Source organism: Cupriavidus sp. IK-TO18 (genome assembly GCF_015549295.1).
Classification (GTDB): domain Bacteria; phylum Pseudomonadota; class Gammaproteobacteria; order Burkholderiales; family Burkholderiaceae; genus Cupriavidus; species Cupriavidus oxalaticus_A.
The window spans coordinates 172,352-228,738 of the sequence record NZ_JADGMP010000012.1; the positions used below are offsets into that span (position 1 = coordinate 172,352).

Sequence of the window (56,387 nt, forward strand, 5' to 3'; positions counted from 1 at the left end):
CGCATCGAGCGTGCCCGACTGCAGCTTGTACTGCAGCGCCTCGCCCTCCCCCACTTCAGCGCGCACCGCCAGCGCCGGCATCTGCTGGCGCATGCGCGTGGCCCACAGCAGCGCCAGCGGATTGCCCAGGCTGATCTCGGCGCCAAAGCGGAACAGGTTTGCCAGCCCAGCCGGCAGTGGCAACTCGCGGCAAGCCGCCTCCCAGGTCTGCACCAGCTGGCTGGCATAGCCCAGGAAACGCTGGCCGTCGGCGGTGAGGCGCGCGCCGGCCTTGTTGCGCTCGAACAGCCGGCAGTTCAGCTGTGACTCCAGGCTCTTGATCCGGGCCGTTACCGCGGTTTGCGTGACGTGCAGCTTGTCGGCCGCCGCCAGCAGGCTGCCGGTGCGCACGACTTGCAGGAAGGTGCGGGCGAGTTCGATGTCCATGGTCGGGGCTGCGTTGGGCCGGTGTGACGGATTGTAAGCAGATCCCAACCGAGAATCGGAAATCTCACACTGACTCCCTTGCATCCCGCTCAACGAACCCGCGGCTTTGCCGAAACCGGTCGCATCGCCGCGCCGGCATCTCCCGCACTCGGCCCACGCACCTCGCGCGGCTGCCGCAGCGGCGCGATGCCTTCCGGTTCCCGCCACGCCACGCCATTGTCATAGCCGGTGGACACGGCCTCGAGGTAGCCGGGGGCGAATTTCTGTTCAGGGGTGACAGCCGCTGCCGCGGGAGCGGCAGGCTGCGGGGCTTCGGCCTGTGCGCAGGCGACGCTGTTCAGGCACAGCCCCAGCACACGCAGCAGCACGACGGCGCGGCGGGTGCGGTGCAGCAGTTTCTTTTGCGGGCGCGATGCGGCCTGCCCGCGCTGGCAGGGGGATTGGGGGTTCATCGGTGTTCTCCGGGGAAGCCATTGCTGGCGGGTGGGACAACGAGCATCGGCGCCGCGCTCGCTGTCCATTCCGCAATGACCGTGCCACCACCACTACGCCGCCTGCGGCGCGGTGCAGGGCACTTTCCGGGCTGTTCCGCTGATCATTCGTTGGCACCGGGCCGACGACCAGCGAAAAGCTGTCGGTATCCGTCCAACACCGCATGAAGCTCAGGGCAGGTACCCCAGCAGCCGCCACCAGAGGTAATCCAGCGGCAGCAACGCCACCACCGTGATGGCCGCCAATGCCAGGCACAGCCGCGTGCCATGGCGTAGCCCGACGCCGCCCAGCTGCATCGCGATCACGATCGGCGGCGACTGGTAGGGGAAGAACACCGTGGAGAACACCGGCACCTGCAGCATCAGTACCGTCTCCAGCGGCAAGCCGGTGGCGCTGGCAAATTCCCGCGCCAGCGGAGACAACACCGCCGGCAGGCTCGGCAGCGTGGTCATCAGGCCCATGCTGGCGCCCACGGCGCCGAGCGCGCCGACGTTCGCCACCGTGTGCCCCGGCGTCAGCTGCAGCCACTTCAGCAGCGCGTGGCTGACGGCAGTGCCCAGGCCGGTCGACTCCACCACCGCGCCAAGTCCGAGGAAGCCCGCCACATAGAGCAGCGGCACCAGGTGAACCTGCTCGGCCAGCGCCCTGGACGAGACCAGCCCCACGCCCGGCAGCAGGCAGACGATGCTTGCGGCCAGCGCGATCCAGGCCGGCGAGATGCCATGCAGCGCGTCGGTGGCGAATCCCACCACGGCGATCGCCAGGATGACCGCCAGCAGCCGCTCCTGCCGGCCCATCGGCGCGCGCGCTGTCGCCGGCGCCGCGGCCAGCGGCGCGTCGTGCGGGAACAGCCGGCACACGAGCCAGACCAGCACCACGGTCTTGAGCAGGCCCAGGACCGGGAAGTGCAGCAGCAGGTAGCCGCCGTAGCTGAGGTTGATGCCGTACAGCGAGCTGGCCGCGCCCAGCAGCACGCTGTTGGGGATATTGGCGGGCAGGATGGTGGTCGGCGGCATATAGCTGGCCGCAGCCACCGTCAGCACCAGACCGATACGGCCGTTGGAGCCGGGGCCCAGGCCCACGCGGTCCGCCAGCGCCAGCACGATCGGGACCAGCAGCAGCACACGGCCGGTGGTGGACGGCATCAGGAACGCGAGGCCCACGGCGCTGGCCGCGACCAGCGCGACCAGTTGCGGATATCCGTGCACCCGGCGCTGGAAGATGGCGTCGGCCAGCCGCAGCGCCAGCCCGCTGTTGCGCAGCGCCACGCCGGTGACGGCGCCGCCGAACATCAGCCACCACGCGGGCGACGCAAAGCCGCTGAACACCACCTTGGGCGGCGCAATCTGGAATACGACCGCGCACAGGAAGAACAGCAGCGTGGCGGTGGGCTCGGGCAAGGCGCCGAGCGCCCAGCAGCACACCGTGGACAACACCAGCGCCGCGGCCCAGACCAGCGCCGGCGGCGCGTCGATGGCGTGGCCGGCGCTCAACACCAGCGCAATGCACACGCCGATGGCAAAGGCGGCCCTGCCGGATTGCCGCAGGCCGGGGTCGGAAATGGTGTCCCGCACCGGCGCGGTGGCGGCCAGCGTGGCATCCGGGCCGCTCAGGCCGAAACGCGCCGCGGCGCGGCGTACGAATGGAGGCATGGAAGAACATCTCGTCTATGGCGCCGGTCCCATGCCGCGCGCGATTTCGGCGGGCCGGTGCCTGTTCGGCAATCGGCCGGTCACGTTTCCGGTCGCGGCCGCTCGATGCATCGTAGGCCGACCGCGATTGGCGGAGTTACACTAATCAGGCAATTTCTTACGATTTCATGCCACACGACGTCGCCCCCGCCCCTGCCCTGCCTGCCGCCTCGCCGCCCGCCCCGGCCCGCCGCCGCCCGGTCTACTCGCCGGTGCCGCGCGCACGTCCCAGCGCCGCCGACCCGGTGATCGCACACCTGCGCCGGCCGCCTCCCAACGCGGTGATCCACCCGCACCGCCATCCGTGGGGCCAGCTGTCGTTCCCGATCAGCGGCAGCCTGCGCATCACCGCCGGCGGCACCACATGGCTGGTGCCAGCGATGCGCGCAGTCTGGATCCCGCCCGACGTGGAGCACAACGTGGTGGTGCTGGGCACGGTGCGCTTTTACGCCTGCTATATCGCGCCGCAGGCCTGCGCGCTGTCGGCCGATTCATGCGCGGTGCTGGAGGTGTCGCCTCTGTTGCGCGAGCTGATGGAGGCCCTGGCCCACGACGACACGCTCGGCGAGCGCCGCCGCCAGCTCTGCGCCAGCCTGCTGGTGGAGGAACTGGCGGCCGCGCCCACGCTGTCATTGGGGCTGGCGCTGCCGTCGGACCGGCGGCTGCAGGCGCTGTGCCACGCGCTGATGGAAGATCCCGGCTCCAGCCTGACGTTGTCCGAATGGGCGGCCCGCACCGGCGCCAGCGAGCGGACGCTGGCGCGGCTGTTCGAAAGCGAGCTGAAGACCAGCTTCGGCAGCTGGCGCCAGCAGTTGCGGCTGGCCCATGCGATCGACCTGATGAGCCGCGGCCGGCCGCTGGCGCATGTGGCCGCGGAAACCGGCTACGCCCACGCGGGCGCGTTTTCGACCATGTTCCGCCGCGCGCTCGGGCAAACCCCGCGCGACTTCATGGCGCGCCGGCGCCGCGTGCTGGCTTGAGGTGACGCACGGGAGGTGACGCGGGTGGGTAACGTACAGCGGCGCCGGGTCAGGGCTTCACCGCGGCGGCCAGCACCGCCGGCATCGGCACCTCGAAGCCGCTGCCGCGCATATAGCCGGCCACCGTACCGCGCAGCACGGCCCGGATCTCGTCGCGCGCCCGCGGGGTCTGCGCGCGCAGCGTGGCGGCCGCGCGCACGGTGCCTTGCGCAAGCGCATCGAACAGCTGGTCCGGCGTGGAAAAGCGCCATACCTGGTGCACGTGCCGGCACGACGGGGCAACGAAGCCGGCCTGCTGCAAGGCGCTGCGGCACTCGTTGGGATCGCTGAAGAGAAAGAAATTGGGCCCCGCCGGCAGGTCGACCTCCATCGAGCCATAGGCACGGATGGCGGCATAGACCGCGCCGAAGCCCACCGCGCGTTCGGGGGCATCCCACACCGTGAAGGCTATGCGACCGCCTGGGCGCAGCACGCGGAAGGCTTCGCGCAGCGCGGCATCGGGATCGGACAGGTGGCACATGCCGAAGCCGTTGACCACGACATCGAAGCTGGCGTCGCCGAAGGGCAGCGCCTGCGCGTCGGCCTGCTGGTAGTCGATGTGGGGATACAGCTTGCGCGCCAGCTCCACCTGCGCCAGCGAGAAGTCGATGCCGATGGCCTCGGCGCCGCGCCGTGCCGCCGCCGCGGCGATATGGCCCGAGCCGCTGGCGACATCGAGCACACGCTGCCCGCTGGCGGCGCGCGCGTCGTCCAGCAGCGCCTCGATCGATTGCCGGGTCACGTGCGACAGGTGCTCCTGGTAGCGGCTGACGACTTCGGGGTCCTCCCAGCCAGCCAGCTCAAAGGCGCGAAACGAATCTCCGGTGTGATCCATGCCCCCCTCCCAGGCGTCGGTGTCCAGGCTGCGGTTTGCGCGGGGACGAAGCAGGCACGATTGATGCGCCGCGGCCCCCTCCAAGCGAAGTATAGTCAGCGTGGCGCCGGCGCAATGGCCTGGAAATGGCCAGCAGATGGCCAGGCGATGGCCCCGCTCACACGCAGCGCAGCGTGGCAGCGCCGGGGCAGTCCGGCATGGGCCTGGCCGCTATTTCGCCCCGCTCACACGCCAGATGACATTGCCGACGTCGTCCGCCACCAGCAGCCCGCCGCGCTTGTCGATCGCCACGCCCACGGGCCGGCCGCGCGCATTGCCCTCGCCGTCGACAAAACCGGTCAGCACGTCGAAGGGCGCGCCGTTCGGACGGCCTTTGCTGAACGGCACGAAGATGACCTTGTACCCCGCCAGCGGCCGCCGGTTCCAGGACCCATGCTGGCCCACGAACATGCCCTCGCTGAAGCGCGCCGGCAGGCTGTTGCCGGTGGCGGCCGCGAGCCCCAGCGGCGCGGTATGCGCGCCGACCGCGTAGTCGGGCACGATCGCCCTGGCCACCAGGTCGGGCGCCGGGGGCTTGACGCGCTTGTCGACGTGCTGGCCGAAGTAGCTGTATGGCCAGCCATAGAAGCCGCCGTCGCGCACGGTGGTGATGTAGTCGGGCACCAGGTCGCTGCCGAGCTCGTCGCGCTCGTTGACCGCGGTCCACAGCGCGCCGGTGACCGGCTCCCACGCCATGCCGTTGGGATTGCGCAGGCCGCTGGCAAAAATGCGGTGCGAGCCGTTCCTGGGATCGACCTCCCAGATAGCGGCGCGGCCCGCTTCCTTGTCCATGCCGTTCTCGGCCACGTTGCTGTTAGAGCCCACTGTCACGTAGAGCTTGCGGCCGTCGCGGCTGGCGATGATGTTCTTGGTCCAGTGGTGATTGAGCGGCCCGCCGGGCAGGTCGACCACCTTCTGCGGCGCCGCGGCGATCTCGGTCTGGCCGGGCTGGTACGGGAAGCGCAGCACCGCGTCGGTGGCAGCCACGTAGAAATCGTTGCCGACCAGCACCATGCCGAACGGCGAGTTGATGTTTTTCAGGAATATCGACCGCTGGTCGGCGACACCGTCGCCGTTGCTGTCGCGCAGCAGCGTGATGCGGTTGGCGCTGGGCGTGCCGGCGCCGGCGCGCTTCATCACCTTCTTCATGATCCAGCCCTTGATGCCCTTGCCGTCGTCGGGCTTGGGCGGGGCATTGCTCTCGGCCACCAGCACATCGCCGTTGGGCAGCACGTAGACCCAGCGCGGATGATCGAGCTTGTCGGCGAAGGCGGTCACCGCCATGCCCTCGGCCGCCACCGGGCGCTGCCCTTCGCCCCAGCCGACGGCGGGCGCGATCTTGACGGTGGGGATGGCGGTCTCGTTCGGCGGCGGCAGCTGCGGCGTGGGTCCGAAGCCGGCCTCGGAAGGCAGCTTGGCCGATTCGCCGCACGCGCCCAGCGTCGCGGCGGCGCCCGCCAGCAGCACTGCGCCACACAAGCGGGAAGAAGGCGGGAAGGGCTCGGGCAGCGGCATGGTGCGGACTCCTCGGGCGAGGCAGGATGCGCCCGCTACTCGACTATAGGATGCGTGCCGCCGTCCCCTCTGTAGGCCCCTGGGAAGGCCCGGTGTAGGACAACGCCCACGCCGGCCCACCGCATGCCGGCACTCAGCCGCGATGCGGCGTATCCAGCCCCTTCACCACCGCCGGGCGCTGCACGAACGCCTCCAGCACGCGCCGCACGTTGGCAAAATCCTTGAAGCCGACCAGGTCGCCTGCCTCGTAGAAGCCGACCAGGTTGCGCACCCACGGGAAGGTGGCGATGTCTGCAATGGTGTACTCGTCGCCCATGATCCACGCGCGCCCGGCCAGGCGCTGCTCGAGCACGTTGAGCAGGCGCCGGCTTTCCGCCACGTAGCGGTCGCGCGGGCGCTTGTCTTCATAGGCCTTGCCGGCAAACTTGTGGAAGAAGCCGACCTGCCCGAACATCGGGCCGATGCCGCCCATCTGGAACATCAGCCACTGGATGGTCTCGTAGCGCCGTGCCGGATCGGCCGGAATCAGCTTGCCCGACTTGTCGGCCAGGTACAGCAGGATCGCGCCCGATTCGAACAGCGGCAGCGGCTTGCCGCCCGGGCCATTGGGATCGAGAATCGCGGGGATCTTGTTGTTGGGGTTGAGCGACAGGAATTCCGGCGAGAGCTGGTCGTCGGTGTCGAAGCGCACCAGGTGCGGCTCGTACGGCAGGCCCGTCTCTTCCAGCATGATCGATGCCTTGACGCCGTTGGGCGTCGGCAGCGAATAGAGCTGGATGCGCTCGGGATGCTGCGCCGGCCATTTGCGGGTGATGGGGAAGGCGGACAGATCGGACACGTGGGCTCCGGTGGTGGCATGGTGCCAGACGCGCGGCCGGCACCGGATGGCTGAAAGCCCGGATGATAGCCCGGCGCGGCAAACCATGCCGGGAGGCTGGCCAATATGCAAAACCCCGCGTCTCTCGCGAGATGCGGGGTTTTGTTTTGCCGTGTGGGGCGCTGTTGTGCGGCGGCGCCCCGCCGCCCTTACCAGCTCAGTGCGACGCTCAGACCGTCACGCCGTCAGCCACTTCCTTGAAGTCCTCGATCTGGTCGAAGTTCATGTACTTGTAGATCTTGTCGCCATTCTGGTTGATGACGCCAATATCGGCCATGTACTCGTCCTTGGTCGGGATGCGGCCCAGGCGCGAGCAGATCGCTGCCAGTTCGGCGGAACCCAGGTACACGTTGGTGTTCTTGCCCAGGCGGTTCGGGAAGTTGCGGGTCGAGGTCGACATCACCGTCGCGCCTTCGCGCACCTGTGCCTGGTTGCCCATGCACAGCGAGCAGCCCGGCATTTCGGTGCGGGCACCGGCGGTGCCGAACACGCCGTAGTGGCCTTCCTCGGTCAGCTGCTTCTGGTCCATCTTGGTCGGCGGCGCCACCCACAGCTTGACCGGGATGTCGCGCTTGCCTTCGAGCAGCTTGGAAGCCGCGCGGAAGTGGCCGATGTTGGTCATGCACGAACCGATGAAGACTTCGTCGATCTTGGCGCCGGCCACGTCCGACAGGGTCTTGACGTCGTCCGGGTCGTTCGGGCAGGCCACGATCGGCTCGTGCACGTCGGCCAGGTCGATCTCGATCACGGCGGCGTACTCGGCGTCGGCGTCCGGCTCCAGCAGCTTCGGATCGGCCAGCCACGCTTCCATGGCCTTGATACGGCGCTGCAGGCTGCGCGGGTCCTGGTAGCCCTGGGCGATCATCCACTTCAGCAGCGTGATGTTGCTGTTGATGTATTCGATGATCGGGTCCTTGTTCAGGCGCACCGTGCAACCGGCGGCCGAGCGTTCTGCCGAGGCGTCCGACAGTTCAAACGCTTGCTCGACCTTCAGGTCGGGCAGGCCTTCGATTTCCAGGATGCGGCCCGAGAAGATGTTCTTCTTGCCTTGCTTGGCCACGGTCAGCAGGCCTTGCTTGATCGCATACAGCGGGATCGCGTTGACCAGGTCGCGCAGGGTCACGCCCGGCTGCATCTGGCCCTTGAAGCGGACCAGCACCGATTCCGGCATGTCCAGCGGCATCACGCCGGTGGCGGCGGCAAAGGCCACCAGGCCCGAACCGGCCGGGAAGCTGATGCCGATCGGGAAGCGGGTGTGCGAGTCGCCGCCGGTGCCGACGGTATCCGGCAGCAGCATGCGGTTCAGCCACGAGTGGATCACGCCGTCGCCCGGGCGCAGCGAGATGCCGCCGCGGGTGCTGATGAACTCGGGCAGGGTGTGGTGGGTCTTGACGTCGACCGGCTTCGGATAGGCGGCGGTATGGCAGAACGACTGCATCACCAGGTCGGCCGAGAAGCCCAGGCAGGCCAGGTCCTTCAGCTCGTCGCGGGTCATCGGGCCGGTGGTGTCCTGCGAGCCCACCGAGGTCATCTTCGGTTCGCAGTATGTGCCCGGGCGGATGCCCTTGCCTTCGGCCAGGCCGCAGGCACGGCCGACCATCTTCTGCGCCAGCGTGAAGCCCTTGCCGGTATCGGCCGGGTTTTGCGGCAGGCGGAACAGCGTCGACGGGGCCAGGCCCAGCGCTTCACGCGCCTTGGCGGTCAGGCCGCGGCCGACGATCAGGGGGATACGGCCGCCGGCACGGACTTCGTCGAACAGCACGTCCGACTTGACCTTGAACTCGGCGATCACTGCGCCGTCCTTCAGGGCCTTGCCTTCGTACGGGCGCAGTTCGACCACATCGCCCATTTCCATCTTCGACACGTCCAGCTCGATCGGCAGTGCGCCGGCGTCTTCCATGGTGTTGTAGAAGATCGGGGCGATCTTGTTGCCCAGGCACACGCCGCCGAAGCGCTTGTTCGGGATGAACGGGATGTCTTCGCCGGTGAACCACAGCACCGAGTTGGTGGCGGACTTGCGGCTGGAGCCGGTACCGACCACGTCGCCCACGTAGGCAACCAGGTGGCCCTTTTCCTTCAGCGATTCGATGAACTTGACCGGGCCGCGCTTGCCGTCTTCTTCCGGCTGGAACGCCGCGCCTTCGCGCTTGTTCTTCAGCATGGCCAGCGCGTGCATCGGGATGTCCGGGCGGGTGGTGGCGTCCGGGGCCGGCGACAGGTCGTCGGTATTGGTTTCGCCCGGCACCTTGAACACGGTGATGGTCAGGCTTTGCGGGACTTCGGGTCGGCTGGTGAACCATTCGGCGTCGGCCCAGCTTTGCAGCACTGCCTTGGCGTTGGCGTTGCCCTTGTCGGCCTTCTCCTTCACGTCGTGGAAGGCGTCGAACATCAGCAGGGTCTTCTTCAGCGCGTCGGCAGCCACGGTACCGACTTCAGCGTCGTCCAGCAGCTCGATCAGCGGCGAGATGTTGTAGCCGCCCAGCATGGTGCCGAGCAGCTCGGTAGCCTTGGCGCGGGAGATCAGCGCGCACTTTTCCTTGCCCAGGGCGACGGCGGCCAGGTACGAGGCCTTGACCTTGGCGGCGTCGTCCACGCCGGCGGGAACGCGGTTGCTGATCAGGTCGACCAGGTTCTGCTCTTCGCCTGCGGGCGGGTTCTTCAGCAGTTCGATCAGCTCGGCCGTCTGCTTGGCGGTCAGGGGCAGAGGAGGGATACCAAGCGCGGCGCGCTCGGCCACATGTGCGCGATAGTTTTCAAGCATGGGAACCTGCTGAGTAATTAGGTTTTGAAAAACTTCCTTTGACGTTCGCGATTGTAGTCGGTGTGGGGGCTTCGGTCAAATGTCTTATATCTTATATAAGAGTTGGGTTTTGAAAATCCTTATTAATCAATGGGGTTCTGGATAGAAGAGTTGGTGGGTTGCAGGGGGACTACTTGAGTAGCGGAGTCGGGAATGGTGGCTTTGTCTTGGATATGTGGCTTTGGCATGGCATTTGATGGGTTCGTGCGCCTTCGGCTTGGTATCTGGTGGTGATGGATGCGCCCTGTTCCGCCCTCCCGGGCAGGTCACTTTTTGGCCGAGCGCCAAAAAGCCACCAAAAAACGCGTTTACGGCCGTGCGAGCGGCCACTCTTATCGTAGTGTGCCCGGGCTTTCGTACGGGGCTTTGCTTCGTTGCAGGGCCTCGCAGGGGTCGGCTTGAGCGAATTGGTTGGGCTTCACTCCGTGGCGGCTCCGGCCCTCTCCCCCGCCCGCAAGCGGGAGAGGGGAGAAAACGGTGGCCGCCCGCAGGGCCGTTACGCGCTTTTGGTTACTTTTGCCGCTCGGGCAAAAGTGACTCGCCCCTTTAGGGGCGAAACCGGGGCATATCAAATCCCGCCAGATGCCAGCCGCCAGGCAAAACAAAAACACAAAAACAACCACATCCCACCCCCACCACCCCCAAACTCAAGTTCCCGCCCCACCACTCGTTAACCCCCCTGCAGGCGCGCACCACAAAGCGCCCGCTAGCGTAGCCATGCCTGCTCCCTTTCCGCTCAAACGGCCAAGCTGAAAGGGTTTCCCCCTTTTTTTCGGCCCTTTGCTGGCCTGCGATTCCGTAAGAATGGCAGGCATTCCGACACAGGCTTCTCATGGCGAACACGGCTTCCCCTTCCCAGACTGGCAGCAACACAGGCAAGCGCGGCCGGCTGCTGCTGATCGGCGGCGGCGTGCTTGTCGTGGCACTGGGTGCCGGAGGCTTTGTGCTGGGCAGCGTGCTGAGCAACCGCCTGCCGGCGGCGCCCGCCGCGCCCGCCGCCCCGGTCATTCCGCCACCGATCTTCGTGCCGCTGGATGCGTTCACCGTCAACCTGAAGAGCGAGGACGGCGACCGCTTCCTGCATACCGGCCTGTCGCTGAAGGTGGCGGATGCCGAGACGCAGGCGCGCCTGGCGCAGTACCTGCCCGAGGCACGCAGCCGCATCCTGCTGCTGTTGTCGGCACGCCAGCCCGCGGATCTGGCCACGGTCGAAGGCAAGCGCAAGCTGGCCGACGACATCCGCACCACCATCGCCCAGCCCTTCGCCACCGGCCTGCCGGCCCAGCGCGTGCTGGATGTGTTGTTCACCTCTTTCGTGGTGCAGTAAGCGCCCGCTTGCGCCCTGCCCCGCCCGCAAACCGATATGAAACCGTCCGCCGCCACAAAGGCCCGCCCTGCACACGCATGCCGCCGGGCACGGTGATGCGCGCCTGGCCATGCCGCAACGGTTTCATCCATAACGACGCCGCATAAAGCCGCACAAGGGGCAGGACACCAGATGGCCTACGACAAGTTCCTCTCGCAAGACGAGGTCGACGAGCTGCTCAAGGGCGTATCCGGCGAGGCCGATACGCCCAAGGCCAGCGAGCCGGCGCTGGACGACAGCGGGGTGCGCCCGTACAACCTGGCGACGCAGGAACGCATCATCCGCGGCCGCCTGCATACGCTGGAAATCATCAACGAGCGCTTTGCGCGTTCGCTGCGCTCGGCACTGTTCAATTTCATCCGCCGCGGCGCGGATATTTCGGTCGGCAGCATCAGGATCGAGAAGTTCGGCGATTTCGCCCGCAACCTGCCGATGCCGACCAACCTGAACCTGGTCCACCTGAAGCCGCTGCGCGGCACGGCGCTGTTCGTCTACGACCCGAACCTGGTGTTCCTGGTGGTGGACAACCTGTTCGGCGGCGACGGCCGCTTCCACACCCGCGTGGAAGGGCGCGACTTCACCCAGACCGAGCAGCGCATCATCCAGCGCATGCTGGAGCTGACGCTGGCCAGCTACGGCAGCGCCTGGCGCACCGTGCATCCGATCGAGACCGAGTACATCCGCTCGGAGATGCACACCAAGTTTGCCAATGTCGCCACGCAGAACGAAGCCGTGGTGACCACCGCCTTCCATATCGAACTGGGCGCAGTCGGCGGGCAGCTCCACGTGTGCCTGCCGTACGCGATGATCGAGCCGCTCAAGGACCTGCTGATGAATCCGCTGCAGGACGAGAAGGAAGTCGACAAGGGCTGGGTCAACCAGCTGTCAAGGCAGCTGCGCGCGGCCGAAGTGGAACTGGTCGCCGAGTTCGCGCACCTGCAAAGCACGGTGGCCGAAGTGCTGGCGCTGCGCGCCGGCGACGTGCTGCCGATCGAGCTGCCGGAGAAGATCTTCGGCAAGGTGGACGGCGTGCCCGTGATGCAGTGCGGCTTCGGCACCATGAACGGCCAATACGCGCTGCGGGTAGAACGAATGATCAATCACCAGGACGGCCAATCCCACCTGGACACCGAGGACACCGATTATGAGTGACGGCTTCGAGGACAAGCCGGTCGATCCGATGGACGACTGGGCCAGCGCGCTGGCGGAGCAGACCAGCGCCACAGCCGCCGGGGTGCCCGCCGCGGCCCCTTCGGCGGCCTCCGCGCCCGCGGCCACCCCGGCCGCCGCCACTGTCTTCCAGCCGCTGGCGAAGGAAACGACCAGCGGCTTCCACAACGATATCGAGATGATCCTCGATATCCCGGTGCAGCTGACGGTGGAACTGGGCCGCACCAAGGTGCCCATCAAGAACCTGTTGCAGCTGGCACAGGGCTCGGTGGTCGAACTGGACGGGCTGGCCGGCGAGCCGATGGACGTGCTGGTCAACGGCTACCTGATCGCGCAGGGCGAGGTGGTGGTGGTGAACGACAAGTTCGGCATCCGCCTGACGGACATCATCACGCCGTCCGAACGCATCCGCAAGCTGAACAAATGACCATCCGGAAGTACCCCGCGCCCGGTGCTGGCCGCCTCCGGGCCGTCGGCGCCAGTCTCGCCACGCTGATGCTGGCGCTGACCCCGGCGCTGGCACTGGCCGCCGACGACAAGCCGGCACCGGCCATCAGCGGCGCGGGCAGCCTGGCCCAGGCCGGGCTGGGGCTGTTTGCCGTGATCGCGCTGATCCTTGGCATGGCATGGCTGGCCCGGCGTGCCGGACTGGTGCGCCATGCCACCGGCGGGGTGATGAAGGTGGTCGGCAGCACCATGCTGGGCGCGCGCCAGCGGCTGGTGCTGGTGGAAGTCGGCGATACCTGGCTGGTGCTGGGCGTCAGCCCCGGCGAAATCCGCCCGCTGCACAGCATGCCGGCGCACACCGCTGGCGGTTCCTCCTCTGCCTCCGCCAACCCGCTGACCCCGGCACACGCCACCGGCATGCCGCAACCGCCGACCGGCGGCACCTTCGCCGAGAAGCTGCTGCGTTCGCTGCAATCCCAGTTCAAGTCATGAATTCCCTGCGTGCCGCATGGCGGCGCCGCTTCCGGCCCGCGTGCCTCGCCGTGGCCGCGCGCTACCGCCCGTTGTCGATTGCCCTGGTCCTGGCGCTTGCCGCCGCCGTACTGGCATTGGCCCCAGCGCCTGCCTGGGCGCAGCAGCTGCCCGGCGTGGTCAGCAAGCCCGCCCCGGGCGGCGGCCAGATCTGGTCGCTGCCGATCCAGACGCTGGTGCTGCTGACCTCGCTGTCGTTCCTGCCGGCGGCGATGCTGATGATGACCGGCTTCACCCGCATCATCATCGTGCTGGGCCTGCTGCGCAACGCGCTGGGCACGGCCACCTCGCCGCCCAACCAGGTGCTGGTGGGGCTGTCACTGTTCCTGACCTTTTTCGTGATGGCGCCGGTGCTGGACCGCGTCTACAACGACGCCTACAAGCCGCTGTCGGAAAACAAGATCAGCCTGGAAACCGCCGCCGCCAGGGCCGCCGAGCCGCTCAAGGCCTTCATGCTGCGCCAGACCCGCGAAAAGGACCTGGCGATGTTCGCGCAGATGGCCAAGGCGCCGGAGATGCAGGGCCCGGAAGAAGTGCCGCTGAGCATCCTGGTGCCCGCCTTCGTCACCAGCGAGCTGAAGACCGCGTTCCAGATCGGCTTCACCATCTTTATCCCGTTCCTGATCATCGACCTGGTGGTTGCCAGCGTGCTGATGGCGATGGGCATGATGATGGTGCCGCCGGCAACCATCTCGCTGCCGTTCAAGCTGATGCTGTTCGTGCTGGTGGACGGCTGGCAGCTGCTGCTGGGATCGCTGGCGCAGAGCTTCATGAACTGAGGCCAGTTGCCTCGCCCTTCGCATTCCTATCCGCAGGATCCGAGCCATGACCCCGGAAACCGTAATGACCATCGCCACCCAGGCGATGAAGATGACCCTGCTGCTAGCCGCGCCGCTGCTGCTGGTGGCGCTCGCGGCCGGCCTGGTGGTGAGCCTGTTCCAGGCCGCAACGCAGATCAACGAGATGACGCTGACCTTCATCCCCAAGCTGATCGCGCTGTTTGCCACCATGGTGCTGGCCGGCCCGTGGATGATCAACACCATGGTCGACTATATGCGCGAGGTGTTCCAGAGCATTCCCGCGCTGGCGCACTGACGCGCGCTCACTCCCGCCTTCCGCCAGACTGCCGTGGTCGAGTTCACTTCAGCCCAGCTCTATGGCTGGCTCGCGGCATTCCTGTGGCCCTTCTTCCGCATCCTGGCGCTGATCGGCACCGCGCCGCTGTTCGGTGAGTCGACCATCCCGCGGCGCGCCAAGATCGCGCTGTCGGCGATGATCGCGATGGTGGTGTCGCCTACCATCGCCCAGCTGCCGGCGGCGCCGGTGTACTCCTTCGAGGGCCTGCTGATCATCCTCAACGAGGTCGGCATCGGCCTGGCCACCGGCTTTGTCATGCGGCTGGTGTTCGCCACCGTGCAGCAGGCCGGCGAAATCATCGGCCTGCAGATGGGCCTGTCGTTCGCCTCCTTCTTCGACCGCGCCGCCGGCGGCCAGACCATGGTGCTGTCGCGCTTTCTCAACATCATCGCGGTGCTGCTGTTCCTCGCGCTGGACGGCCACCTGATGATGCTGGGCGCGCTGGTCGACAGCTTCAATGGGCTGCCGATCGGGGGGACGCCGCTGTCAGCGGGCGGCGCCATGGCCGTGGCGCGCGCCGGCGGCATGGTGTTCGCTTCGGGGCTGCTGCTGGCGCTGCCGATGATCGCCGCGCTGCTGACGCTGAACCTGGCCATGGGCATCCTGAACCGTGCCTCGCCGCAGCTGTCGATCTTCGCGGTGGGCTTCCCGGTGACGCTGTCGGGCGGGTTCCTGGTGCTGATGCTGGTGATGCCGCAGATGGGCACCTTCATGCAGCACCTGATCGAGGCCGGGTTGGAATCGATCGGAACGGTGCTGGGGCAGTTCGGGCGCTAGCGCCACGGCGGCACCGCGCCTTCTTTGCGGCTGCAATTCCACTCTTTTCGGCAACAAGGTAACGCGGCGCCACGCCGATCTTCAACGCGTGCACGCATTAATCTTAGACCTCGAATATGTCTTGACACGAGGCGGCAAGGCGCTAAGATTGCGCCATGTACTTCGATCTCTAAGATTATTGAAGTACCGCAACCCCTGCCCAGGAGCCCTTACATGTACGACCTCTTTGCCACCGACAAGCTGATCGACCTCTGGCTGACCGAAGACATCGGCATCTGCGACTTGACCGTCCAGACCATGATCCAGCCCGGCGAGACCGGCACCTTCTGCATGAACGCCCGCGAGCCGATGATCATCGCCGGCATCGACGTGGCGGCACGTATCTTCGCCCGCTACGATCCCACGCTGTCTGTCGACGTGCGCGTCGCCGACGGCGACAAGGTCGCCAAAGGGGCGGTGCTGCTGAACGTGAGCGGCAATGCGCGCAGCGTGCTGACGGCCGAGCGCACCGCGCTGAACATCATGCAGCGGCTGTGCGGCATCGCCAACCTCACGGCCACCTATGCCCAGGCCATTGCGCATACCAGGGCGCGCCTGATCGACAGCCGCAAGACCACGCCAGGCCTGCGGGCGCTGGAAAAGCATGCGGTGACCTGCGGCGGCGGCCTGAACCACCGACTGAGCCTGGACAATGGCGTGATGATCAAGGACAACCACATCTCCGTGTGCGGCAGCATCGCCGCCGCCGTGGAACGCGTGCGCCGCAAGCTGCCGGTGCTGACCAAACTGGAAGTGGAATGCGACCGGCTAGAGCAGGTGCACGAGGCCCTGGCCGCCGGTGTCGACGTGATCATGCTGGACAACATGTCGGTGCCCGACATGAAAGAGGCCGTTCAGATCGTCAATGGCCGGACCAAGGTCGAGGCCTCGGGCGGCATTCGCCTGGAAACGATCCGGGCCGTGGCGGAAACCGGCGTGGACTACATCTCGACGAGCAAGATCACGCAGTCGGCACCGGCCGTGGATATTGGACTGGACGACGCCTGACGCATCGCGCCTGTCGGGGCCCAGGCGCTCCGGCATCGGTTTCACGCCTTCTACCCAAGGCATTCCCCCTCGCCGGCATGGCCGACGGGGGCTTTTTCATTGGCGCCAGCCGACTACCGCTACAGGTCCGACAACAGCCGCCCCACCTCCTGCGTGGACGGCACCCGCCGGCCGTTCTCTGCCGACGCGATTTCGTCGGCGACCAAGCGCTTGGCGATGGTAATCAGTACGCGGCGCGTGGTCAGCACATCCTCTTCGCTCACGCCTTCCACGCTGAGTTCGTTGACCTCGGTGGCCAGCGGTTCGAGCTTGCGGCGCAACGCGCGCCCGGTCTTGCTCAGGAACACGTGCACCTTCTTCTTGTTGCCGGGAAGGTGCGTGCGTTCCACATAGCCCAGCGCTTCCAGCGCCTTCACCGCCGCAAAGGTGGTCGGCTCGGTCACGCCGGCCCGTTCGCTCAGCTCCCGCTGCGACAGACCATCATGGCGCCACAGGATACGCAGAATGGTCCAGTGGCCGTACGAAACCGAATGTTCCGCCAGGCGCAGTTGCAGCGCCCGGATATAGGCGCGCGCAGCGTCCTTTACCAGGTGGGCAAGCCGTTCTTCATCGGCTTCATCCGGCGGCGTGATTTTGACCGGAGCATCCGGCTTCCTTGTGGCCATAGTCGTGACGGGAAATGAGATGTATGCATGCGGCACCATGATGCGGTGCAAGCGACAGCGCACATGATAGCGCCTCGCGCGCTCGCGCGTCCGGCACCGCGCCCCTGGCCTCCGGTCCTCTTTATGTAGTATTCACTCCATTAGTGCACCATGCGCGCAACCGATGCATGAGGCACCGGCAGCGCGCATGCGGTGACCCGTGTTTTCCCCTACGACCATGCGAATTCCGCGTACACACTGGATTTGCGGGGGATGGTCCATTGCTTGCATTATCTTAGACATCGAACTTATCTTGACACCCGTCTAGCCGGTGCTAGCATAGCCGTACAACTTCGACATCTAAGATAATCATGAAGGCAACCGGCACATTCTTTCTCGTTGTAGGGCCCAGTGGCGCTGGCAAGGATTCCTTGATCGACGGTGCGCGTGCCTCGCTCGATGACGACTATGTCTTCGCACGGCGCGTCATCACGCGCCCGGGCGGGTCTGCCGGCGAGGATCACGAGGGCGTTTCGGAAGCCGAGTTCGCACGGCGCCAGCGAAAGGGCGAGTTCCTGGTCACCTGGGACGCACACGACCTTCGCTATGGATTGCCCATGTCGCTGGTGCGCGAGCTGGAACGCGGGCGCAACGTCGTAGCCAATGGCTCGCGCGGCGTCGTCGCCGACCTTGCCGCCCGCTTGCCGCGCTTCGTGGTCATCCTGGTGACGGCACCGCAGGAGGTGCTGGCACAGCGCATCAGCGCGCGCGGACGTGAATCGGGCGACGAGGTCGCCAGGCGGGTGGCGCGAGCGGGAGTATCGATGCCTCCCGAGGTCGCCTGCATCACGGTGTCAAACGACGGCACGCTGGAAGCGGGCATGGCACGCTTTGTCGAAGCGCTGCGAAACGGCACCAGTACATCCGCCGCCAGGCAGCCGGCCAGCCGCGCCAACCTCATGGCCAAGCTGCGCAGCGAGCCGCTCGACGAAGCTGCCTATGTTGCCGTGCTGCAAGACGCCATCGCCGGGCGGTACACCGAGGCAGAGCTGACCGACTTCCTCATTGCCGCAACCCTCACGCTGACCGATGACGAAGTGGTGGCGCTGGCACGCGCTCGGACGGCCTTCACACCCCGCATCGACTGGGACGAGCCTCTTGTCGTCGACAAGCACTCAATGGGCGGCGTTCCCGGCAGTCGCATCACGCTGGTCGTGGTGCCGATTGTCGCGGCCTACGGCCTGGCCATGCCCAAGACGTCATCGCGCGCTATCACATCTGCTGCCGGCACCGCCGATGCCATGGAAACCATCGCGCGGGTCGACCTGACGCACGAGGACGTGCGCCGATGCGTGGCGCAGGCGCGTGCATGCATTGCATGGAACGGACGCCTGAACCATTCCGTGATCGACGACGTGATGAACGCGATCACCCGGCCCCTGCGCCTCGATTCGCGACGCTGGTCGGTGGCGTCGATCCTGTCGAAGAAGTTCACCGCCGGCGCGACCCATGTCATCGTCGACCTGCCCTTCGGGCCGCAGACCAAGCTGGCGACGCGCGCCGACGCCGAGGCGCTTGGCGCACTGTTCGAACACGTCGGCAAGGGACTGGGCCTGCACGTGCACGCGCTGGTCACGGACGGCAGCCACCCGATAGGCCGTGGCATCGGCCCCGCGCTGGAAGTGCGCGACGTCCGGCTGGTGCTCGACAACGATCCCGCGGCTCCCGCGGACCTGCGTGAAAAGGCCCTGCGCTTTGCCGGCGAAATCATCGCCTTCGATCCGCGCGTGGGCTGCGCCGAACAAGGCATGCGCATTGCGGCTGCGCTGCTGGACGAAGGCAAGGCAAAGGCCGCATTCGACCGGATCGCCGCAGCGCAGGGTATTCGCTCCCGCCCGGTGGCGCCGGGTGCGCATACACGGATCGTGGCCGCCACGACGCGGGGCCAGGTGACGGCCATCGACGGCTTGCAGATTTCCGGCGTGGCGCGCGCCGCCGGGGCACCGCGCGCTGCGGGTGCAGGCATCGACCTGCTGTGCACGCTCGGTGCGCAGGTGGCGCCAGGGCAACCTCTCTACCGTATCCACGCCGACTCCGCTGCAGCACTTGAGGCGGCATCGGCACTGGTCGGCGTTGGTGGCGAGTGCCATCAGGCAGTGCGTATAGATTTCGATTGACCAGCGTTTCCCCTTCCTTCAACCTAACCGACGAGACATATTGATGAGACCCCTATCCGTCGTCAACAGCCTGGCATCGCTCCTGTTTGTTGCAGGGAGCCTGGGCACCCTGCCCGGGCGCGCCGAGGCCAATATCGCCAGTACCTTCCCGCAGAAGCCCATCCGCATGGTGGTGACGTTCCCGGCCGGAGGCGGGACCGATTCCCTTGCGCGCGTGATCGGAGCGGACATCAGCAAGTCGCTGGGGCAGCAGGTAGTCGTCGACAACCGGCCCGGGGCCAGCGGCAACATCGGCGCCGAGTACGTCGCCAAGAGCCCTGCCGACGGCTACACGCTGCTGATCGTCAACAGCAGTTTTGCCATCAACCCGAGCGTCTTCAAGAAGCTGCAGTTCAACCCGAAGTCCGATTTCAGCGCCGTCATCACCTTTGCTTCGGTGCCGTCGGTGATCGCCGTGCCATCGCACTCGAAGATCCGCACCTTCAACGACTTGCTGGCGACGGGCAAGAGCGCCTCCCCCCCCAGCTATGCCTCGTGCGGTAACGGCACGCCCCAGCATCTGGCCGGTGAATTGCTGAAGGTCTCGGCAAAGATCGCTATGCTTCACGTGCCGTACAAAGGTTGTGCACCCGCCATCGCCGACGTGCTCGGCAATCAGGCCGATGTCAGTATCAATACGCTGACCAACACCATGCCCTACCTGAAAAGCAACAGGTTGCGCGCGCTGGCCGTCACCTCGAAGGCACGTTCGCCGTTCCTGCCCGACGTGCCAAGCGTGAGCGAGCTTGGCATCCCCGGCTATGACGTCGACCAATGGTTCGGCATCCTGGCTCCGGCGAACACGCCGCCCGAAATCGTGCAGAAGCTGAACACGGAAATCGCCAGGGCCATCTCCAAGCCCGAGGTCAGGTCTTCGCTGGAGCAGCTCGGCTTTGCCACGACCACGAGCACCCCTGCCGAATTCCAGAAGCTGGTGACCTCCGATATCGATCGCTGGCAGAAATTCGCGACGAAGATCAATCTGCTGGTCGACTGACCACCCGGGTGACCGGCCGGGCCACAGCAGCCGGAGCCCTGCCTTTCTCCCTTGCATTGTTGCCGCGCGGGCCTTGTCGCGCCTACCCCTTTACACACACCACCTGCCGCAGCGTATGCACCACCTCGACCAGGTCCGACTGCGCCGCCATCACCGCATCGATGTCCTTGTACGCCATCGGGATCTCGTCGATCACCGCGGCGTCCTTGCGGCATTCCACCCCTTCGGTGGCTTGCTTCTGGTCAGCCACGGTGAAGCGGCGCTTGGCTTCGCTGCGGCTCATGGTGCGGCCCGCGCCGTGGCTGCATGAGCAGAACGATTCCGGATTGCCCTTGCCGCGCACGATGAAAGAGCGCGCGCCCATCGAGCCGGGGATGATGCCCAGCTCGCCCGCGCGCGCACTGACCGCGCCCTTGCGTGTCACCAGCACTTCCTTGCCGAAGTGATGTTCCTTCTGCACATAGTTGTGGTGGCAGTTGACGGCTTCGAGCCGTGCCTGGAACGGCTTGCGCAGCACGCGCTGCGCCGCGGCCAGCACCGCTTCCATCATCAGCTCGCGGTTGCGGCGCGCGAACGCCTGCGCCCACGACACCGCGAAGACATAGTCCTCGTAGTGCTGCGAGCCTTCGACAAGGTAGGCCAGGTCGCGATCCGGCAGGTTGGCCAGGTGGCGCCGCATGTCCTGCTGCGCCAGCGTGATGAAGGTGGTGCCGATGGCGTTGCCCACCCCGCGCGAGCCGGAGTGGAGCATGAACCAGACCGCTTGCGACTCGTCCAGGCAGACCTCGATAAAGTGGTTGCCGGTGCCGAGCGTGCCCAGGTGGTTGCGGTGGTTGGTGCGCGCCAGCTGCGGGTATTTGTCGGTAATGCGGCGGAAATCCGCGGCCATGCCCGCCCACGCCGCGTCGACGTGCGTGGGCACCGAGCCCCAGGCGCCCTGGTCGCGCCGCCCGCCCTGCGCCGTGCGGCCGTGCGGCACGGCGTGCTCGATCGCGCTGCGCAGCGGGCCGAGGTTGTCGGGCAGGTCCGAGGCGGTCAGCGAGGTCTTTACCGCCATCATGCCGCAACCGATATCCACGCCCACCGCGGCCGGGATCACCGCGCCCACGGTCGGGATCACCGAGCCGATGGTCGAGCCCTTGCCGAGGTGCACGTCCGGCATCACCGCCAGGTGGCGGAAGATAAACGGCATCTGCGCGGTATTGACGAGCTGCTGGCGCGCGGAGTCCTCCACGGGGACACCGCGGGTCCACATCTTTGCCGGCTTGCCGGCGCCGGTATCGAGAACGTCATAGTGCTGCCTGGCCGTCATGGTCTGTCCTGCTCTGGCGTTGCGTTGCAGGTTAGACGGCCGGGCGCCGCACGGATTCCGGATAACGCAAGGCAGTCGCGGCTCAGCTCGGCTGCCCCTGCAGGAAGCCGGCAAAGCTGCCCAGGTCGACATTGCCGCCGGAAACGATGATGCCCACACGCTTGCCCCGCACATCGAGCTTGCCATGCAGCACGGCGGCCGCGGCCAGGCAGCCGGTGGGCTCGACCACGATCTTCATGCGGCCAGCGAAGAACTTCATGGTCTCGACCAGCTCGGCGTCCGAAACGGTCACGATATCGGTCACCCGTTCGCGGATCACGGCAAAGGTGTACTGGCCGAGGAAGGGAGTCTGGGCACCGTCGGCGATGGTGCGCGGGGTGTCGATGCGGACGATCTCGCCGCTGCGCAGGCTGCGCTGGCCGTCGTTGCCGGCTTCGGGCTCGACGCCGTAGACCTCGCAGCCGGGCGACATGGCGTGCGCCGCCACGGCACAGCCCGACAGCAGCCCGCCGCCACCCAGGCACACCGCCAGCATGTCCAGCGGGCCGGTTTCCTCCAGCAGTTCCTTGGCCGCGGTACCCTGCCCGGCCATCACGTGCGGATGGTCGTACGGCGGGATCAGCGTCATGCCGCGCTCGGCGGCGATGCGCCGGCCCAGGGCCTCGCGATCCTCGGTGTAGCGGTCGTACAGCACCACCTCGGCGCCATAGCCGCGCGTGGCCTCGATCTTGATCGCCGGTGCGTCCTGCGGCATCACGATCACCGCCTGTACGCCGAGCAGCCGAGCCGACAGCGCGATCGCCTGCGCGTGGTTGCCGGAGGAGAACGCCAGCACCCCGCCGGCCTTCTGCTGCGGCGTGAACTGGGCGATGGCGTTATAGGCGCCGCGGAACTTGAAGGCGCCGATGCGCTGGAAATTCTCGCACTTGAAGAACAGCTGCGCGCCGGTGGCCGCATCGGCGGTCGCGGAAGTCAGCACCGGCGTGCGGTGGGCCGCGGCGCGGATGCGGTCGTGGGCGGCGGCAACGTCTTCGAAGGAGATCGGCAGGTTGGGCATGACGGTGGCGATGGAAGGGAATGGGACAGGCAAGTCTACCCGTCCCGCGCCGCCAATGCATCCGCCGGTTTGCTCTCCTCTCCCGCTTGCGGGAGAGGAGCCGGGGGAGAGGGCATGGCCGTGGCATACCGCTGCGCTGACATCGTTGCTACGCCGGCCCTCTGCCCAACCCTCTCCCAGAGGGAGAGGAAACAAGGCAGCGCTATGCCGTCGCCAGCGAGCCTGCCTGACGGCGCGCCGCGACTGCCGCACCCGGCACCGCACACCCGCCACCCTCACCCGGCAGCCGGAAGAACGACACCACCTCGTTCAGCTCGCGGCCCTGCTCTTCCAGCACGCGCGATGCCATGGCGGCCTCGTTCACCAATGACGCGTTCTGCTGGGTCACCTGGTCGATCTGCACGATGGCCTGGTTGACCTGCTCGATGCCGCGGCTCTGCTCGGCCGCACCTGGCGGCCCGAAGCCTCGATCAGCTCCTTGATTTCCCTGGCCGCGCTCGACGACCGCTGTGCCAGCCCGCGCACCTCGCTGGCCACCACCGCGAAGCCGCGCCCCTGCTCGCCCGCGCGCGCCGCCTCGACCGCGGCGTTGAGCGCCAGGATATTGGTCTGGAAAGCAATGCCTTCGATGATGCCGGTGATCTCGGCAATCTTGGCCGAGCTGGCGCTGATGTCCTGCATGGTGCCGACCACGCGCTGCACGGTGGTGCTGCCGCGCAATGCCACCTCGGCGGCATTGCCGGCGGCGATCTCGCTGGTCGACAGCGCGATATTGGCGCTGCTCGCGCGCACCTGCGTGACGGTGGCGGTCGCGCCGTCCCTCAGGCAGACACCTCCCCCGGCTGCCGCTGCCCCTGTCGCCGCGCCAGCAGGTCCAGCGCCACGTCGACGATCATGTCTTCCTGCCCGCCCACCATGCGGCGGCGGCCCAGCTCGACCAGGATGTCGACCGTACCCAGCCCATAGCGTGCCGCCGCCGCTTCGGCATGGCGCAGGAAGCTGGAATACACGCCCGCATAGCCCAGCGCCAGCGTCTCGCGGTCGACCCGCACCGGGCGGTCCTGCAGCGGCCGCACGATATCGTCGGCGGCATCCATCAGCGTGTACAGGTCGCAGCCGTGGTCCCAGCCCAGCCGCTCGGCGGCAGCGATGAACACTTCCAGCGGCGCGTTGCCCGCGCCGGCACCCATGCCTGCCAGGCTGGCGTCGATGCGGTCGCATCCCTCTTCCACGGCGACGATGGAGTTGGCCACGCCCAGGCTCAGGTTGTGGTGCGCATGCATGCCGGTCAGCGTTTCGGGCTTCAGCACGTCCTTGAACGCGCGGAAGCGCTCGCGCACGTCCTGCATGCCGAGCGCGCCGCCCGAATCGACCACATACACGCATTGCGCGCCGTAGCTTTCCATCAGCTTTGCCTGCTGCGCCAGCGCCGCCGGCGTGGTCATGTGGCTCATCATCAGGAAGCCCACGGTGTCCATGCCGAGTTCGCGCGCCGACTCGATATGCTGGCGCGAGACATCGGCCTCGGTGCAGTGCGTGGCCACGCGTACCACGCGCGCGCCGGCGTCATAGGCGGCGCGCAGGTCGTGCACGGTGCCGACGCCAGGCAGCAGGAGCGTCGCCACGCGCGCATGGCGCACGGTCTCCGCCACAGCGGCGATCCATTCCAGGTCGGTATGCGCGCCGAAGCCGTAGTTGAAGCTGGAGCCCGACAGGCCATCGCCGTGGGCCACTTCGATCGAATCGACCCGGGCCGCGTCGAGCGCCGCGGCGATGCGGCGCACCTGGTCCAGGCTGTACTGGTGGCGGATGGCGTGGCTGCCGTCGCGCAGCGTCACGTCGGAGATGTAGAGCTTCTTGTTGGGCGTGTTGGACGGTAAGGTCATGTTCGTCTCCCTGCGGTGATGGGGCCGCGCTCAGGCGGACAGCCGGGTCGCGGCCAGGCGCTCGGCGCAGGCCAGCGCGGCGCTGGTCATGATGTCGAGATTGCCGGCATAGGCCGGCAGGTAGTGCGCGGCGCCCTCCACCTCGAGGAAGATCGAGGTCTTGAGGCCGCTCATCGGTCCCAGCCCCGGGATGTTCAGCGGCGCCGAGGGGTCGATGCGCTCGAACTGCACGCGCTGCTTGAGCCGGTAGCCCGGCACGTAGGCCTGCACCGCCTGCGCCATCGCTTCGATGCTCGCCTCGATCGCCGCCGTGTCGGCATCCTCCGACAAGGTGAAGACGGTGTCGCGCATCATCAGCGGCGGCTCGGCCGGGTTCAGCACGATGATGGCCTTGCCGCGCGCCGCGCCGCCCACCGAGCACAGCGCCTGGCTGGTGGTCTCGGTGAATTCGTCGATATTGGCGCGCGTGCCCGGCCCCGCCGACTTGCTGGAGATCGACGCGACGATCTCGGCGTAATACACCTTCGCCACGCGCGACACCGCCGCCACCATCGGGATGGTGGCCTGGCCACCGCACGTGACCATGTTGATATTGGGCGCCGCCAGGTGCTGGTCGAGGTTGACCACCGGCACCACGTGCGGCCCGATCGACGCCGGCGTCAGGTCGATCACGCGCACGCCGTGCTGCTGCAGCACGCGGTTGTGGTGCGCGTGCGCGCCGGCCGAGGTGGCATCGAAGGCGATGCGGATCTCGCCAAAGCCGGGCATGGCGACCAGCCCGTCGATCCCTTCCGCGGTGGTCGGCACGCCCAGCCGCGCGGCGCGGGCGAGCCCGTCCGACGCCGCGTCGATGCCCACCATGGCGCCCATCTCCAGGTGCTGCGATTGCCGCATCACCTTGATCATCAGGTCGGTGCCGATATTGCCCGAACCGATGATGGCCACCTTGTGCCGGGCGTTTGCTTTCATGTCCATGTCGCTGTCTCTCCGTTGTCTTCCCTGTCTCTGCGCAGTGCTCAGCGCCCCAGCGCCTTGGCGGTCGTGCCGCCTATGCCGAACTGCGTCTTCGGCACCTCGGTGATCATCACGCGCACGGTTTCCACCGGCGCGCCCACCGCTTCCACCGCGGCATCGGTCAGCGCGCGGATCAGGCGCGCCTTCTGTTCGTCGGTACGGCCTTCGATCAGGAAGACCTGCATGATCGGCATGGTGTGTCTCCTTTTTCCAAACGTTCGCGGCGCGGGTTCAGGTGAAGCGCATCGAGACCGTGCCGAGATGCTGGTAGCGCACGGTGATGCTGTCGCCCGCGGCGACCGCGATGGCCTCGGTCACGCCGCCGGTCATGATGAAGGTCCCTGCAGGCAGCTCGCGGCCGCGCGCGCCCAGCATGTTGGCCAGCATGGCAACGCTGTTGGCGGGATGGCCCAGCACCGCGGCGCCGGCGGCGGTGGCGACCACCTCGCCGTTCTTCTCCAGCACCACGCCGAGGGTCTTCAGGTCGAGCCCGTCGGCGCCGCGGTGGCTGCCGCCGACCACGAAGCGCGCGGACGAGGTGTTGTCGGCAATCACGCTCTTGAGGTCGAAGCGGAAGTTCTCGTAGCGCGAATCGATCACCTCCACCGCCGGCACCACGAAGTCGGTCGCCGCCAGCACGTCGCCGATATGGCAGCCGGGGCCTTTCAGCGGCGCCTTGAGCACGAAGGCGATCTCGGCCTCGACCTTGGGGTGGATCAGCGACGACGTATCGATGGCGGCGCCGTCCATGCAGGCGCCGTAGTCGGTGAGGAAGCCGTAGACCGGATCGCTCACGCCCATCTGGCGCATCTTGGCGAACGAGGTCAGGCCCATCTTGAGGCCGGCGATGCGGGTGCCCCGCGCCAACTTGCGCGCGCGAATCGCGTCCTGGATGGCGTAGGCGTCGTCCCAGTCCATCTCCGGATGCGCGTCGGTGATCTTCGGCACCGCTTCCCGGTGCAGCTCGGCGTTTTCCAGATGCTCGGCCAGCCGGGCGATGGTGTCTTGCGTGAGGTTCATGGCTTTGTCCTGCTGAAGGGATGGAAGGGGTCAGACGAAGCGCACGCCGGCCGAGCCGATGCCACCCAGGCTGATGCGCAGCTGGTCGCCGGCGGCGACCGGCACCATCGCCGCCAGCGAGCCCGACAGGATCACCTCGCCGCGCTTCAGGCCAAGCCCCAGCCGGCCGAGCGTGTTGGCCAGCCACGCCACCGCATTGGCGCGGTGCCCGAGCGCGGCCGCGCCGGCGCCGGTGGCGACGATCTCGCCGTTCTTCTCCAGCGTCATGCCGACCGTGCCGAGGTCGAGCCGGCGCGGATCGACCGCCGCATCGCCCAGCACGAACACGCCGGAGGAGGCGTTGTCGGCGACGGTGTCCTGGATGCGGATCTTCCAGTCGCGGATGCGCGAGTCGACGATCTCGAAGCACGGCAGCACGTAGGCAGTGGCGCGCAGCACATCGGCATTGGTCATGCCGGGTCCTTCAAGGTCGTCCTTCAACACGAAGGCGATCTCGCCTTCGGCCTTGGGCGCGATCAGGGAATCGGCGGCAATGGCGGCGCCGTCGGCATACACCATGCCCGACAGCAGGTGGCCGAAGTCGGGCTGGCGCACGTCCAGCATGTCCATCACCACGCGGCTGGTCACGCCGATCTTCTTGCCGACCACGCGCTCGCCGGCATCTAGCCGGTGCTGCACCATGGCGAGCTGGATGCGGTAGGCGTCGTCGAGGGTGAGCTCGGGCCAGGTTTCGGTCAGCGGCGCCAGCGGGCGGCGGCTCGCCAGCGCCTGGTGCAGGCTGGCGCCAAGTTCGCGGATTTTTTCGCTTTGCATGTGGTGGCTCACAGTTTGACGCAGACGTTGCGCAGCTCGGTGTAGAACTCGAGCGAATGGACGCCGCCTTCGCGGCCGATGCCGGATTGCTTCGCGCCGCCGAACGCGGTGCGCAGGTCGCGCAGGAACCACGCGTTGATCCAGCAAATGCCGACTTCCAGCGCGCTGCCCATGCGGTGCGCGGTGCCGAGGTCGCCGGTCCACACGGTGGCCGCGAGACCATACGGCGTGGCGTTGGCCAGCGCGATGACTTCCTCTTCGGTGTCGAACGGGGCGATATGGCAGCACGGTCCGAAGATCTCCTCGCGGATCACCGCGGCGCTTTCCGGCAGGCCGGTCCAGATGGTCGGCTGCACCCAGGCGCCTTCGGCGAGCTTGCCCTGCATCTGCGGCACGCCTCCGCCGGTTATCACCGTGGCGCCTTCCTCGGCGGCCTTGCGGTAGTAGGACAGCACCTTGTCGCGGTGCTCATGCGAGACCAGCGGCCCCATGTTGACGCCGGTTTCCGTCGGTGCGCCGAGCTTCAGCCCTTCAGCCCTGGCCTTGAGCGCGGCGACGAAGCGCTCGAAGATCGGGCGCTGCACGTAGACGCGCTCGGTGCCCAGGCAGACCTGGCCGCTGTTCTCGAATGCCGAGCGGGTGATGCCGGCGACCGCCTTGTCGAAATCGGCATCGGCGAAGACGATGCCCGCGTTCTTGCCGCCCAGTTCAAACGACACCGGACGCACGCCGCTGGCGGCGGCCTTCATGATCGCTTCGCCGGTGCGCGTTTCGCCGGTGAAGGTGATGCCGTTGACTTGCGGATGCGCCGTCAGGAAGGCGCCAGCGGAATCCGGGCCAAAGCCGTGGACCACGTTGTAGACGCCCGGCGGCACGCCGGCCTCGTTCATAACCTCGCCCAGCAGCGTGGCGGTGGCGGGGGTTTCCTCGGACGGCTTGACCACCACGGTATTGCCGCAGGCCAGCGCGGGGCCGACCTTCCACGTCATCAGCAGCAACGGCAGGTTCCATGGGCAGACCACGCCGATCACGCCGCGCGGGCTGCGCACCGCATAGTTGATGGCCTTGCCGCCATCCGGCGTATCCATGGCGAAGCTTTCGGTGGGCACGTTGCGGATCAGGTCGGCAAAGACCTTGAAGTTGGCTGCGCCGCGCGGGATGTCGATATGGCTGGCGAGCGCATAGGGCTTGCCGGTATCGGCAATCTCGGCCTGCACGAATTCGTCGAAGCGGCGGTTGATGCCGTCGGCGACGGCGTGCAGCAGTTCGACGCGCTGCGCTACGGTCATGCGGCCCCAGGGACCATGCAGCGCATTGCGCGCGGCCTGCACGGCGGCGTCGACTTCGGCCTGGCCGGCTTCGTGGACATGGCCGATCACGGTGTTGTCGGCGGGGTTGCGGTTGGGGAACGTGCGGGTGGTGCCGACCCACTCGCCGTTGATGAAGTTCTTGAAGTCTTTCATGTTGGTTCTCTGTGTTGGGCGACGTATCCACTACGGCTTTCCCGCTCACCGATTGGTTGCTCCCTCTCCCGCAAGCGGGAGAGGGAGCAAACCAGCTGCGGGCTGGCGCAATGCGTTCTCAAGTCAGCACATTCAAAAACGCCTCGTTCAGCTTGCGGTCGTGATAGAAAATCGCCTTGCCCAGCTCGTTGTCCGTCCACGTGATCGTCGGCTTGTCCGGATAGTGGATATAGCCACCGGAAAACACCTCGTTCCGGTTTCCCGAAGGATCGAAGAAGTAGATCGTCGCCCCGCGCGTGATCCCATGCCGCGTCGGCCCGATATCCAGCGACACGTCCTTCTTGGAAATAATGTCCGCCGCCTTCAGCACCTCGCTCCAGTTGTCGAGCAGGAACGACGCATGGTGGAAGCGGTTCTTCTCCGGGTGCCGGATGAAGGCCACGTCATGCGCCTTGTTCGAGCATGTCAGGAAGGCACCGATCAGCACCTCGCCGTCCGGCCCGGCCACCACCTGCTCCGCCAGCGAGAACCCCAGCACATCGCGGAACAGCTTCACCGTGCCGTCGACATCGTCGCCATACAGCAGGCAGTGGTCGAAGCGGCTGGGCGCCATGCCGCGCAGGTCGTCCGGCCAGGGATCCGGGTTGAGGTCTCCGGTCTTGCAGCCGGGCTTGTCCTTGTCCGCGAACAGCTCCATCGCATGGCCGGTGGGAATCGTGAAGCGGAAGCGCACGCCGGTGTGCGGATGCTCGCCCGCGGCGATCCACTGGCATTCGGTGGCCAGCCCCGACTGCTCCACCTCCTGCGCCAGCCGCTCCAGCGTGCGGCCGCTGTCGACGCGAAAACCCATGTAGTCCATGCCCGGGCTGTCGGACTCGCGCAGCACCACGCTGTGGTGGTCGTGCTCGTCCCACGCCTTCAGGAACACGCGGCCGTGCTCGTCGCGGGCGGTTTCGATCAGGCCGAGGACCTCGGTGTAGTGCTTTACCGCCGGTTCCAGCTCCAGCACGCGCAGGGCCACATGCCCCGGGCGCAATACGCCAGTCAATGCCATGTCTGTCTCCTTGTGTGTGTCTTCACTGCTTGGTCATGCGTGATTGCTTTTGCCGGCATGCCGCTCCAGGCAGCGCTGCAGCAGCGCCACCGGGCGCAGCCGGATATCGCTGTCGGGATAGGTCTTGCAGGCGAGCACCAGTCCGTCGCGCTGCTCCGACTCGGACAGGCAGGTGCGGCTCATCTTGCCCACGTGGTAGTGCCCGGCCTCAATACGCACCTTGCACACACCGCAGCCGCCACCGCGGCAGCCGGCGGGAATGCCACGCTGGCCCAGCACTTCCATGGCCCGCAACAGGTTCTGCTCCGGCGCGCATGCGTAGCGCTGGCCGCTGCCGGCGATTTCGACGGTATGCATGCAGGGCCCTCCCCGATCAGATCTTGAACAGCGGGCTGCGCGCGCTGTTCTGCGCATCGCCCGCGGACAGGAACTTCTCTGTGTGGATATCCGCCTCGAACAGGCGTCCCTGCATCAACGTGCGGATGCAGGCCTCGATCATCGGCGGCGGCCCGCACAGGTAAGCCTTGTGGCCGCGGAAGTCGGCGCTGCCGTCCTTTGCGTAGAGCTGGTGCAGCACGTCATGCACGTAGCCGCGCGCGCCGTCCCAGCCGCTGCCGGCGGGCTCGTCCGACAGCGCCGGCACGTAGCGGAAGTTTGCATGCGCCTGCGCCAGCGCGTGGAACTCGTCGTCGTAGTACAGCTCATCACGGTTGCGCGCGCCCTGCACCAGCGTGATCGGCAGCGTTTCGCCGGCGGCGAGCAGGTCGAGGATCATCGAGCGCGGGCTGGACAGGCCCGAGCCGCCGGCCAGGAACAGCATCGGCACCTGCGCCGACTTGCGCACGAAGAAGCGCCCGTACGGGGCCGAGAAGCGCAGTTCGCTGCCTACGGCCAGCTGCTCGTGCAGCCATGTGGTGGCGGGCCCGCCGGGCACGCGGCGCACATGCAGCTCGACCAGTTCATCGCCGGGCTTGCTGGCAAGCGAGAAGGCACGGGGCTGGTCGCAGCCCGGCACCTGCAGGTTCAGGTACTGGCCGGCCTGGAACGCGGTGCGCTGGCCGTCCTTCGGCTTCAGCCAGATGCCGAGGATGGTCGGCGTCAGCGCGCGTGGCCACCACCTCGGCGCGGTAGTCGGCCAGCGGCAGGCCTTCGGCGTCGGCGTCTTCCTCGATATCGGCTTCGATCACGAGGTCTGACTGCGCGGTGGCGCAGCAGGCCAGGCACTGCCCGTTGTCGCGCTCGAAGTCCATCAGCGCGAAGCCGGAGGCATCGCCCTGGTCGACCTCGCCGTCGACCACCTGCACCTTGCAGGTGGCGCACAGGCCATGGCAGCAGGCATGCGGCAGCCACACGCCGTTGCGCAGGCAGGCATCGAGCACGGTCTGCCCCGGCGCGATGGGAATGGTCTGGCCGATCGGTTCAATGGTCAGCGAATACATCTCGGTCTCCTTGCTTGCCAACCGCGCATCAGCTGCCGCTGCCGCCGATGCCATCCAGCCCTGGTGTGCGGAAGCGGATCACGTCCTTGTGGCCCAGGCCGTTCTCTGCCAGCGTGCGGTCCAGGTCGGGCTGCCACGGCTGGCCGCCGCGCAGCCACTGCACCGCGCTCCAGTCGATGCGGGCGAAGTCCGGGTGATAGCCGTAGACGCCAGGAAGCACGTCCTGCACCACCGCGCGCAGCGGCATCGACGGCGCAAACGGGAAGCAGTGCGGCGCGCAGAACAGCAGGTGGCCGTCCCAGCCGATATAGAGCAGGCGGTTGCCGTGGAACGCGTCTTCGCGGTCGGCCGGCGCGAAGGTGTAGTCGCCGATGGATACGACGGGCATGGTTGTCTCCTTGTCTGTGATGCGTCGCTCAGGCGGCCGGCGCGATGCCCTTCCAGGCATTCCAGTTGCGCTGGTCCTGCGAGCCTTCGAAGTCGAGGTTGTCGGCGCCCTGATTGATGCGGTACCACTGCAGCACCTCAGGCAGCGTGGCGCCGCCGCAATTGCCCTGGTAGATCTGGTGCACCGGCAGCCAGGCCTGCGCGTACTTGCCCGGCTCGTCGTCGAAGATGTCCTTGCAGCCGTCGGAGCAGAAGTGGAACTTCATGCCGTGGTAGCTGCTTTCGCGGTAGCAGGTCTGGGTGGGGTCGTCCGCTTCGGAGAACACCATCGGGATCTGGCAGGTCTGGCACAGCATCGGCAGCGTGGCGTTGTAGAAGCGCCCGCCGGCCTGCTGCCGATCCTGCCAGTGGTCCAGGCGCGGCTTGTAGTAGCGCTCGAAGGTCTGGGGGTATTTCTCGGCCAGCCACGCCATCTCGTCGGCCTTCGGGATCCAGGTGTGGAAGCCCGCCGCGGCCGCGTAGTTGTAGAAAGTGCCCCACGCCTCGTGCGTGATGCGGTCCTTGGTCCTGGTGGCGACCTCGTGGTACTTGGGCATGCGCAGCCCGTAGCGCTCCAGGTCCTTGAACAGCGCGCCGCCGGCCTGCTCGAAGTACATCTCCCACGCCTCGGCCCACGACATCACGCGCTTGGGCAGCATGTAGTCCATCATCATCCCGACCAGCGTCAGCAGGCGGAAGCCGCGCCAGAACCATTTGTCCAGCCACTTCTGCAAGATCGGGATGTTGCCGGGGTCCTGCTCGCACAGGAACTTGACCACCTCCAGCCCCAGCGTCATGTGGCGCGACTCGTCCGACTGCGCCGAGAAGCCGAAGGTCACGGTGGCCATGTCGCCGTTGTACGCCGCGCCCGACATGAACGGCATGAACAGCAGGTTGGTCAGCACGTATTCGAACGAGAACGAGATCGCGGTGATGAACTCGAACGGCCCCGCGCTCATTGCGTCTTCAAAGTAGGACTTGGGCACCGACAGGTACCAGACCCGGTCGTGCATATGGCGCCATTCGCCGAAGCCGTGGAAGTACTTGTTGTAGACCGACAGCGTATGCAGCTGGGTCTGCGCGTGGCGCAGTTCGTCGATCGACTGCATCTGCGCCGCCACTCGCGCGCCGGCGCCGCGAAAGTGCCGGCCCAGGTGGGCATAGCCGCGGTGCGCGGCATATTCGAGCGGCGTCACGCCGGTCAGGAACAACCGCAGCGCGTTCAGGTAGCGCGGGTCGGATACGTTGAGGTGGCCGTTGTTCTGCACGAACGAGTCGATGATCGCGTACAGCTTGCGCTCCTTCTCCGACTGGTATTTCCAGTAGGCGTCCATGGTCATGCGGAACGGGTCTTCCCACTTGTCCCAGTCGTGGATCTTGATCCCTTCGTACTTGTCGAAAGGAAAGACCTGGTCCATCGGCTCGTAGGTCGTTTCCCAGGCGAGGTCGCGCGTCATCGAGGCGTACTTCTCGCGCAGGTTGAGCTTCTTGCGTGCGTCCATGATGTCTCCGTGTTGTCCTGTATGCGTGGGGTCAGGCGTTCCAGCGCAGCGTGAAGGCGTCTTCGTCTTCGTCGATGTTTCCGCACAGCGAGATCAGGTTGAGGTGGATCTCCTGCAGGTCCCAGTCGCGGCCGAGCTTGCCAGCGACCAGCTCGCGCACGATGGTCAGGTGGCCGGGGGCGTCGATCTTGACCATGGCCGGGAACTGCGAGACCACGGCGTGCGGGTTGGCTTCGGTGATGGCGTCGATGATGGGGCGGGTGTCGTCGTTGTTCTGCAGGGCGATGTAGACGTTGGCAGCGGTCGTCATGGCGGGTCTCCTTCTTTGCAGTCAGGCAGCAAGGCCGAGCTTGTTCAGGCGGACTTCAAACTGTTCGCGGCACAACGCCACCATCTGGGCACCGTCGGCTCCGGTCAGTGCGTTGGCAACTGGGACCAGCGCTTCGGCTACCTGCGCCGCGGCGGCGTGCGCCCAGCCGGACAGCAGCGCGCGGTTCGCGTCGGACTCCGCGGCGGCGGCCTGGATCACCGCATCGACCCAGCGCGCATGCTCGTCGCGCCAGTCATTCATGAACTCGGTCAGCACGGCGAGGCCGGTGCCGCAGGCGCGCACGATGACCGCGTCGGCGTGCTGGTAGACCAGCGGGTAGAGCAGCCCGTCGAGCACCAGGTTCTGCGCGACAAAGGTCTCGAACCAGTCATCGGTGACGAAGCTGTGTTCGACATAACGGCGCAGCGGCTGCCACGCCGCGCCTTCCAGCCACGCCACTCTCGCGCGCTCCAGCGCCACGCCGGTATTGCCGTCGAGCAGCATGCCGATGCGCGACAGGTACTGCGCGATGCCGAGGCGATCCATCGCGCAGTAGGTGCAGGCCTGCGTGATCGCCGTGCCCCAGCCATAGTCGGCGCAATAGAAGTTGTTCATGTTCGCGCCCCACTCCACGTGGCGCAGCGGCAACAGGCCCGTGGCCAGGCGCTCCTGCCATTCAGCCGGCAACGCCTGCAGCAGGCCGCGCTTCTCGACGAAGGCGAAGTTCTTCTCGGCGGCATCCTGCTGGCGGCCGCGCGTGGTCACGTAGGCGCCGTAGTAGTACTGGCGCGGATCCTTTAGCGCGTACCAGTCCTGCATCACGATGGCGGTGCGGCGCTTGTCGTACAGCTCGAAGCCGGGGTCCCAGGTGGGGCGGTAGTGGAAGTTGACCTCCGACTGCACGTCGTAGGTCGCCTCCTGGTAGCGCGACGCGGGCTTGTCGCCGAAGCGGCGCGCCACGTGGCCGTAGGTCTGGCGCAGCGGCTGGATCTGCTGGGTCTTGATATCGACTTGCATCGCTTGGTCTCCTGTGTCCCTCTCTTGTGGTGCGGTGGGTGGGGTTGGTTCTGTCAGGCTTCGTCTTGCTGCGGGGCTTCTGCCAGCGGCGGCAGGAAGCGCACGCGGTTGACGCAGCAGAAGGCTTCGAACATCGGCTCTGGCATGATCAGTTCGACGTTGAGGTCGGGGTCGGCCACGCTGAAGGCGAATTGCACGAAGCCTTCCGGAGTACGGCCTTCGACGCGGACGTAGCGCGGCGTGGCTTCGAACAAGGGGACCGATGGGGTGGTCATGGCAGGCTCCTTCGCAATGGCTTGGGGTGCGGGGGTTATTGCGAAGACTGTGCCAAGGGCTTGGAAGGCTGGTGGGATAAGGGATTGCGGGGGATGGGCGTGGCTTGCGTCGGCGTTAACCCGCAGGCGCTGGCGTTGTGGCGATCATTCGATTGATCAAGCTGGGGGGAGTGTTTGATCAAATGATCAAAAGCCGCTTGGGGTGGGCGATTGCGGGTAGCGGGGGTATTGGGCGTGTTTGCCTTGCGGCGCAGCAGCTAGTTACACGGTTGTGCCTTTAAGTTGCTGATGTGACAGGGGAAATGCAGTGAGGCAGTGCAGCATTGCGCTACCGCGGGAACTGACAGGATGGACTGGGGATGGATTAAATGGTGAAGCCAGGTTTTGCTGTGCCTGACGGCTCGGCATCTGGCGGATACTTGATGCGCCCGGTTCCGCCCTAAAGGGCGGGTAACTCTTTGTCCGAGCGACAAAGAGTCACCAGAAAGCGCATTACTGTCCTGGGCGGACGGCCACTCTTATCGTAGTGGGCTGGGGCTTTCGTACGGGGCTTGGCTTCGTTGCAGGGCAGGACTGCCTGACGCCCTGGTGCGCCACGGTGGCTGGGATTGATTCGATTTTTGAACGAGCCCAGAGCTGTTGGGTGGCCCCTGCTGCTGGCGGCGTGGTAGGAACGCCTGCGGCTGCGCTGCGCGCGGGTCCTAGTTGGTTTGCTGGGCTTGGCGATATGGCTATCGCTAATGAGAATCCGGGGCCCGGTCTGAGGGAATTGGCTGGATGCACTTCGTGGAGGCTCCGGCCCTCTCCCCCGGCCCCTCTCCCGCAAGCGGACGAGGGGAGCGAGCAATGGGTAGGGATGCGCCTGTGGGCTCATCGGCGATAGCGCCAAGCGAGCGCAGCGACGCGTTCGTGCCGGAGCTCCTGACCTGAGATGCTGCCGGCGCGCAGCGCAGCCGTAGGCGTCCCCGCGTTGACGCCAGCAGCAGGCGGCCACCCAACAGCTCTGGGCTCGTTCAACAATGGCGTCAATCCCGAGCCACGGTGGCGCGCCAAGGCGTCAGGCAGTCCTGCCCTGCAACGAAGCCAAGCCCCGTACGAAAGCCGTTGCCCACTACGATAAGAGTGGCCGCCCGCAGGGCAGTTAACGCGCTTTTGGTTACTTTTGCCGCTCGGGCAAAAGTGACTCGCCCCTTTAGGGGCGAAACCAGGGCATATCAAATAGCTACCAGATGCCGAGCCGAAGGGATTAAAGCAATTTCAATTCCCCCCTCTCCTAATCTTCCACCGATAAGCCAACTGCGGCCGCGTAATCCCCAACAACCGCGCCGCCTGACTCATATTCCCATCCGTCCGCTGCATCGCAGCCTCCATCAACACCGTCTCCACATCCCCCAGCGCCAGCTGCTGCTCCGACAACTGGTCAAGCAACGCATGCACAGCCGCCTCACGCAGTTCGGGCAGCGTCCCGCCAGCACCAAGGCGTGGTGCGGTATCCACCGGCGGCGCAGCGCTTGCCGGCAGGAACAAATGATCCGCACCAATCTGCCCCCCATTGCTTGCAAGAATCACTCCCCGCTCAATCACATTCTCCAGTTCCCGCACATTCCCCGGCCAGTCATAGCGCCGCAGCTCCGCCAGCGCCCGATCGGTAATGCCAAGGATGCGCTTCCCATGGCGCGCGCCATAGCGCGCCAGAAAGCGTTCCGCCAGCAAACGAATATCATCCAGCCGCTCCCGCAACGGCGGAATCGTCACCGGATACACATTGAGCCGGTAATACAGATCCTTGCGGAAGGTGCCTTCCCTGACCGCCTGCGCCAGGTCGACATTAGTCGCGGCCACCAGCCGCACATCGACCTTGCGCGATCCCGAGCCGCCCACGCGCTCGACCTCTCCCTCCTGCAGCACGCGCAGCAGCTTGGACTGCGCCGATGCCGACAACTCCCCCAGCTCGTCCAGGAACAGCGTGCCGCCGTGCGCGCGCTCGAAACGGCCGGGCCGCGACTGGTGCGCGCCGGTGAAGGCGCCCTTCTCCACGCCGAACAGCTCCGACTCGATCAGCTCGTCCGGGATCGCCGCGCAGTTGACCGCGACAAAAGGCTTGTCAGCGCGGCCACTGACGCTGTGCAGCGCCTGCGCAAAGCGCTCCTTGCCCACGCCGGTCTCGCCCAGCAGCAGCACCGTCACGTTGCTGGCCGCGGCGCGCTGCAGCAGGTTCCATGCGGCACGGAAGCCAGGCGAGCTGCCGACCAGGTCGGCCGGCGTCGCGCGCGTTTCTTGCAGCGCGCGCAGGTTCTCGACCTCGCTCTGCAGCGCCATGATGGTTTCGATCACGGGATCCGGCTGGTACAGCGCCAGCACCTGCTGCCCGTCTTCCCAGGCCTCGACCGGCTTGCCGACGATGCGGCAGTGCGCATGGCCGCAGGCAATGCACTCCACCTCGCGATAGAGGATGGTGCGGCCCATCAGCGCCGAAGTGTAGCCGGTGGCATAGCCGATCTGCATCCAGCAGGCGGGCTCGTCGACAATACCGAACAGTTGCCGGTGCACGTCGCCCTCGAACGAGTCTTCCCACAGGAATTCGCCGTCGTAGATGCCGGCGGCGATATCGATATCGACCTTGACCGGCGTGACGCGGACCACGCCCTCGATGGTATGCAGGCACGGCCCGATCTCGAGCTGGCCGAAATCGCTCTGGCCGGCGCGCAGCTTCTTCGCGACCTCGGCATCGCGCATGCCGGAATGGAAGCCCATGCGCATAAACAGGCCGCGCGCGCGCTCCATGCCCATGGTGTCGACCAGCTCCTTGCGCAGCGCGCCAAGCGCCGCGGTGTGGATCAGGATCATGCGCTGCTCGTCGAGCCAGATCGCGCCTTCCTCCATGGCAAAGCGCAGCCGGCGCGCAAGGTCGGCCAGCCCGGCGCGCATGGTCGCCGAGAACTTGTCGGTTGAACTGCTCATTGTCTCCCCTCTGTGGCGGCGGGTAACCCGCTCGCGTGTGCCGTTTCACCGGCATCGCTTGCACATTATGTGCCAAAGGCAGAGGGGGTTTCTAGTGGATTTCCCTTGGAGAAACGGCCGTGCTCAGGCCCGGCAAAGCACCGCGGGCGCTTACGGTGGGACGCCGGCCCGCCACGGCCGGCGCTATATTGCGGGCCGGTCCCGGCATTACGCCAGCATCCGCACCTGCGGCTCGCGGTCCCACTGCCGCGTCTTGGCGGCCGCGATAAAGCGCGCGGTATCGCCGGCCGGCACCACCCCGTTATCGGGCTTGAGGTTGGCCTGCGCCAGCAGCGCATCGCCGCCGGCATCGGCCGCGATGGCTTTCAGGTGCGCGTAGGCAAAGCAGACGAAGTCCAGCGCCGCGCTTTCCTGCGCCAGCTGCGCCGCGCCGTCGGCGGACAGCACCACCGCCACCGCGTCGAACATCACGGATGGGGTGCCGGCAAGCTGCCCGTCGGCGGCCAGCCTGGAGCCGTCGGCCATTACCGCGCCGCCCACCTTGGGCGCGACGATCCTGACCGTGGCGCCGGCGGTGGCCGCAGCCTGCCGGATCGCCTCGACGGTCGCGCCATCGGAGCCATCGGCAACCAGGATGCCAACCTCGCGCCCCTGCAGCGTGTCTTTCATGCGGTCGATGATCTGCAGCGCCGGTGACGGCGGCAGGTCCTGCACCGGTGCGGCGGTGGGCAGCGGATCGGGCACCCGGTCCAGCGCCAGGCCGTCGGCGACGCGCCGGCCCAGGCCTTCGTCGATATTGCGCAGGTGCGCCACCATGCGCTCGCGCACGTGCACATGCTCGACCTTGGACAGCTCGAACACCAGCGCCGAGGCGATATGCGCCTGTTCTGCGCGGTTCTGGCTGCGAAAGAACATGCGCGCCTGGCTGTAGTGGTCGGCAAAGCTCTCGGCGCGGATGCGGCCCTTGTCGCCCTGCTCGGGCACGCGCGCGTTCGGGAAGCCGAGGTCCGGCGCCTCGCGCGGCGATGCGTCGTCGAGCGAGCTGGGATCATAGGCCACGCGTCCGCGCGGCACCTCCATCTGCATCTTGCCGTCGCGCTGGTGGTGGGCGAACGGGCACTTGGGCGCGTTGACCGGGATCTGGTGGAAGTTCGGCGAGCCCAGCCGCAGCAGCTGCGTGTCAAGATAGGAGAACAGCCGCCCCTGCAGCAGCGGGTCGTTGGAGAAATCCACGCCCGGCACGATATTGGCCGGGCAGAAGGCCACCTGCTCGGTCTCGGCAAAGAAGTTGTCGGGCCAGCGGTCGAGCACCATGCGGCCGACGATCTTCAGCGGTACCGTCTCTTCCGGGATGATCTTGGTGGGATCGAGGTGGTCGAACGGAAATTTCGCCGCGTCGTCCTCGGTAAAGAGCTGCACGCCCAGTTCCCATTCAGGGAAGTTGCCCGACTGGATCGCGTTGAACAGGTCGCGGCGATGGAAGTCGGGATCGGCGCCGGCGATCTTGACCGCCTCGTCCCACACGGTCGACTGCAAGCCCAGCCTGGGCCGCCAGTGAAACTTGACGAAGGTGGAGTTGCCCTGCCCGTCGAGCAGCCGGAAGCTATGCACGCCAAAGCCTTCGATCATGCGCAGCGAGCGCGGGATGGTGCGGTCCGACATGATCCACATCACCATGTGCATCGACTCGGGCGTAAGCGAGATGAAATCCCAGAAGGTGTCGTGCGCGCTGGCCGATTGCGGGAAGCCCCGGTCCGGCTCCATCTTGACGGAGTGGACCACGTCCGGGAATTTCATCGCGTCCTGGATAAAGAACACCGGGATGTTGTTGCCGACCAGGTCCCAGTTGCCTTCCTTGGTATAGAACTTGACCGCGAAGCCGCGCACGTCGCGCGGCGTGTCGACCGAACCCGCACCGCCGGCCACGGTGGAAAAGCGGGTAAAGACCGGCGTTTTCTCGCCGACTTCGGTCAGCATCCTGGCGGTGGTGAAAGCCGCGAGCGACTCGGTCAGCTCGAAGTAGCCATGCGCGGCCGAGCCGCGTGCGTGGACGATCCGCTCCGGGATGCGCTCATGGTCGAAGTGTGTAATTTTTTCGCGCAGGATGAAATCTTCGAGCAAAGTCGGGCCGCGCGGATTTGCCCTGAGCGAGTTCTGGTTGTCCGGAATGGGAATGCCCTGCGCGGTGGTCAGCGGCGGATGGCTGCTGCCGGCAGTCTGGTGCAGTTCGCCGCCGGTGCCGCGCCGGGCGTCGCCGTAGCCCGCCGGCGTGCCTGCTGCCGCCTGGCCTGCAGCGTTGTTTGCCCTGGGCCTTGCCTGTTTGTCGGCCATATCGATCTCCTTGCGCTGGGTAGTTGGAGGACGGGAGGAATGGGAACCTTCGCGATCGGTGCTCGCTATCGGCTGGATAGCCGATATCTATTGAGTGCTTTACGCCGATCACAAGACCATCCAACCGCCAGCAATTGCCGCGCCTGGCGATACAGAACGTCCGGTTGCAAGACCAAGGAGACCAAATGTGCTTCGCGTCAGGCTTCTGACTGGCAAAAAAAAACCGGCTCGCAGGCAGCGATGCCTGCGTGCCGGCGTGTGGAAGGGCCTAATGCAGGTCAGGCGCTCCGGCCTGGCGCTGCATTTGAGCGAGCACTACGGCGACGCCACGCCGGGATCGACGGTGTTCGTGCCGATGCAGGACATCGATGCGCTGCAGCGCGAACTGGCGGCGAAGGACTATGCGTATGCGCGCCCCGGTATCGAGACGCTCGGCTGGGGAAGGCAATTGCAGGTAGCGGATCCGTTCGGCAACCGGTTGCGCTTCTGCGAGCAGCCGGAATAGGCGCGAGCCTTCGCTACGCCCGCTAGTCTGCATCCCCGGCACCGATCGCGCCGCTGGCCATGACCTGCTCCATGCTCAGCTGCGCGATGCCCTGGTCGTAGCGGGCGCCATTGCCGCCTAGCACCCCGGTGGCCTGCCGCGCGACCTTGAGCAACGTTGCCACTGCCGCGTACATCGTCGGCGCCGCGGCAAGCCTCTGCTTCGGGCCCGACAAGGTCAGCGCGCCCACCAGCTCGCCGGTGGCGCCGAACACCGGCACCGAGGCCGAGGCGGTCTCGGCATCGCGCTCGCCATACGACACCGCCCATAGCCGCGCCCGCACTTCGCCCCATCGCTCGTCGCCGGGTTCGGTGAAAGCGCGCAGCACCTTGCCCGAGGCGCCGCGGTCGATCGGGAAGGCATCGCCGACGCCGATCGAGACGCGCACGGCGCGCGCCGGCTCGACGCGGTAGAGCACGAGGCGCTGCTCGCCCTGGCGCACGTAGAACGATGAGGTTTCGCCCAGTTCGCGGCTGACCTGCTCGAGCAGCGGCTCGATCACCGGACCGACGCGAAACGAGCGCTGGTAGATCGCCGCCAGCCGCAGCGGCTGCGGCCCGATCGCATACTGGCCGTCGTCGAGCTTGCGGATATAGCCGCCATGCTCCAGCGCCGCCAGCAGGCGCAGCACGGTGCTCTTGTACAGGTCGGTGCGGCGCGACAGTTCGGTCAGCGACAGGCGCTCGTCGGTCGGCCCGAAGGCGCCGAGGATGGCGAAGGCGCGGTCCAGTACAGCGACGCCGCTGGAGGTATCGGGGGCGCCGGCAGGTTGGGCGGGTTGGTTGTCTTCCATGGGCAAAGCGGTCGAAGTTCTGTCTAGTAGAACACAAATCCTAGAATTCTCGAAATTCGCGGGTATACCCGGATTAGTTTCGCTGCCGGACGGCATTAAAGTTCTTTTCCGTAGAACCATGTTCTATCTGAAAGAACAAAACGACGCCACACTCGCCGCCAGTCAGGAGACCCAATGACCCGCCGATCCCTTCCTTCCCCGATGCTTGCAAAGCCGACGCGCGCGCTGGTTCGCGCCGTTGCCTGCTGCGCGCTGCCGGCGCTGCTTGCCGCCGGCGCCGGCGTCGCCCATGCCGCCGACGCCTATCCCGCGCAACCGGTCCGCCTCATCGTGCCCTTCCCGCCGGCCGGCGGCACCGACGTGCTGTCGCGGCTGGTCTTCAACAAGATCGGCATGGCGACCAAGTGGAACGTGGTGGTGGAAAACCGCGCTGGCGCCGGTGGCAATATCGGGCTCGACAGCGTGGCCAAGGCAAAGCCCGACGGCTACACCCTGGGCATGGGCCAGACCGCCAACCTGGCGATCAACCCCACGCTGTACCCCAGGATGCCCTACAACGCGCAGAAGGATTTCACGCCCGTGGCACTGGTAGCGGCACAGCCGGTGGTGCTGATCGTGCGCAACGACGCCCCCTACAAGACGGTCGCCGACCTGGTGGCCGCGGCCAAGGCGAAGCAGCTGTCGATGGCGTCTGCAGGCACCGGCACGGTCGGCCACCTGACCGGCGAGATGTTCGCGCGGCGCGCCGGCATCAGGATGCTGCATGTTCCCTACAAGGGCGCCTCGCCGGCGCTGACCGACCTGATGGGCGGGCAGACCGACTTCTATTTCGCCACGCCGCCGATCGCCATGCCCATGATCAAGGCTGGAAAGGTCCGCGCGCTGGCGGTGACCTCGGCCAAGCGCATGCCGCTGCTGTCCGCCGTGCCTACCGTTGCCGCGTCGGGCTACGCCGGCTTCCAGGCGGAAGACTGGAAGGCGCTGGTGGCGCCGGCCGGCACGCCGCCCGAGGTGGTGGCGCGGCTGAATGCCGAAGTCAACAAGGCGCTGGCGCAGGCCGACACCGTCAGCAAGCTGCGCGAGGAAGGCAGCGAGCCGCGCGGCGGCACCGCCAGGGAGCTCGGCGCCTTTATCCAGAGCGAGAACATGCGCTGGGGCGAGATCGTGCGCCAGTCCGGCGCGCGCGTCGAATAGCGGTTCAGACATCAACGGATCAGACACCAACACCATGCAAAAGCCCTTGCGCAACATCCGCGTGCTCGACCTCACCAACGTGCTGGCCGGCCCGTTCTGCTGCCACCAGCTCGCCCACCTGGGCGCCGAGGTCATCAAGGTGGAAACGCCGGGCACCGGCGACCTCGCGCGCCAGCTGGGCGCGGATGCCGAGCTGAACCAGCGCCTGATGGGCGTCTCCTTCCTGGCACAGAACCCCGGCAAGCAGTCGGTGACCATCAATCTCAAGCACGCTCGCGGCAAGGAAGTGTTCCGCAAGCTGGTGCGCAGCGCCGACGTGGTGGTCGAGAACTTCCGCCCCGGCGTGATGGACCGGCTTGGGCTCGGCTACGAGACGCTCAGGCAGGAGAACCCGCGGCTGGTCTATTGCGCGATCTCCGGCTTCGGCCAGGACGGGCCGCTGGCGGAACTGCCGGCCTATGACCAGATCATCCAGGGCATGTCGGGCGTGATGAGCATCACCGGCGATCCGCAGACGGCGCCCTACCGCGTCGGCTATCCGGTGTCCGACACCATTGGCGGCCTGACCGCCGCGTTTGCAGTGGCGGCATCGCTGGCGGACCACCAGCGCACCGAGGGCTATTTCATCGACGTATCGATGCTTGAGGCCACGCTGGCCACGATGGGCTGGGTGGTCTCCAACCACCTGATCGCCGGCAAGGCGCCGGTGCCGATGGGCAACGAGAACATGACCGCGAGCCCGTCGGGCACCTTCCGCACCGGCGACGGGCTGCTCAATATCGCCGCCAACAAGCAGGAGCAGTTCGAGGCGGTGTGCCGCGTGGTCGGCCGTCCCGACCTGGCGGGCGATACGCGCTTCGCGCAGCGGCAGGCGCGGCTCGCCAACCGCGCTGCGTTGACCGAAGCACTGGAAGCGGAGCTGGCGAAGAAGCCGGCCACCGATTGGTGGCCGCTGCTGAATGCCGCCGGCGTCCCCGCCGGCCCGGTGCTCGATGTGCCCGGCACGCTGGCGCATCCGCAGGTGCGCGACCGCGGCATGATCGGCGAATTTGCCGAAGTGCCCGGCGTGGGCCGCGACATCCGCGTGGTGCGCACCGGCTTCAAGCTCAACCGCGAGGCCCCGGCAGTGGATGCGCCGCCGCCAGAGCTGGGCCAGCACACGCGCCAGGTGCTGGAAAGCCTGGGCTACAGCAGCACGGACATCGACCAACTCAGCCAGGAGCGCGCAATATGAGCGGCATCGGCCAACCCAGCAACGCCGGCAAGGACGGCAAGGACGGCAAGGACGGCAAGGACGACATGGACCCGGGCCAGCGTCTGTCGCAGGACTGGTGGCACACCGGCATCATCGACATGAAGCCCGGCGAGATCCGCTACCGCGGCTATCCCATCGAGCAGTTGATCGGCCGCGTTTCGTTCGCGCAGATGATCTGGCTGATGCTGCGCGGCGAACTGCCGGGCCCGGGCCAGGGCGAACTGCTCGACGCCGCACTGATGGCCGCGGTCGACCATGGCCCGCAGGCACCTAGCATCGCCATCGCGCGCATGGCAGCCACCTGTGGCGTGGGGCTGAACAATGCGATGGCGTCGGCGGTCAACGTGCTGGGCGATGTGCATGGCGGCGCCGGCGAGCAGGCGGTGGCGCTGTATCAGGACGTCGCCGCGCGCATCGACAACGGCAGCAGCATGGACGATGCCGTCGCCGCGGCACTGCATGGCTACCGCGACCTGCACGGCAAGTTCGTTTCTGGCTTTGGCCACCGCTTCCATCCTGTCGACCCACGCGCACCGCGGCTGCTTGCGCTGGTCGAACAAGCCGCTGCCGATGGCGTCGTCACCGGGCGCTGTGCGTCGATCGCGCGCGCGATCGAACAGGCACTGTCCGCCGGACGCAGCAAAGCCATTCCGATGAATATCGATGGCGCCACCGCTGTCATCTATGCCGAGCTGGGCTTCCCCGCCCCGCTGGCCCGCGGCCTGTTCTGCCTGTCGCGCTCGGTCGGCATCCTTGCGCACGCGTGGGAGCAGACCTGCCAGGGCGGGCGCAACAAGGGACCCATCCCGCGCCAGTTCCTGTGGACCTATGACGGCGCGCCGCAGCGCGACGTGCCTTAGTTTAGTTAGTCGTTGATGAATCATTGCGTGGCGGCGGCACGCCTGCGCCTCGCCGCCATGCAAGACTGGCAAGCCCATGCACAACGCATCGCGGCACCAGTCATCCTTTTCCTATATCGATGTCGGCGCCTCACCGACAGCGAAGACAGAAGGCGGCCACTAGTATCCATGCAACAAGCAGTCACGCTCCCCACAAAAAACTGATGCCCTCTCCGGCGTCCGGGCCGCGGCTGCGTTCCGCAACCCGAGAGTAGGAGAACGATCATGGATCGACGCCAGTTCCTGAAGTGGGGAAGTTTCATGACCGTCACGATCGCCACCGGCGGCCTGACCGCCTGCGGCGGCGGTGACGACGGCGATGAGCCCGATACCGGCAATCCGGAAAACTTCAATTTCGTACATGGCGTCGCCTCGGGAGATCCCAAGCCTGACAGCGTGGTGGTGTGGACCCGCGTCGAAGGCAACAACGGCAAGCGGCCCGTGGTGGTACGCCTGCAAGTCTCGACGCAGCAGGATTTCGCGCCGCAATCGCTGCTGGTCAACGAGCCGCTGATGGCCCGTCCGGAATGGGACTACACCATTCGCAACAAGGTCACGGGACTCACCGCCGGCACGCGCTATTTTTACCGCTTCCTGCTCGGCAACCGCGCCAGCACCGTGGGCCGCACGCGCACCGCCGCTGCGGCCGGCACGCCGCTGTCGCAGCTGCGCTTTGCCTTTGTCAGCTGCCAGGACTGGAACGCCAACCATTGGGCCGGCATGGAAGAACTGGTGCAGCAGGACCTGGACTTCATCGTCCACGTGGGCGACTACATCTACGAAGCGGTGCCCGGCGGCTCGCGCGCCGGCCTGGTGGAAGACCGCCACACCGCGCTGCAGCTGCCCAACGGCACGGTGCTGCCGGATGCCAGCGTCTACGCCACCACGCTCGACGACTACCGTTACCTGTACCGCAGCTACCGCAGCGATACCCGCTTGCAGGCGCTGCACGCGGCCTTCCCGATGATCGCGATCTGGGACGACCATGAGTTCTCGGACAACTGCTGGCAGGACCGCCAGACCTATGACTCGGACGACGACCAGACGCCACGCACCGCGCGCCGGCGCGCGGCCAGCCAGGCCTGGTTCGAATACCTGCCCGCAGACGTCAGCCTCGACACCAGCAACCCGTCGTTCCAGAACATCCAGATCTACCGTTCTTTCACCTTCGGCAACCTGGCGACGCTGCTGATGACCGACGAGCGCCTGTACCGCGCCAACCACGTCATGCCGGAGGAAACCATCGGCCGCACCGTGGGCAGCCTGTACCTCGTTCCCGCCGACACGCTGGCCGCCACCGAGGCGCAGAAGATCAGCGCCGCCGGCAATGCGCTGACGCCGGTATCGATGCTCGGCGACACGCAGCGCGCATGGTGGCAGGACCGCGTGGGCGGGGCCAATACCACGTGGAAGCTGTGGGGCAACCAGCTGTCGCTGCTGCGCATGCAGGTCGACGTCACCAAGGCCATCGCCGACCTGATCGCGCGGGCGCTGGTGCAGGCCCACAGTGCGCTGTCATCGCTGCAATCCGCCATCGCCAGCGCGCTGGAAAGCGACCTGGCCGCGGCCAAGGCGGCTGGCACCTATGCCAACCTGGCGTACACCGAATTGCGCAACCTGCTGTCGCAGGCCGGCATCGATGCGGCGGCCTTCGACGCCAGCATCCGCCCGCTGATCGAAAGCCGGCTGCCGGCGATCGCGCTGCTCGACCGGTTTATCCTCAATACCGACCAGTGGGACGGCTTCAATGCCGAGCGCAAGAACCTGATGGCGTTCCTGAAGGCCAACAGCGTGCGCAACGTGGTGGCGCTGAGCGGCGACATCCATGGGTTCTTCGGCGGCCAGGTCATGGACGACTACGATGCGGCCTCGCCCATGCCGGTGATGGTCGACCTGGTCACCGCGGGGTTGTCCAGCAATTCGCTGCTGAGTTCGTTCCGCGCTATCGTCGACAACGACCAGGAATTCGCCGCGTTGCGCGAACTGGTTTACAGCGACGTGGGCGGTGTGCTGTTCAACGCGTTCGACAACACGCTGCGCGCCTTCAATTCCTGGATCCGCCACGCCGACACCAACGCGGAAGGATACGCGCTGGTGACGCTGACGCCGGACAAGCTCAGCTGCACGTACCATACGCTGAAGTCCATCAGCGGCGGCGTCGCACCGGCGCTGCCGGCGACCGCAAGCACGCGGGTGCTTGAAGTGGCGGCAGGCACGGCGGATGTGAATGTGCTGTAGCAGGATGGGTGCGGTGCGGTACGGTGGGTGTATTCGGCTGCTGCGCCAGTCCGCTCAGGCGCCAGCCATACCCGCCGCGATCTTGCCCGCAATGCCAGCCAGCGGCGCCACAAACTTCGCCTCCGCCTCAGCCGGCTTGAGCGCGCGCGACAGGTAGACCACGTTCAGGCTTCCGAGCACGCGTTCCCCCGCGCGCAGCGGCACGGCAATGGCGCTGATGTTGCGCTGCTCGCTCCAGTCGCCATGATTGGTGCTGAAGCCATCCTGCCGCACACGCTTCACCAGGTTCTGCACGAACTGCGCATCGCTGGCGAGCGCGGCCTGGTGCTCGCCCCCGGCACCTGAGCGCAGCATCGCGACGATGCTCTCCTGCTCGGCCTCGGTACAGTTGGCAAAGTAGGCGCGCCCCGACGCCGTCAGCAGCATCGGCAGCCGCCGCCCCACCATGGCGCGGTGGAACGACAGCGGGCTGAAGCGGTGCGTGGTCTCGCGGATGATCATCGCGTCGCCGTCGGGGGTGGTCAGGTCGGAGGGCCATACCACTTGCTGCAGCAGTTCGCCCATCAGCGGCGCGGCGGTGGTGGAGATCCATTCGTCGTCGGTGAAGCCTTCGCTGAGCGCGCGCACCTGCAGCGTCAGGCGGAAGGTGTCGTCCGACTCGCTGCGACGAACGAAGCCCTGCGCCACCAGCGTCTCCAGCAGGCGCCGTACGGTGGTGCGATGCAGCCCCGTCTCCTGCGCGAGTTGCTGGGCCGTCGCGCGCCCGCTTTCCATGCGGTTCAGCGCCCGCAGCACATCCAGGCCACGCGTCAGCCCCCTGACATTGGCGTAAATGGCATCCCGTTCCAGCGCCATAAAAAATCCTTTTAAATCAACGTTGTGCACTCCTTGCACAGTTTGCACATTTTTTTTGCCGCGAGCAATGCGGTCTCTAGACTTCCGTTCAAAGCAAGCCCCCCGAATGCAGGCACCCTGCACAGAACCTGGAGACAACCGAATGTCGACGCAAGCCGTCCCGGCCACCGCCCTCAATACTTCCACCACTGCCGCCAAGCCGTTCCAGAGCATCTGGGCCGACCTGCGCGGCGTCAGCTTCACCCAGGGCTGGCTCGATGCCGGCGGCATCCAGACACGCTACCTGCACGCCGGCGACCGCAGCAAGCCCGCGCTGATCCTGCTGCACGGCGTCGGCGGCCACGCCGAAGCCTATGTGCGCAACCTGAAGGCGCATGCCGAACACTTCGACGTCTGGGCCATCGACATGATCGGCCACGGCTGGACCGACAAGCCCGATGGCCCGCGCGAGGTGTCTGCCTATGTCGACCACGTGATCCGCGTGCTCGATGCGCTCGACATCGAACGCGCCTCGTTCAGCGGCGAATCGCTGGGCGGCTGGGTCGCCTCGCAGTTGGCGATCGACCATCCCGGTCGTGTCGAGCGCCTGGTACTGAACACCGCCGGCGGCTCGCAGGCCGACCCCGTGGTGATGGAACGCCTGAAGACGTTGTCGATGCGCGCGGTCGAAGACCCGAGCTGGGACTTCATCAAGGCGCGCGTGGAATGGCTGATGGCCGACAAGTCCAAGGTCTTCGACGACCTCGTCGCCACGCGCCAGGCGATCTATGCGCAGCCCGGCATGGTCGAGGCGCAGCGCGGCAACATGGTGCTGCAGGACATGGAGACGCGCCAGCGCAACATCCTGCGCGCCGGCGACTATGGCCGCATCCAGGCGCCGACGCTGGTGCTGTGGACCTCCGACGATCCCACCGCAGATGTCTCGGAAGGACGGCGCATCGCCACCATGATTCCCGGCGCGCTGTTCACGGTGATGGATGGCTGCGGCCACTGGCCGCAGTTCGAGGATGCCGACACCTTCAACCGCATCCACCTGAACTTCCTGCTCGGCAAGCCGGTGCCCGAGGCCACCGCGGTCTGATGCGCTGCGCGCATCCCTGACGACTGGGCTGCGCACATCCCTGACGGTCCGGGCCGCGCCCGGACACCCACAACACATAACGGAGACAGACATGACCCACGCCATCGCCATGGCGGGCGGCGACGCTCGTCCTGACACTGTCGATTGCGATGTCGCCATCGTCGGTGCCGGGCCGGTCGGCCTGATGATCGCCAATATCCTCGGCCTGCAGGGCGTCAGCGTGGTGCTGGTGGAAAAGCTCGCGCAGATCATCGACTACCCGCGTGCCATCGGCCTCGACGACGAAGCGCTGCGCGTATTCCAGTCGGTCGGCCTGGCGCAGACGCTGCTGCCGCACACCACGCCCCACCACTGGATGCGCTTCGTCACCGCGGGCGGGCGCTGCTTTGCGTCGATCGAGCCGCGCACCGACGAGTTCGGCTGGCCGCGCCGTAATGCCTTCATCCAGCCGCTGGCCGACCGCATCCTGTTCGAAGGCCTGCGGCGCTTCCCGCATGTGCGCACGCTGCTGGGCCACGGCGTGGCGTCGTTCACGCATGACGACCACGGCGTGCAGATCGAAGCCGCCGACGAAGCCGGCCGGCCGGTGCGCATCCGTGCCGCCTATATGGTCGGTGCCGACGGCGGCAACAGCCTGGTGCGCCGCGCGCTCGACATGCCGTTCGAAGGCCGCACCAAGCCCAACCAGTGGATCGTGGTGGACGTGCGCAACGACCCGATCGGCACGCCGCACATCTACATGCACTGCGACCCCGAGCGGCCCTATGTGTCGGCCGCGCTGCCGCACGGCATCCGCCGCTTCGAGTTCATGGTCATGCCCGGCGAGACCGAGGAAGAACTGTCGCGCCCCGAGAACATGGCCGCGCTGATTCGCAAGGTGGTGGCCGACCCGGACAAGGTCGACTACATCCGCAAGCGCGTCTATACCCACAATGCACGCCTGGCGCGCGACTTCCGTGCCGGCCGCGTGCTGCTGGCGGGCGATGCCGCGCACATCATGCCGGTGTGGCAGGGCCAGGGCTACAACAGCGGCATCCGCGACGCCAGCAACCTGGGCTGGAAGCTGGCGATGGTGGTCAAGGGCCAGGCCGGCGATGCGCTGCTCGACACCTATACGGCCGAGCGCCGCGCCCATGCGCGTTCGATGATCCACCTGTCGGAGGTGGCCGGCGATATCTTCGCGCCTGCCAGCCGCGCGGGCTCGGCGCTGCGCGACGGGCTGACCAGGGTGCTGAACCGCTTCCCCGCGGTCAAGCAGTACTTCGTCGAGATGCGCTTCAAGCCGATGCCGCGCTACGAGCAAGGCGTCGTGCTCCTGCCCGAAGGCCAGCGCCGCGCGCATCCCGGCCTGCTGGCCCGCTGCCTGGCGCGCTCCGGCAACTCCGCGCTGGGCCGACTGCTGGGCCTGATGAGCGAGAAGCGCGAATCGCTGGTCGGCCGGCTGGTGCATGGCCGCGACCCCGCGGGCAACTCGCCGGTGGGCCGCATGTTCATCCAGCCGCTGGTGCGCACCGAAGCCAATAACGTCGAGCGCCTCGACGATGTGATTGGCAACCGCTTCGCCATCCTCGGCTGGGGCACCGATCCCACCTTCGGCCTGACGGCGCAGGCGCGCGCGGTGTGGCGCCAGCTCGGCGGGGTGTTCGTGCTGGCCAAGCCGGATCCGCAGCTCGACTACCGCGACGACGTGCCCGCTGGCGTGATCGCCGTGGGCGACGTGCATAATCGCCTCAAGGACTGGTTCGGCAACCAGCCCGGCTCGGTGGTACTGCTGCGGCCCGACCGCTTTGTCGCGGGCATGTGCTCGCCGCAGCAGGTCTCGGATTCGGTGGTGGCGCTGGCGCGCAAGCTGGCCTTGCGCACGCCGGCGGCCGAGGAGGCCGGGGAAACCGATACGCGCGCCGCCGCCCGTGCCGCCGCGCCTTCGTACGAGGCGCAGGCCGCCGCCGTCCGGCAGCTTGCCGCGGGAGCCTGACATGCCGATTCATCTCGAATGCCTGTCGCATACGCCGCTGCACGGTTACTACGACCCGGCGCCGGCAATCGTGGCCGAGGTCGAGCGCCTGCAGGCCGCCGCGCGCGCCCGCGTGGAAGCCTTCGATCCCGAGCTGGTGGTGGTGTTCGCGCCCGACCACTACAACGGCTTCTTCTATGACGTAATGCCGCCGTTTTGCGTCGGCGTGGCGGCCAGCGCCATCGGCGACTTCAACAGCCTCGCCGGTCCGCTCGACGTGCCGCAGGACGTGGCGCTGGGCCTGGCCGAAGCGGTGATGGCGCAGGACCTGGACGTGGCGGTGTCGTACCGCATGCAGGTCGACCACGGCTGCGCGCAGGCGCTGGAAGTGCTGACCGGCGCGCTCGACCGCTACCCTGTGATCCCGGTGTTCATCAACTCGGTCGCGCCGCCGATGGCAAGCTGCCGCCGCGCGCGCCTGCTGGGCGATGCCATCGGCCGCTACCTGTCGGGGCTGGGCAAGCGCGTGCTGGTGGTCGGCTCCGGCGGGATCTCGCACGAGCCGCCGGTGCCGGAGATTGCCGGCGCCAGCGCGGAAGTGGCGGAACGCCTGATCGCGGGGCGCAACCCGCCGCCGGCTTCGCGCCAGGCGCGGCAGGAGCGCACCGTGGCCGCCGCGCGCGCCTTTGCCGGCGGCGACAGCCACCTGCATGCGCTCAACCCCGACTGGGACCGCGCGTTGCTGGCGCTGCTCGCAAGCGGCGAACTGACCCGCGTCGACGGCATGACCAACGACGGCATCACGCGTGACGCCGGCAAGTCGGCCCATGAGGTGCGCACGTGGATCGCCGCCTTTGCCGCACTCGCTGCGAGCGGCGCCTACCGCGCCGAACTGGACTACTACCGCCCGATCCCGGAATGGATTGCCGGCTTCGCGCTGATGCACGCCGCGCCCGCGCATCACTGACACTTCTCAAGGACACAGCCATGCCAGACCAGGAAACCATCCTCGCCCTCGCCGCACGCCTGCGCGAAGCCGAGCGAACGCGCACACCGGTAGCGCCGCTGCGCGGCGAGATCGCCACGGACGACGCGGCCACCGCCTACGCCGTGCAACGCGCCAACGTCGCCGTCTGGCAAGCCGGCGGCCGCCGCGTGATCGGCCGCAAGATCGGCCTGACTTCGCCCGCGGTGCAGCGCCAGTTGGGCGTTGACCAGCCCGACTTCGGCACGTTGTTCGCCGACATGGTCTACGGCGACGACGAGCCGATCCCGATGGCGCGCACGCTGCAGCCCAAGGCCGAGGCCGAAGTGGCGCTGGTGCTGCGCCGCGACCTCGACGTGGCCGATGCCACCGTGCTCGACGTGCTGGGCGCGGTGGACTACGTGCTGCCGGCGATCGAGGTGGTCGGCAGCCGCATCGCCAACTGGGACATCTCGTATGTCGACACGGTGGCCGACAACGCCTCCAGCGGGCTGGTGGTAATCGGCGCAGTTCCGGTGCCCCTGGCTGGCCTCGACCTGAAAGCGGTGGAGATGGAAATGCGGTGCGGCGACGAACGCGTCTCGCACGGCAGCGGCGCCGCCTGCCTGGGCCATCCGCTCAACGCCGCGGTGTGGCTGGCGCGCAAGCTGGCCAGCCTGCGCGACCCGCTGCGCGCCGGCGACCTGGTGCTGACCGGGGCGCTGGGGCCGATGGTGCCGGTGCAGGCCGGCAAGACCTATGCAGCGCATATCACCGGCGTCGGCACCGTACGCGCGAAGTTCGCCGACAGCTGACATGACTGCCGAAGCTTTGAACCCATAACGACAGAGAAACGGAGACAACCATGCAACGCCCCCATCGCATGCATCGCCTGATTGCCAGGCTGCTCGCCCCCTTCGCCATCGGCGCCGCCCTGGTCGGCAGCGCCGGCGCGGCCACGGCGCAGGCGCCCGCCTTCCCCAACCGCCCCGTCACCATCGTGGTCCCGTTCCCGGCGGGCGGCATCACCGACATGATCGCGCGCCAGGTCGCGCAGCAGATGCAGAGCGACCTCGGCAAGCCGGTGATCGTCGAGAACCGCCCCGGCGGCGGCGGGCAGATCGCCGCGCTGGCGGTCAAGCGCGCCGAGCCGGATGGCCACATGGTGTTCGTCGCGGCCACCGAGATGTTCGCGATCAACCCGGGCCTGTACCGCAACTTCTCATACGACCCGCTCAAGGACTTCAAGCCGGTGACGGCGCTGGCCGCCTCGCCGCTGGTGCTGGTGGTGCCGCAGAACAGCCCGGCCGGCTCCGTGAAGGACCTGGTCGCGCTGGCGAAGTCGCGCGCGGACGGGGTCAACTACGCTTCGCAGGGCATCGGCTCGATCGGGCACCTGCTCGGCGGCCTGTTCGGCGACAAGACCGGCGGCAAGTTCACCCATGTCGCCTACAAGGGCTCGGCCCCCGCGCTGCAGGACGTGATGGCGGGCCAGGTCGACATGATGTTCGACCCGGTCATCACCACCTCGCCGCTGATCAAGGGCGGCAAGGTCAAGGCCCTGGCGATCGCTTCAAGCAAGCGCTCCCCCAGCCTGCCCGACGTGCGCACGCTGGCCGAGCTGGGCGTGCCCGGCCTGGATGCCGGCGTGTGGTTCGGCATGGTGGTGCGCAGCGGCACGCCCGACGCGGTGGTCGCGCGGCTCAATGAATCCGCGCTGAAGGCGCTCAAGGCCCCGGAAGTGGCCAGGCGCTTCGCCGACCAGGGCCTCGATCCCATGCCGATGAGCCCGCAGCAGTTCGGCACCTTCCTCGCCAGCGAAAGCACGCGCTGGACCCCGCTGGTCAAGGCCAGCGGCGCCAGCGTCGAGTAACCCATCCAAGGAGAATCCCTATGACGCGCAAGCTCAAAGCCGCCATCATCGGCTCGGGCAATATCGGCACCGACCTGATGATCAAGATCCTGCGGCATGGCCGGCATGTCGAGATGGGCGCGATGGTCGGCATCGACCCCGCCTCCGACGGCCTGGCCCGCGCGGCCCGCATGGGCGTTGCCACCACGCATGAAGGCGTGGAAGGGCTGGCCCGGCTGCCGGTGTTCGGCGACATCGACATCGTGTTCGATGCCACCAGCGCCGGCGCGCACGTGAAGAACGATGCGTTCCTGCGCGCGCTGCGCCCGGCGCTGCGCATGGTCGACCTGACCCCGGCGGCGATCGGCCCGTACTGCATCCCGGTGGTCAACGGCGCCGCGCACCTCGACGCGCCCAACGTCAACATGGTCACCTGCGGCGGCCAGGCCACCATCCCGATGGTGGCGGCGGTATCGCGCGTGGCGCCGGTCCACTACGCGGAGATCGTCGCCAGCATCTCCAGCAAGAGCGCCGGCCCCGGCACGCGCGCCAATATCGACGAATTTACCGAAACCACCTCGCGCGCCATCGAGCAGGTGGGCGGCGCGCGCCGCGGCAAGGCCATCATCGTGCTGAACCCGGCCGAGCCGCCGCTGATCATGCGCGACACCGTGTACTGCCTGAGTGAGCCGGCCGACCAGGATGCCATTGCCGAATCGGTGGCGCGCATGGCCGCCGACGTGCAGCGCTACGTGCCGGGCTACCGACTCAAGCAGGCGGTGCAGTTCGAGGAAATCCCCGCGGAGGCGCCGCTCAATATCCCGGGGCTGGGCCGCCTTGCCGGCCTGAAGACCACGGTTTTCCTTGAAGTCGAGGGCGCCGCCCACTACCTGCCTGCCTATGCCGGCAACCTGGACATCATGACCAGCGCCGCACTGAACACCGCCGAAAGCATGGCCGAAGCCATGCTGGCCGAGTCCGCCGCAGCCTGAACCGGAACCAAGCCATGAGCACCGACAAGAAACTCTATATCTCCGACGTGACGCTGCGCGACGGCAGCCACGCCATCCGCCACCAGTACAGCGTGGCGCAGGTCCGCCAGATCGCCGCCGCCCTGGACCAGGCCGGCGTCGATTCGATCGAAGTCGCGCACGGCGACGGGCTGCAAGGCTCCAGCTTCAACTACGGCTTCGGCGCGCATACCGACCTGGAGTGGATCGAAGCCGTCGCCGACGTGGTCAGCCACGCCCGGATCGCGACGCTGCTGCTGCCCGGCATCGGCACCGTGCACGACCTGAAGGACGCCTACCAGGCCGGAGCGCGCATCGTGCGCGTGGCCACGCACTGCACCGAGGCGGACATCTCGCGCCAGCATATCGAGGCGGCGCGCGAGCTGGGCATGGAAGCGGTCGGCTTCCTGATGATGAGCCACATGACCACGCCGCAGCAGCTGGCGCAGCAGGCCAAGCTGATGGAGAGCTACGGCGCGACCTGCTGCTACGTGGTCGACTCCGGCGGCGCGCTGACCATGGACGGCGTGCGCGACCGCTTCCGCGCGTTCAAGGACGTACTCAAGCCCGAAACGCTGACCGGCATGCATGCGCACCACAACCTGAGCCTGGGCGTAGCCAACAGCATCGTCGCGGTGGAAGAAGGCTGCGACCGCATCGACGCCAGCCTGGCCGGCATGGGCGCGGGCGCGGGCAATGCACCGCTGGAAGTGTTTGTCGCCGCCGCCGAGCGCATGGGCTGGCATCACGGCACCGACCTGTACCGGCTGATGGACGCCGCCGATGACCTGGTGCGCCCGCTGCAGGACCGCCCGGTGCGGGTCGATCGCGAGACGCTGGCGCTGGGGTATGCGGGGGTGTATTCCAGCTTCCTGCGCCATAGCGAAGCTGCCGCGGCACGCTATGGCCTGAAGACCGTCGACGTGCTGGTCGAGCTGGGCCGCCGCCGCATGGTGGGCGGGCAGGAAGACATGATCGTGGACGTGGCGCTGGACCTGCTGAACCAGCCTCTGAACCAATCGGCTACGGCTCGAGCAGCCGGCTGATCTGCGCCAGCGCGTTGAGCGTGTGCTGCAGGTGCTCGCGCGTCGCCTGCGAGGCTTCCTCGTTGCGCCCGCGCGCGAGCAGGTCTACCCCGAACACGCGAGGCAGCACCTGCACGTGCTGGACCACCATGAACCACGACCGATCCATTGCCACCCATCGCGACCGCGATCCCCCGGGCTGTCATGCGTGGGGCAGCGCGCTGAACGCAGGAAAGCTTTCGAGCTGCGCCGCGAGCGCCGCCAGCCCCGGGTGCGCCGCGCGGTCGACATGACCGGGGAGCAGCGCCTGGGTGAAGGTCCACACCACGCCGGCGGTCAGCGTGGCCTGGCTCACCGCCGCCTCATCGGCCGGCACGGGCATGCGCGCGATCTCGTCTTCCAGCAGGGCAAAGGCACTGGTGCGCTGGCCATCGACGCGCTCCACCCACGGCTGGTGCACCTTCTCCGCCGGCCGCAGGTTGTGCTCGTACACGTGCTGCACGGCCTTCTCGCTGGCCGCCAGCGCCAGGCCGATGGTGCGCAGCGCGCGCTGGCGCTCTTCCAGCGACGCCGGCATCAGGCTGCGGCCCGCCAGCGCTTCGGCGTAGTCGATGATCAGCGTCGAGTCCATCAGCACCACGCCGTTGTCGCACACCAGCGACGGCGCCTTGACCACCGGGTTGATGGCGCGGAACTGGTCGAAGGTGCGGAACACCGAGATGGATTCGTGGGTGAACGGCAAACCCAGCAGGCGCAGCGTGATGGCGGCACGGCGCACGTAGGGGGAATCGAGCATGCCGATGAGTCGCATGGGTAT

The 56,387-nt window shown here is 67.2% G+C and carries 50 protein-coding genes and 4 pseudogenes (1 of these 54 cut by a window edge); 23 read left to right on the forward strand and 31 right to left on the reverse strand.

The window, feature by feature from the left end; genetic code table 11:
* From IPF36_RS10785 to IPF36_RS10795, 3 genes are all read right to left on the reverse strand, one after another.
* On the reverse strand, positions 1–426 hold the 5' end (the start) of the coding sequence (locus IPF36_RS10785; RefSeq protein ID WP_195427961.1) for a LysR family transcriptional regulator. The gene continues 435 nt to the left of window position 1, outside the view; 426 of the gene's 861 nt are visible here — the first part of the coding sequence; the start codon lies at positions 424–426; its stop codon lies beyond the left edge, outside the window.
* A gap of 89 nt (positions 427–515) precedes the next feature.
* Entirely contained in the window at positions 516–878 is a 363-nt protein-coding gene (locus IPF36_RS10790; RefSeq protein WP_135703566.1) for a hypothetical protein, read from the reverse strand.
* A gap of 210 nt (positions 879–1,088) precedes the next feature.
* Complete coding sequence (locus tag IPF36_RS10795; RefSeq protein WP_195427962.1) at positions 1,089–2,570, reverse strand: SLC13 family permease; 1,482 nt, start codon at positions 2,568–2,570, stop codon at positions 1,089–1,091.
* A 167-nt stretch (positions 2,571–2,737) separates the two neighbouring features.
* On the opposite strand from IPF36_RS10795, the gene IPF36_RS10800 reads away from it, so the two are divergent.
* Positions 2,738–3,589 carry a helix-turn-helix domain-containing protein gene (locus tag IPF36_RS10800; protein WP_135703564.1) on the forward strand — a complete coding sequence of 284 codons (852 nt, stop codon included), beginning with the start codon at positions 2,738–2,740 and terminating at the stop codon, positions 3,587–3,589.
* A 49-nt stretch (positions 3,590–3,638) separates the two neighbouring features.
* On the opposite strand, the gene IPF36_RS10805 is transcribed toward IPF36_RS10800, so the two are convergent.
* The 4 genes from IPF36_RS10805 to acnB form a co-directional block, all read right to left on the reverse strand.
* Positions 3,639–4,463, reverse strand: a complete 825-nt coding sequence (locus IPF36_RS10805; RefSeq protein WP_135703563.1) for a class I SAM-dependent methyltransferase — start codon at positions 4,461–4,463, stop codon at positions 3,639–3,641.
* A 210-nt stretch (positions 4,464–4,673) separates the two neighbouring features.
* Positions 4,674–6,017: a sorbosone dehydrogenase family protein gene (locus IPF36_RS10810; RefSeq protein WP_135703562.1), complete on the reverse strand. Its 1,344-nt coding sequence runs from the start codon at positions 6,015–6,017 to the stop codon at positions 4,674–4,676.
* A 133-nt stretch (positions 6,018–6,150) separates the two neighbouring features.
* Positions 6,151–6,855 (reverse strand): glutathione S-transferase N-terminal domain-containing protein, encoded by a 705-nt coding sequence (locus tag IPF36_RS10815; protein ID WP_135703561.1) that lies wholly within the window; start codon positions 6,853–6,855, stop codon positions 6,151–6,153.
* A 208-nt stretch (positions 6,856–7,063) separates the two neighbouring features.
* Positions 7,064–9,655, reverse strand: coding sequence for a bifunctional aconitate hydratase 2/2-methylisocitrate dehydratase (gene acnB / locus IPF36_RS10820; protein ID WP_195427963.1), 2,592 nt, complete (start codon positions 9,653–9,655; stop codon positions 7,064–7,066).
* Between the two features lie 871 nt (positions 9,656–10,526).
* Here acnB and fliL point away from each other — a divergent pair.
* The 8 genes from fliL to nadC all read left to right on the forward strand — a co-directional run bounded on the left by fliL (position 10,527) and on the right by nadC (position 16,169).
* The gene (gene fliL, locus IPF36_RS10825) at positions 10,527–11,021 is read left to right on the forward strand and encodes a flagellar basal body-associated protein FliL (protein WP_135703559.1); all 495 of its coding nucleotides are present in this window, start codon (positions 10,527–10,529) and stop codon (positions 11,019–11,021) included.
* Between the two features lie 171 nt (positions 11,022–11,192).
* Positions 11,193–12,212 carry a flagellar motor switch protein FliM gene (gene fliM, locus IPF36_RS10830; protein ID WP_133094778.1) on the forward strand — a complete coding sequence of 340 codons (1,020 nt, stop codon included), beginning with the start codon at positions 11,193–11,195 and terminating at the stop codon, positions 12,210–12,212.
* Positions 12,205–12,657, forward strand: coding sequence for a flagellar motor switch protein FliN (gene fliN, locus IPF36_RS10835; protein WP_135703558.1), 453 nt, complete (start codon positions 12,205–12,207; stop codon positions 12,655–12,657). Before fliM ends, fliN begins: the two co-directional genes overlap by 8 nt.
* Before the next feature lie 68 nt (positions 12,658–12,725).
* Positions 12,726–13,169 (forward strand): flagellar biosynthetic protein FliO, encoded by a 444-nt coding sequence (gene fliO / locus IPF36_RS10840; RefSeq protein ID WP_133094925.1) that lies wholly within the window; start codon positions 12,726–12,728, stop codon positions 13,167–13,169.
* On the forward strand, positions 13,166–13,987 hold the full coding sequence (fliP, locus tag IPF36_RS10845; protein WP_255519743.1) for a flagellar type III secretion system pore protein FliP: 822 nt from the start codon (positions 13,166–13,168) through the stop codon (positions 13,985–13,987). The genes fliO and fliP overlap by 4 nt, the downstream gene beginning before the upstream one ends.
* A gap of 46 nt (positions 13,988–14,033) precedes the next feature.
* Positions 14,034–14,303, forward strand: a complete 270-nt coding sequence (gene fliQ, locus IPF36_RS10850) for a flagellar biosynthesis protein FliQ (RefSeq protein ID WP_029047088.1) — start codon at positions 14,034–14,036, stop codon at positions 14,301–14,303.
* 33 nt (positions 14,304–14,336) lie between these two features.
* Positions 14,337–15,122 (forward strand): flagellar biosynthetic protein FliR, encoded by a 786-nt coding sequence (fliR, locus tag IPF36_RS10855; RefSeq protein WP_133094776.1) that lies wholly within the window; start codon positions 14,337–14,339, stop codon positions 15,120–15,122.
* Positions 15,123–15,335: 213 nt separating this feature from the next.
* Positions 15,336–16,169 carry a carboxylating nicotinate-nucleotide diphosphorylase gene (gene nadC, locus IPF36_RS10860; protein ID WP_195427964.1) on the forward strand — a complete coding sequence of 278 codons (834 nt, stop codon included), beginning with the start codon at positions 15,336–15,338 and terminating at the stop codon, positions 16,167–16,169.
* Between the two features lie 119 nt (positions 16,170–16,288).
* On the opposite strand, the gene IPF36_RS10865 is transcribed toward nadC, so the two are convergent.
* The gene (locus IPF36_RS10865; RefSeq protein WP_133094774.1) at positions 16,289–16,834 is read right to left on the reverse strand and encodes a MarR family winged helix-turn-helix transcriptional regulator; all 546 of its coding nucleotides are present in this window, start codon (positions 16,832–16,834) and stop codon (positions 16,289–16,291) included.
* A gap of 350 nt (positions 16,835–17,184) precedes the next feature.
* On the opposite strand from IPF36_RS10865, the gene phnN reads away from it, so the two are divergent.
* Positions 17,185–18,990 carry a phosphonate metabolism protein/1,5-bisphosphokinase (PRPP-forming) PhnN gene (phnN, locus tag IPF36_RS10870; RefSeq protein WP_195427965.1) on the forward strand — a complete coding sequence of 602 codons (1,806 nt, stop codon included), beginning with the start codon at positions 17,185–17,187 and terminating at the stop codon, positions 18,988–18,990.
* Positions 18,991–19,033: 43 nt separating this feature from the next.
* A complete protein-coding gene (locus tag IPF36_RS10875; protein WP_133094772.1) occupies positions 19,034–20,026 on the forward strand; it encodes a tripartite tricarboxylate transporter substrate binding protein in 993 nt (330 codons plus the stop codon).
* Between the two features lie 82 nt (positions 20,027–20,108).
* On the opposite strand, the gene IPF36_RS10880 is transcribed toward IPF36_RS10875, so the two are convergent.
* From IPF36_RS10880 to IPF36_RS10970, 19 genes and pseudogenes are all read right to left on the reverse strand, one after another.
* On the reverse strand, positions 20,109–21,338 hold the full coding sequence (locus IPF36_RS10880) for an RtcB family protein (RefSeq protein WP_135703554.1): 1,230 nt from the start codon (positions 21,336–21,338) through the stop codon (positions 20,109–20,111).
* A gap of 82 nt (positions 21,339–21,420) precedes the next feature.
* Positions 21,421–22,395, reverse strand: coding sequence for a threo-3-hydroxy-L-aspartate ammonia-lyase (locus IPF36_RS10885; RefSeq protein ID WP_133094923.1), 975 nt, complete (start codon positions 22,393–22,395; stop codon positions 21,421–21,423).
* Between the two features lie 202 nt (positions 22,396–22,597).
* A pseudogene (locus IPF36_RS10890) lies at positions 22,598–23,151 on the reverse strand (methyl-accepting chemotaxis protein); the annotation flags it as partial.
* A 65-nt stretch (positions 23,152–23,216) separates the two neighbouring features.
* A complete protein-coding gene (dmpG, locus tag IPF36_RS10895) occupies positions 23,217–24,281 on the reverse strand; it encodes a 4-hydroxy-2-oxovalerate aldolase (RefSeq protein ID WP_133094770.1) in 1,065 nt (354 codons plus the stop codon).
* 30 nt (positions 24,282–24,311) lie between these two features.
* Positions 24,312–25,256, reverse strand: a complete 945-nt coding sequence (locus IPF36_RS10900) for an acetaldehyde dehydrogenase (acetylating) (protein WP_195427966.1) — start codon at positions 25,254–25,256, stop codon at positions 24,312–24,314.
* Between the two features lie 41 nt (positions 25,257–25,297).
* Entirely contained in the window at positions 25,298–25,558 is a 261-nt protein-coding gene (locus IPF36_RS10905) for a 2-hydroxymuconate tautomerase (protein WP_368671140.1), read from the reverse strand.
* Positions 25,527–26,315: a 2-oxo-3-hexenedioate decarboxylase gene (gene dmpH / locus IPF36_RS10910; protein ID WP_133094767.1), complete on the reverse strand. Its 789-nt coding sequence runs from the start codon at positions 26,313–26,315 to the stop codon at positions 25,527–25,529. The genes IPF36_RS10905 and dmpH overlap by 32 nt, the downstream gene beginning before the upstream one ends.
* 30 nt (positions 26,316–26,345) lie before the next feature.
* A complete protein-coding gene (gene dmpE, locus IPF36_RS10915; protein WP_195427967.1) occupies positions 26,346–27,128 on the reverse strand; it encodes a 2-oxopent-4-enoate hydratase in 783 nt (260 codons plus the stop codon).
* 8 nt (positions 27,129–27,136) lie between these two features.
* Positions 27,137–28,591 carry a 2-hydroxymuconic semialdehyde dehydrogenase gene (locus tag IPF36_RS10920; RefSeq protein WP_195427968.1) on the reverse strand — a complete coding sequence of 485 codons (1,455 nt, stop codon included), beginning with the start codon at positions 28,589–28,591 and terminating at the stop codon, positions 27,137–27,139.
* A 118-nt stretch (positions 28,592–28,709) separates the two neighbouring features.
* A complete protein-coding gene (locus tag IPF36_RS10925) occupies positions 28,710–29,645 on the reverse strand; it encodes a catechol 2,3-dioxygenase (protein ID WP_133094764.1) in 936 nt (311 codons plus the stop codon).
* 33 nt (positions 29,646–29,678) lie between these two features.
* Positions 29,679–30,002 (reverse strand): 2Fe-2S iron-sulfur cluster binding domain-containing protein, encoded by a 324-nt coding sequence (locus IPF36_RS10930; protein WP_133094763.1) that lies wholly within the window; start codon positions 30,000–30,002, stop codon positions 29,679–29,681.
* Positions 30,003–30,018: 16 nt separating this feature from the next.
* Positions 30,019–31,084, reverse strand: a pseudogene (locus IPF36_RS10935) (NADH:ubiquinone reductase (Na(+)-transporting) subunit F).
* A gap of 28 nt (positions 31,085–31,112) precedes the next feature.
* Complete coding sequence (locus tag IPF36_RS10940) at positions 31,113–31,472, reverse strand: phenol hydroxylase subunit P4 (RefSeq protein ID WP_133094761.1); 360 nt, start codon at positions 31,470–31,472, stop codon at positions 31,113–31,115.
* A 28-nt stretch (positions 31,473–31,500) separates the two neighbouring features.
* Positions 31,501–33,012: an aromatic/alkene/methane monooxygenase hydroxylase/oxygenase subunit alpha gene (locus IPF36_RS10945; RefSeq protein WP_135703551.1), complete on the reverse strand. Its 1,512-nt coding sequence runs from the start codon at positions 33,010–33,012 to the stop codon at positions 31,501–31,503.
* 31 nt (positions 33,013–33,043) lie between these two features.
* Positions 33,044–33,322, reverse strand: coding sequence for an MmoB/DmpM family protein (locus IPF36_RS10950; RefSeq protein WP_133094759.1), 279 nt, complete (start codon positions 33,320–33,322; stop codon positions 33,044–33,046).
* A gap of 21 nt (positions 33,323–33,343) precedes the next feature.
* On the reverse strand, positions 33,344–34,339 hold the full coding sequence (locus IPF36_RS10955; protein ID WP_133094758.1) for an aromatic/alkene monooxygenase hydroxylase subunit beta: 996 nt from the start codon (positions 34,337–34,339) through the stop codon (positions 33,344–33,346).
* 53 nt (positions 34,340–34,392) lie between these two features.
* Complete coding sequence (locus IPF36_RS10960; protein ID WP_133094757.1) at positions 34,393–34,614, reverse strand: phenol hydroxylase subunit; 222 nt, start codon at positions 34,612–34,614, stop codon at positions 34,393–34,395.
* Between the two features lie 1,257 nt (positions 34,615–35,871).
* Positions 35,872–37,575, reverse strand: coding sequence for a phenol degradation transcriptional regulator PoxR (gene poxR, locus IPF36_RS10965; protein ID WP_135703550.1), 1,704 nt, complete (start codon positions 37,573–37,575; stop codon positions 35,872–35,874).
* A 207-nt stretch (positions 37,576–37,782) separates the two neighbouring features.
* A complete protein-coding gene (locus IPF36_RS10970) occupies positions 37,783–39,906 on the reverse strand; it encodes a catalase (protein ID WP_135703549.1) in 2,124 nt (707 codons plus the stop codon).
* 274 nt (positions 39,907–40,180) lie between these two features.
* Between IPF36_RS10970 and IPF36_RS10975 the strand changes: the two are divergent.
* Positions 40,181–40,411 (forward strand): annotated as a pseudogene (locus IPF36_RS10975) (glyoxalase superfamily protein); the annotation flags it as partial.
* A 22-nt stretch (positions 40,412–40,433) separates the two neighbouring features.
* Here IPF36_RS10975 and IPF36_RS10980 read toward each other — a convergent pair.
* The gene (locus IPF36_RS10980) at positions 40,434–41,243 is read right to left on the reverse strand and encodes an IclR family transcriptional regulator (RefSeq protein ID WP_133093346.1); all 810 of its coding nucleotides are present in this window, start codon (positions 41,241–41,243) and stop codon (positions 40,434–40,436) included.
* Between the two features lie 201 nt (positions 41,244–41,444).
* On the opposite strand from IPF36_RS10980, the gene IPF36_RS10985 reads away from it, so the two are divergent.
* The 4 genes from IPF36_RS10985 (at position 41,445) to IPF36_RS11000 (ending at position 46,829) form a co-directional block, all read left to right on the forward strand.
* Complete coding sequence (locus IPF36_RS10985; protein WP_195427999.1) at positions 41,445–42,437, forward strand: tripartite tricarboxylate transporter substrate binding protein; 993 nt, start codon at positions 41,445–41,447, stop codon at positions 42,435–42,437.
* Between the two features lie 34 nt (positions 42,438–42,471).
* Positions 42,472–43,671 (forward strand): CaiB/BaiF CoA-transferase family protein, encoded by a 1,200-nt coding sequence (locus IPF36_RS10990; RefSeq protein WP_135703548.1) that lies wholly within the window; start codon positions 42,472–42,474, stop codon positions 43,669–43,671.
* Positions 43,672–43,736: 65 nt separating this feature from the next.
* Positions 43,737–44,552 carry a citryl-CoA lyase gene (locus IPF36_RS10995; protein WP_195428000.1) on the forward strand — a complete coding sequence of 272 codons (816 nt, stop codon included), beginning with the start codon at positions 43,737–43,739 and terminating at the stop codon, positions 44,550–44,552.
* A 264-nt stretch (positions 44,553–44,816) separates the two neighbouring features.
* Positions 44,817–46,829 carry an alkaline phosphatase gene (locus IPF36_RS11000; RefSeq protein ID WP_195427969.1) on the forward strand — a complete coding sequence of 671 codons (2,013 nt, stop codon included), beginning with the start codon at positions 44,817–44,819 and terminating at the stop codon, positions 46,827–46,829.
* A 54-nt stretch (positions 46,830–46,883) separates the two neighbouring features.
* Here the strand turns inward: IPF36_RS11000 and IPF36_RS11005 are convergent, their stop codons facing one another.
* Positions 46,884–47,684: a DNA-binding transcriptional regulator gene (locus tag IPF36_RS11005; RefSeq protein ID WP_135703545.1), complete on the reverse strand. Its 801-nt coding sequence runs from the start codon at positions 47,682–47,684 to the stop codon at positions 46,884–46,886.
* Positions 47,685–47,826: 142 nt separating this feature from the next.
* Here IPF36_RS11005 and IPF36_RS11010 point away from each other — a divergent pair, with 142 nt between their 5' ends.
* From IPF36_RS11010 to dmpG (IPF36_RS11040), 7 genes are all read left to right on the forward strand, one after another.
* Complete coding sequence (locus IPF36_RS11010) at positions 47,827–48,765, forward strand: alpha/beta fold hydrolase (RefSeq protein ID WP_195427970.1); 939 nt, start codon at positions 47,827–47,829, stop codon at positions 48,763–48,765.
* A 91-nt stretch (positions 48,766–48,856) separates the two neighbouring features.
* Complete coding sequence (locus tag IPF36_RS11015) at positions 48,857–50,740, forward strand: bifunctional 3-(3-hydroxy-phenyl)propionate/3-hydroxycinnamic acid hydroxylase (RefSeq protein WP_135703543.1); 1,884 nt, start codon at positions 48,857–48,859, stop codon at positions 50,738–50,740.
* Position 50,741: 1 nt separating this feature from the next.
* Positions 50,742–51,686, forward strand: coding sequence for a 3-carboxyethylcatechol 2,3-dioxygenase (locus IPF36_RS11020; protein ID WP_135703542.1), 945 nt, complete (start codon positions 50,742–50,744; stop codon positions 51,684–51,686).
* 20 nt (positions 51,687–51,706) lie between these two features.
* A complete protein-coding gene (mhpD, locus tag IPF36_RS11025) occupies positions 51,707–52,498 on the forward strand; it encodes a 2-keto-4-pentenoate hydratase (RefSeq protein WP_135703541.1) in 792 nt (263 codons plus the stop codon).
* A gap of 50 nt (positions 52,499–52,548) precedes the next feature.
* Positions 52,549–53,556, forward strand: coding sequence for a tripartite tricarboxylate transporter substrate binding protein (locus IPF36_RS11030; protein WP_243736811.1), 1,008 nt, complete (start codon positions 52,549–52,551; stop codon positions 53,554–53,556).
* A gap of 20 nt (positions 53,557–53,576) precedes the next feature.
* Positions 53,577–54,527, forward strand: coding sequence for an acetaldehyde dehydrogenase (acetylating) (locus IPF36_RS11035; RefSeq protein ID WP_133093363.1), 951 nt, complete (start codon positions 53,577–53,579; stop codon positions 54,525–54,527).
* 14 nt (positions 54,528–54,541) lie between these two features.
* Positions 54,542–55,591: a 4-hydroxy-2-oxovalerate aldolase gene (dmpG, locus tag IPF36_RS11040; protein ID WP_195427971.1), complete on the forward strand. Its 1,050-nt coding sequence runs from the start codon at positions 54,542–54,544 to the stop codon at positions 55,589–55,591.
* Here the strand turns inward: dmpG (IPF36_RS11040) and IPF36_RS11045 are convergent.
* Both IPF36_RS11045 and IPF36_RS11050 read right to left on the reverse strand, forming a co-directional pair.
* Positions 55,569–55,676 (reverse strand): annotated as a pseudogene (locus IPF36_RS11045) (GntR family transcriptional regulator); the annotation flags it as partial. The gene dmpG (IPF36_RS11040) and the pseudogene IPF36_RS11045 sit on opposite strands and share 23 nt — an antisense overlap.
* A gap of 96 nt (positions 55,677–55,772) precedes the next feature.
* The gene (locus IPF36_RS11050) at positions 55,773–56,381 is read right to left on the reverse strand and encodes a glutathione S-transferase (protein WP_195427973.1); all 609 of its coding nucleotides are present in this window, start codon (positions 56,379–56,381) and stop codon (positions 55,773–55,775) included.
* Between the last annotated feature and the right edge of the window lie 6 nt (positions 56,382–56,387).

Coding starts and splice junctions, on each gene's coding strand:
- IPF36_RS10950 (WP_133094759.1), bottom strand. CDS start 33,322: ATGACGACCGCTGCCAACGTCTACATCGCCCTGCAGAACAACGACGAC.
- acnB (WP_195427963.1), bottom strand. CDS start 9,655: ATGCTTGAAAACTATCGCGCACATGTGGCCGAGCGCGCCGCGCTTGGT.
- IPF36_RS11015 (WP_135703543.1), top strand. CDS start 48,857: ATGACCCACGCCATCGCCATGGCGGGCGGCGACGCTCGTCCTGACACT.
- IPF36_RS10865 (WP_133094774.1), bottom strand. CDS start 16,834: ATGGCCACAAGGAAGCCGGATGCTCCGGTCAAAATCACGCCGCCGGAT.
- fliO (WP_133094925.1), top strand. CDS start 12,726: ATGCTGGCGCTGACCCCGGCGCTGGCACTGGCCGCCGACGACAAGCCG.
- IPF36_RS10945 (WP_135703551.1), bottom strand. CDS start 33,012: ATGGACGCACGCAAGAAGCTCAACCTGCGCGAGAAGTACGCCTCGATG.
- IPF36_RS10805 (WP_135703563.1), bottom strand. CDS start 4,463: ATGGATCACACCGGAGATTCGTTTCGCGCCTTTGAGCTGGCTGGCTGG.
- IPF36_RS10790 (WP_135703566.1), bottom strand. CDS start 878: ATGAACCCCCAATCCCCCTGCCAGCGCGGGCAGGCCGCATCGCGCCCG.
- IPF36_RS10925 (WP_133094764.1), bottom strand. CDS start 29,645: ATGGCATTGACTGGCGTATTGCGCCCGGGGCATGTGGCCCTGCGCGTG.
- fliN (WP_135703558.1), top strand. CDS start 12,205: ATGAGTGACGGCTTCGAGGACAAGCCGGTCGATCCGATGGACGACTGG.
- IPF36_RS11050 (WP_195427973.1), bottom strand. CDS start 56,381: ATGCGACTCATCGGCATGCTCGATTCCCCCTACGTGCGCCGTGCCGCC.
- IPF36_RS10960 (WP_133094757.1), bottom strand. CDS start 34,614: ATGACCACCCCATCGGTCCCCTTGTTCGAAGCCACGCCGCGCTACGTC.
- IPF36_RS11035 (WP_133093363.1), top strand. CDS start 53,577: ATGACGCGCAAGCTCAAAGCCGCCATCATCGGCTCGGGCAATATCGGC.
- dmpG (WP_133094770.1), bottom strand. CDS start 24,281: ATGACCTTACCGTCCAACACGCCCAACAAGAAGCTCTACATCTCCGAC.
- IPF36_RS11000 (WP_195427969.1), top strand. CDS start 44,817: ATGGATCGACGCCAGTTCCTGAAGTGGGGAAGTTTCATGACCGTCACG.
- IPF36_RS10955 (WP_133094758.1), bottom strand. CDS start 34,339: ATGCAAGTCGATATCAAGACCCAGCAGATCCAGCCGCTGCGCCAGACC.
- fliL (WP_135703559.1), top strand. CDS start 10,527: ATGGCGAACACGGCTTCCCCTTCCCAGACTGGCAGCAACACAGGCAAG.
- IPF36_RS10880 (WP_135703554.1), bottom strand. CDS start 21,338: ATGACGGCCAGGCAGCACTATGACGTTCTCGATACCGGCGCCGGCAAG.
- IPF36_RS10875 (WP_133094772.1), top strand. CDS start 19,034: ATGAGACCCCTATCCGTCGTCAACAGCCTGGCATCGCTCCTGTTTGTT.
- IPF36_RS10795 (WP_195427962.1), bottom strand. CDS start 2,570: ATGCCTCCATTCGTACGCCGCGCCGCGGCGCGTTTCGGCCTGAGCGGC.
- poxR (WP_135703550.1), bottom strand. CDS start 37,575: ATGAGCAGTTCAACCGACAAGTTCTCGGCGACCATGCGCGCCGGGCTG.
- IPF36_RS10810 (WP_135703562.1), bottom strand. CDS start 6,017: ATGCCGCTGCCCGAGCCCTTCCCGCCTTCTTCCCGCTTGTGTGGCGCA.
- phnN (WP_195427965.1), top strand. CDS start 17,185: ATGAAGGCAACCGGCACATTCTTTCTCGTTGTAGGGCCCAGTGGCGCT.
- dmpG (WP_195427971.1), top strand. CDS start 54,542: ATGAGCACCGACAAGAAACTCTATATCTCCGACGTGACGCTGCGCGAC.
- IPF36_RS10885 (WP_133094923.1), bottom strand. CDS start 22,395: ATGCCCAACCTGCCGATCTCCTTCGAAGACGTTGCCGCCGCCCACGAC.
- IPF36_RS10980 (WP_133093346.1), bottom strand. CDS start 41,243: ATGGAAGACAACCAACCCGCCCAACCTGCCGGCGCCCCCGATACCTCC.
- IPF36_RS10800 (WP_135703564.1), top strand. CDS start 2,738: ATGCCACACGACGTCGCCCCCGCCCCTGCCCTGCCTGCCGCCTCGCCG.
- fliQ (WP_029047088.1), top strand. CDS start 14,034: ATGACCCCGGAAACCGTAATGACCATCGCCACCCAGGCGATGAAGATG.
- dmpH (WP_133094767.1), bottom strand. CDS start 26,315: ATGAACCTCACGCAAGACACCATCGCCCGGCTGGCCGAGCATCTGGAA.
- IPF36_RS11010 (WP_195427970.1), top strand. CDS start 47,827: ATGTCGACGCAAGCCGTCCCGGCCACCGCCCTCAATACTTCCACCACT.
- mhpD (WP_135703541.1), top strand. CDS start 51,707: ATGCCAGACCAGGAAACCATCCTCGCCCTCGCCGCACGCCTGCGCGAA.
- IPF36_RS10995 (WP_195428000.1), top strand. CDS start 43,737: ATGGACCCGGGCCAGCGTCTGTCGCAGGACTGGTGGCACACCGGCATC.
- IPF36_RS10930 (WP_133094763.1), bottom strand. CDS start 30,002: ATGCATACCGTCGAAATCGCCGGCAGCGGCCAGCGCTACGCATGCGCG.
- dmpE (WP_195427967.1), bottom strand. CDS start 27,128: ATGCAAAGCGAAAAAATCCGCGAACTTGGCGCCAGCCTGCACCAGGCG.
- IPF36_RS11005 (WP_135703545.1), bottom strand. CDS start 47,684: ATGGCGCTGGAACGGGATGCCATTTACGCCAATGTCAGGGGGCTGACG.
- IPF36_RS10970 (WP_135703549.1), bottom strand. CDS start 39,906: ATGGCCGACAAACAGGCAAGGCCCAGGGCAAACAACGCTGCAGGCCAG.
- IPF36_RS11020 (WP_135703542.1), top strand. CDS start 50,742: ATGCCGATTCATCTCGAATGCCTGTCGCATACGCCGCTGCACGGTTAC.
- IPF36_RS10985 (WP_195427999.1), top strand. CDS start 41,445: ATGCTTGCAAAGCCGACGCGCGCGCTGGTTCGCGCCGTTGCCTGCTGC.
- IPF36_RS10920 (WP_195427968.1), bottom strand. CDS start 28,591: ATGAAAGACTTCAAGAACTTCATCAACGGCGAGTGGGTCGGCACCACC.
- IPF36_RS10900 (WP_195427966.1), bottom strand. CDS start 25,256: ATGGACATGAAAGCAAACGCCCGGCACAAGGTGGCCATCATCGGTTCG.
- IPF36_RS10940 (WP_133094761.1), bottom strand. CDS start 31,472: ATGCCCGTCGTATCCATCGGCGACTACACCTTCGCGCCGGCCGACCGC.
- IPF36_RS11030 (WP_243736811.1), top strand. CDS start 52,549: ATGCAACGCCCCCATCGCATGCATCGCCTGATTGCCAGGCTGCTCGCC.
- fliP (WP_255519743.1), top strand. CDS start 13,166: ATGAATTCCCTGCGTGCCGCATGGCGGCGCCGCTTCCGGCCCGCGTGC.
- fliM (WP_133094778.1), top strand. CDS start 11,193: ATGGCCTACGACAAGTTCCTCTCGCAAGACGAGGTCGACGAGCTGCTC.
- nadC (WP_195427964.1), top strand. CDS start 15,336: ATGTACGACCTCTTTGCCACCGACAAGCTGATCGACCTCTGGCTGACC.
- IPF36_RS10990 (WP_135703548.1), top strand. CDS start 42,472: ATGCAAAAGCCCTTGCGCAACATCCGCGTGCTCGACCTCACCAACGTG.